Origin of the sequence: Pseudomonas sp. KnCO4 (assembly GCF_045344305.1) — a bacterium.
In the GTDB taxonomy this organism is placed as follows: Bacteria; Pseudomonadota; Gammaproteobacteria; order Pseudomonadales; family Pseudomonadaceae; genus Aquipseudomonas; species Aquipseudomonas anuradhapurensis.
This window is the reverse complement of sequence record NZ_CP174199.1, coordinates 3160052-3217722: the sequence shown is the minus strand read 5'-3', so window position 1 is coordinate 3217722 and position 57671 is coordinate 3160052. Positions and strand designations below refer to the sequence as shown.

Annotated in this window: 45 protein-coding genes (1 of these 45 cut by a window edge); 20 read left to right on the top strand and 25 right to left on the bottom strand. The window is 64.3% G+C overall.

Features of this window, described 5'->3' with window-relative positions; translation table 11 throughout:
* Positions 1 to 88: 88 nt before the first annotated feature.
* From ACJA3S_RS15045 to ACJA3S_RS15015, 7 genes are all read right to left on the bottom strand, one after another.
* The gene (locus ACJA3S_RS15045; RefSeq protein WP_406819100.1) at positions 89 to 757 is read right to left on the bottom strand and encodes a class I SAM-dependent methyltransferase; all 669 of its coding nucleotides are present in this window, start codon (positions 755 to 757) and stop codon (positions 89 to 91) included.
* Between the two features lie 17 nt (positions 758 to 774).
* Positions 775 to 1638, bottom strand: a complete 864-nt coding sequence (locus tag ACJA3S_RS15040) for a diguanylate cyclase domain-containing protein (protein WP_406819099.1) — start codon at positions 1636 to 1638, stop codon at positions 775 to 777.
* Positions 1639 to 1729: 91 nt separating this feature from the next.
* Positions 1730 to 3058: a TolC family outer membrane protein gene (locus ACJA3S_RS15035; protein WP_406819098.1), complete on the bottom strand. Its 1329-nt coding sequence runs from the start codon at positions 3056 to 3058 to the stop codon at positions 1730 to 1732.
* Position 3059: 1 nt separating this feature from the next.
* Positions 3060 to 4400, bottom strand: coding sequence for an HlyD family type I secretion periplasmic adaptor subunit (locus tag ACJA3S_RS15030; protein WP_406819097.1), 1341 nt, complete (start codon positions 4398 to 4400; stop codon positions 3060 to 3062).
* A 6-nt stretch (positions 4401 to 4406) separates the two neighbouring features.
* The gene (locus tag ACJA3S_RS15025) at positions 4407 to 6143 is read right to left on the bottom strand and encodes a type I secretion system permease/ATPase (protein WP_406819096.1); all 1737 of its coding nucleotides are present in this window, start codon (positions 6141 to 6143) and stop codon (positions 4407 to 4409) included.
* A gap of 349 nt (positions 6144 to 6492) precedes the next feature.
* On the bottom strand, positions 6493 to 7200 hold the full coding sequence (locus ACJA3S_RS15020; RefSeq protein ID WP_406819095.1) for an ATP-binding cassette domain-containing protein: 708 nt from the start codon (positions 7198 to 7200) through the stop codon (positions 6493 to 6495).
* Positions 7197 to 7949 carry a hypothetical protein gene (locus ACJA3S_RS15015; protein ID WP_406819094.1) on the bottom strand — a complete coding sequence of 251 codons (753 nt, stop codon included), beginning with the start codon at positions 7947 to 7949 and terminating at the stop codon, positions 7197 to 7199. Before ACJA3S_RS15015 ends, ACJA3S_RS15020 begins: the two co-directional genes overlap by 4 nt.
* Positions 7950 to 8693: 744 nt before the next feature.
* Here ACJA3S_RS15015 and ACJA3S_RS15010 point away from each other — a divergent pair.
* Both ACJA3S_RS15010 and ACJA3S_RS15005 read left to right on the top strand, forming a co-directional pair.
* A complete protein-coding gene (locus ACJA3S_RS15010) occupies positions 8694 to 8870 on the top strand; it encodes a hypothetical protein (protein ID WP_406819093.1) in 177 nt (58 codons plus the stop codon).
* A 157-nt stretch (positions 8871 to 9027) separates the two neighbouring features.
* A complete protein-coding gene (locus ACJA3S_RS15005) occupies positions 9028 to 9513 on the top strand; it encodes an isochorismatase family protein (RefSeq protein ID WP_406819092.1) in 486 nt (161 codons plus the stop codon).
* 106 nt (positions 9514 to 9619) lie between these two features.
* On the opposite strand, the gene ACJA3S_RS15000 is transcribed toward ACJA3S_RS15005, so the two are convergent.
* The gene (locus ACJA3S_RS15000) at positions 9620 to 11473 is read right to left on the bottom strand and encodes an ABC transporter ATP-binding protein (RefSeq protein ID WP_406819091.1); all 1854 of its coding nucleotides are present in this window, start codon (positions 11471 to 11473) and stop codon (positions 9620 to 9622) included.
* A 377-nt stretch (positions 11474 to 11850) separates the two neighbouring features.
* On the opposite strand from ACJA3S_RS15000, the gene katG reads away from it, so the two are divergent.
* The 12 genes from katG (at position 11851) to ACJA3S_RS14940 (ending at position 35923) form a co-directional block, all read left to right on the top strand.
* Entirely contained in the window at positions 11851 to 14109 is a 2259-nt protein-coding gene (gene katG, locus ACJA3S_RS14995) for a catalase/peroxidase HPI (RefSeq protein WP_406819090.1), read from the top strand.
* A 111-nt stretch (positions 14110 to 14220) separates the two neighbouring features.
* Positions 14221 to 15549: a CDP-diacylglycerol--serine O-phosphatidyltransferase gene (pssA, locus tag ACJA3S_RS14990; RefSeq protein ID WP_406819089.1), complete on the top strand. Its 1329-nt coding sequence runs from the start codon at positions 14221 to 14223 to the stop codon at positions 15547 to 15549.
* A gap of 115 nt (positions 15550 to 15664) precedes the next feature.
* Complete coding sequence (locus ACJA3S_RS14985) at positions 15665 to 18214, top strand: EAL domain-containing protein (protein ID WP_406819088.1); 2550 nt, start codon at positions 15665 to 15667, stop codon at positions 18212 to 18214.
* Between the two features lie 111 nt (positions 18215 to 18325).
* The gene (locus ACJA3S_RS14980; protein ID WP_406819087.1) at positions 18326 to 19108 is read left to right on the top strand and encodes an efflux RND transporter periplasmic adaptor subunit; all 783 of its coding nucleotides are present in this window, start codon (positions 18326 to 18328) and stop codon (positions 19106 to 19108) included.
* The gene (locus ACJA3S_RS14975) at positions 19105 to 20424 is read left to right on the top strand and encodes an efflux RND transporter periplasmic adaptor subunit (RefSeq protein WP_406819086.1); all 1320 of its coding nucleotides are present in this window, start codon (positions 19105 to 19107) and stop codon (positions 20422 to 20424) included. Before ACJA3S_RS14980 ends, ACJA3S_RS14975 begins: the two co-directional genes overlap by 4 nt.
* Positions 20421 to 22517: a biotin/lipoyl-binding protein gene (locus ACJA3S_RS14970; protein ID WP_406819085.1), complete on the top strand. Its 2097-nt coding sequence runs from the start codon at positions 20421 to 20423 to the stop codon at positions 22515 to 22517. Before ACJA3S_RS14975 ends, ACJA3S_RS14970 begins: the two co-directional genes overlap by 4 nt.
* Before the next feature lie 24 nt (positions 22518 to 22541).
* Entirely contained in the window at positions 22542 to 23342 is an 801-nt protein-coding gene (locus ACJA3S_RS14965) for an aspartyl/asparaginyl beta-hydroxylase domain-containing protein (RefSeq protein ID WP_406819084.1), read from the top strand.
* A complete protein-coding gene (locus ACJA3S_RS14960; RefSeq protein WP_406819083.1) occupies positions 23330 to 24328 on the top strand; it encodes a sulfotransferase family protein in 999 nt (332 codons plus the stop codon). Before ACJA3S_RS14965 ends, ACJA3S_RS14960 begins: the two co-directional genes overlap by 13 nt.
* Before the next feature lie 155 nt (positions 24329 to 24483).
* Complete coding sequence (locus ACJA3S_RS14955) at positions 24484 to 24987, top strand: N-acetyltransferase family protein (RefSeq protein WP_406819082.1); 504 nt, start codon at positions 24484 to 24486, stop codon at positions 24985 to 24987.
* A 66-nt stretch (positions 24988 to 25053) separates the two neighbouring features.
* Positions 25054 to 25644, top strand: coding sequence for a phage tail protein (locus ACJA3S_RS14950; protein WP_406819081.1), 591 nt, complete (start codon positions 25054 to 25056; stop codon positions 25642 to 25644).
* A gap of 124 nt (positions 25645 to 25768) precedes the next feature.
* Positions 25769 to 34357: an Ig-like domain-containing protein gene (locus ACJA3S_RS14945; protein WP_406819080.1), complete on the top strand. Its 8589-nt coding sequence runs from the start codon at positions 25769 to 25771 to the stop codon at positions 34355 to 34357.
* 69 nt (positions 34358 to 34426) lie between these two features.
* Positions 34427 to 35923, top strand: a complete 1497-nt coding sequence (locus ACJA3S_RS14940) for a TolC family protein (protein WP_406819079.1) — start codon at positions 34427 to 34429, stop codon at positions 35921 to 35923.
* Positions 35924 to 35929: 6 nt separating this feature from the next.
* Here the strand turns inward: ACJA3S_RS14940 and cysC are convergent, their stop codons facing one another.
* From cysC to ACJA3S_RS14925, 3 genes are all read right to left on the bottom strand, one after another.
* The gene (cysC, locus tag ACJA3S_RS14935) at positions 35930 to 36541 is read right to left on the bottom strand and encodes an adenylyl-sulfate kinase (protein ID WP_406819078.1); all 612 of its coding nucleotides are present in this window, start codon (positions 36539 to 36541) and stop codon (positions 35930 to 35932) included.
* 491 nt (positions 36542 to 37032) lie between these two features.
* The gene (gene ppnN, locus ACJA3S_RS14930; RefSeq protein WP_406819077.1) at positions 37033 to 38406 is read right to left on the bottom strand and encodes a nucleotide 5'-monophosphate nucleosidase PpnN; all 1374 of its coding nucleotides are present in this window, start codon (positions 38404 to 38406) and stop codon (positions 37033 to 37035) included.
* A gap of 189 nt (positions 38407 to 38595) precedes the next feature.
* Entirely contained in the window at positions 38596 to 39657 is a 1062-nt protein-coding gene (locus tag ACJA3S_RS14925) for a YeiH family protein (protein ID WP_406819076.1), read from the bottom strand.
* A 111-nt stretch (positions 39658 to 39768) separates the two neighbouring features.
* Here ACJA3S_RS14925 and ACJA3S_RS14920 point away from each other — a divergent pair, with 111 nt between their 5' ends.
* Complete coding sequence (locus ACJA3S_RS14920) at positions 39769 to 40656, top strand: LysR family transcriptional regulator (RefSeq protein WP_406819075.1); 888 nt, start codon at positions 39769 to 39771, stop codon at positions 40654 to 40656.
* A gap of 31 nt (positions 40657 to 40687) precedes the next feature.
* On the opposite strand, the gene pncB is transcribed toward ACJA3S_RS14920, so the two are convergent.
* Complete coding sequence (pncB, locus tag ACJA3S_RS14915) at positions 40688 to 41887, bottom strand: nicotinate phosphoribosyltransferase (RefSeq protein ID WP_406819074.1); 1200 nt, start codon at positions 41885 to 41887, stop codon at positions 40688 to 40690.
* Positions 41884 to 42534, bottom strand: coding sequence for an isochorismatase family protein (locus ACJA3S_RS14910; protein ID WP_406819073.1), 651 nt, complete (start codon positions 42532 to 42534; stop codon positions 41884 to 41886). The genes pncB and ACJA3S_RS14910 overlap by 4 nt, the downstream gene beginning before the upstream one ends.
* 141 nt (positions 42535 to 42675) lie before the next feature.
* On the opposite strand from ACJA3S_RS14910, the gene ACJA3S_RS14905 reads away from it, so the two are divergent.
* Entirely contained in the window at positions 42676 to 43380 is a 705-nt protein-coding gene (locus ACJA3S_RS14905) for an NrtR DNA-binding winged helix domain-containing protein (protein WP_406819072.1), read from the top strand.
* Between the two features lie 46 nt (positions 43381 to 43426).
* On the opposite strand, the gene ACJA3S_RS14900 is transcribed toward ACJA3S_RS14905, so the two are convergent.
* Both ACJA3S_RS14900 and ACJA3S_RS14895 read right to left on the bottom strand, forming a co-directional pair.
* Positions 43427 to 44839, bottom strand: coding sequence for a cytosine permease (locus ACJA3S_RS14900; RefSeq protein ID WP_296231962.1), 1413 nt, complete (start codon positions 44837 to 44839; stop codon positions 43427 to 43429).
* Positions 44840 to 45227: 388 nt separating this feature from the next.
* Positions 45228 to 45680 carry an Lrp/AsnC family transcriptional regulator gene (locus ACJA3S_RS14895; protein WP_170030296.1) on the bottom strand — a complete coding sequence of 151 codons (453 nt, stop codon included), beginning with the start codon at positions 45678 to 45680 and terminating at the stop codon, positions 45228 to 45230.
* Positions 45681 to 45793: 113 nt separating this feature from the next.
* Between ACJA3S_RS14895 and ACJA3S_RS14890 the strand changes: the two genes are divergently transcribed.
* Both ACJA3S_RS14890 and ACJA3S_RS14885 read left to right on the top strand, forming a co-directional pair.
* On the top strand, positions 45794 to 46408 hold the full coding sequence (locus tag ACJA3S_RS14890; RefSeq protein ID WP_406819071.1) for a LysE family translocator: 615 nt from the start codon (positions 45794 to 45796) through the stop codon (positions 46406 to 46408).
* Between the two features lie 70 nt (positions 46409 to 46478).
* Complete coding sequence (locus tag ACJA3S_RS14885; protein WP_170030294.1) at positions 46479 to 47111, top strand: LysE family translocator; 633 nt, start codon at positions 46479 to 46481, stop codon at positions 47109 to 47111.
* Between the two features lie 185 nt (positions 47112 to 47296).
* Here the strand turns inward: ACJA3S_RS14885 and ACJA3S_RS14880 are convergent, their stop codons facing one another.
* The 9 genes from ACJA3S_RS14880 to ACJA3S_RS14840 form a co-directional block, all read right to left on the bottom strand.
* Entirely contained in the window at positions 47297 to 47860 is a 564-nt protein-coding gene (locus ACJA3S_RS14880; RefSeq protein ID WP_170030293.1) for an NUDIX hydrolase, read from the bottom strand.
* 2 nt (positions 47861 to 47862) lie between these two features.
* On the bottom strand, positions 47863 to 48615 hold the full coding sequence (locus ACJA3S_RS14875; protein WP_406819070.1) for a GntR family transcriptional regulator: 753 nt from the start codon (positions 48613 to 48615) through the stop codon (positions 47863 to 47865).
* A gap of 90 nt (positions 48616 to 48705) precedes the next feature.
* Entirely contained in the window at positions 48706 to 49095 is a 390-nt protein-coding gene (locus tag ACJA3S_RS14870; protein WP_170030291.1) for a carboxymuconolactone decarboxylase family protein, read from the bottom strand.
* Positions 49096 to 49235: 140 nt separating this feature from the next.
* Positions 49236 to 49721 carry a flavin reductase family protein gene (locus tag ACJA3S_RS14865; RefSeq protein WP_104881861.1) on the bottom strand — a complete coding sequence of 162 codons (486 nt, stop codon included), beginning with the start codon at positions 49719 to 49721 and terminating at the stop codon, positions 49236 to 49238.
* A gap of 13 nt (positions 49722 to 49734) precedes the next feature.
* The gene (locus ACJA3S_RS14860) at positions 49735 to 51216 is read right to left on the bottom strand and encodes an aldehyde dehydrogenase (protein ID WP_406819069.1); all 1482 of its coding nucleotides are present in this window, start codon (positions 51214 to 51216) and stop codon (positions 49735 to 49737) included.
* A complete protein-coding gene (locus tag ACJA3S_RS14855; protein ID WP_406819068.1) occupies positions 51213 to 52046 on the bottom strand; it encodes an alpha/beta fold hydrolase in 834 nt (277 codons plus the stop codon). Before ACJA3S_RS14855 ends, ACJA3S_RS14860 begins: the two co-directional genes overlap by 4 nt.
* A gap of 63 nt (positions 52047 to 52109) precedes the next feature.
* On the bottom strand, positions 52110 to 52706 hold the full coding sequence (locus ACJA3S_RS14850; protein ID WP_003258678.1) for an amino acid synthesis family protein: 597 nt from the start codon (positions 52704 to 52706) through the stop codon (positions 52110 to 52112).
* A 294-nt stretch (positions 52707 to 53000) separates the two neighbouring features.
* The gene (locus ACJA3S_RS14845; protein ID WP_406819067.1) at positions 53001 to 54041 is read right to left on the bottom strand and encodes an LLM class flavin-dependent oxidoreductase; all 1041 of its coding nucleotides are present in this window, start codon (positions 54039 to 54041) and stop codon (positions 53001 to 53003) included.
* A gap of 84 nt (positions 54042 to 54125) precedes the next feature.
* On the bottom strand, positions 54126 to 54611 hold the full coding sequence (locus ACJA3S_RS14840) for a flavin reductase family protein (protein ID WP_170030287.1): 486 nt from the start codon (positions 54609 to 54611) through the stop codon (positions 54126 to 54128).
* 319 nt (positions 54612 to 54930) lie between these two features.
* On the opposite strand from ACJA3S_RS14840, the gene ACJA3S_RS14835 reads away from it, so the two are divergent.
* On the top strand, positions 54931 to 56337 hold the full coding sequence (locus ACJA3S_RS14835; protein WP_406819066.1) for a purine-cytosine permease family protein: 1407 nt from the start codon (positions 54931 to 54933) through the stop codon (positions 56335 to 56337).
* Between the two features lie 45 nt (positions 56338 to 56382).
* On the opposite strand, the gene ACJA3S_RS14830 is transcribed toward ACJA3S_RS14835, so the two are convergent.
* Positions 56383 to 57294: an AraC family transcriptional regulator gene (locus tag ACJA3S_RS14830; RefSeq protein ID WP_406819065.1), complete on the bottom strand. Its 912-nt coding sequence runs from the start codon at positions 57292 to 57294 to the stop codon at positions 56383 to 56385.
* Positions 57295 to 57396: 102 nt separating this feature from the next.
* On the opposite strand from ACJA3S_RS14830, the gene ACJA3S_RS14825 reads away from it, so the two are divergent.
* Positions 57397 to 57671 carry the 5' end (the start) of a carboxymuconolactone decarboxylase family protein gene (locus ACJA3S_RS14825; protein ID WP_406819064.1) on the top strand. The gene runs 286 nt beyond the window's last position, so the window shows 275 of its 561 coding nt (coding positions 1-275); it begins with the start codon at positions 57397 to 57399; the stop codon falls past the right edge of the window.

Genomic DNA, 57671 nt, shown 5'->3' with positions numbered 1-57671 from the left:
AAAAATTCATGCTGCGTTGCGGAAATCTTGGGGCCGCGTCGCGGCCCATCGCGACGCAAGGCCGCTCCTACAAGGCCCCATGTTTAGCTCAGGGGCGTTCAGCTACCAGCAACAGTGACTGCGGCACCGCGCTCTGCGGGTGCTGCGGCTCCTGCAGGCTGGCCAGCCGCAACCCCGCCAGGTCCAGCGCATTGAGCCAACTGGCGAGGGTGCGGAAGTACCAGGGCATCACCTGCCAATCCCCGTCCAGGCCGGTAAACGATTCCTCCCGCCAGCCGTCCTGGTATTCCCCATTGGCCACACTCCACGGGTGCAGGGTCTGGACCAGCAGCGCACCACCCGGCACCAGCAAGTCGCGCAGGGCCGCCAGCAGTGGAATGATGTCCTGCTGCAACAAGGCGAAGTTGGCGCAGATCAGGTCGTAGTCCTGGCCTACCTGCGCTTGCCCATTGGCCAGCTGTGCAAAACGGGCCAGGTGCACCTGTGCGCTGCCCGCTGCGCGTGCGGCTTGCACCAGTGCCGGGTCACCGTCGACGCCTACCGCCTCGATGCCACGCTCGCCCAACGCCCGCAGCAACCAGCCTTCACCACAGCCGAGGTCCAGCACGCGTTGCGGTTGACGGCCAAGGATGGCCAGCAGGATGGCCTGGTCAGTGACCTGGCGGCGGCTGGCGATAGCGCCGCTGCGCACGGCTGCGATCCACGCCTGGGCATTGTGCTGCCAGCTGGCGAGCAAGGCCTCTTCCGGGTGGTGCATGGGCGGTCTCCTCGCGCTCAACCGGCCGCCGCGCGCTGACGTTTGACCTGGTACATGTGCCCGTCGGCATGGCGCAGGAGGGTGTCGGCGTCGTTGCCGTCCTCCGGGAAGCAGGCCACGCCGATGCTGCAGGTAGGGGTGGTGATACCGGCGAATTCGTCGCCGAGCGGCTCAGCCATGGTCGCCAGAATCTGCGTCACCCGCTCGGCAATGAGTTCTGGCGACGGGCAATCGGGCAGCAGCACGGTGAACTCGTCACCGCCCATCCGCGCTACCGTTTCGCCAGCGCCCACGCAGCTTTCCAGGCGCCGGGCCAGGGCACACAGCAGCCGGTCGCCCATGCTGTGCCCGTGGTTGTCGTTGATCTGCTTGAAATCATTGATATCGAGAAACAGCAGGGCCAGGGGCCGATCCTGGCGGCGGGCTGCGGCAAGGGTGGTGCCCAGCTGTTCATTGAACCGGGTGCGGTTGGCCAGCCGGGTCAGCGGGTCATGGTGGGCCAGAAAGCGCAGTTCCTCTTCGGCCAGATGCAGGGCAGTCACATCCCGCGCCACGCCGATGCGCGCATCCGCCTCGTCGGACCAGCATGCCGCCCACAGGATGTGCACCACGCCGCCATCCTTGCGGATATAGCGGTTACGGAAGTCGTAGTGAGGGTGGCCGCTCATCACCCGCACGATCGAGGCGCGGGTCATCGCCAGGTCGTCAGGGTGCATGTAGTCGGTGATCGGGGTGCCGATCAGTTCGCTGGCCTGGTAGCCCAGCAACGCCTCGCAGGCATCGCTGACGAAGACGATCTGGTTGTCGCGATCGACCACGAATACCGTGTCCAGCATCAGGTGGATCAGCCTGGGGTACAACGTTTGCAGGTCTACGGGCATGGCTCGGGACGTCCGCGGCAGGGTGACCGATCATAGCCTGAATCCGGCAACCTGCGGCAAGCGCGGTTGCCGCGGGCGTAGCGCGCGACACTCAATTGCTGACCACCAGATCTGGCCCGAGGTAGTCGTTGATCTGCTGGATGTCGTCGTCGCCCAGGCTACCGACCGACGAGGCGAGGCGCAGCCGCGACAACAGGTAGTTCAACTTCGCCTCGAACAGGTCGTGGCGGGCGTCATACAGCAGCTCCTCGGCATTGAGCACGTCCGAGTTGGTGCTGGTGCCGCCTTCCTTGAAGCCCTTGCGGGTCGAGAGCAGCGAGCGCTCGTTGGAGGCCACGGCCTTTTCCAGTGCCTGGACCCGCAAGGCGCCACTCTGCACGCCATGAAACTCGCGGGTGGTTTCGGAAATCACCTGCTGGCGGGCGGCGTCCAGCTCATCCAGGGCCTTGGAACTGTTGGCGCCGGCCTGGCGGGTGAGGGCGCTGGTGCCGCCGCCGCTGTACAGCGGAATGTTCAGCTCCAGCCCGACCGAGCTGTAGTGGTTGCGCTGGTTCAGTTCGGAAATCGACTGGCTGCTGCTGGCGGTATAGCCAGCGACGAAGTCCAGGGTCGGCCAATGCCCGACGCGGGCGCGTTTCACTTCTTCTTCGGCCAGCTCATAGTTGTGCCGGCGGGCGTGAATCAGGGGGCTGTCGGCCTGCGCCTTGACCAGCCATTCCTGCAGGTTGTCCGGCAGCAGCGGCGGGGTGCTGAAGCCGGGCTGCAAGGTGGTCAGCGACGCCGGGGTTTCACCGATGAACTCCTCCAGCTTGCGGCGGGCATTGACCAGGTTGTCCTGGGCTTCGATCAGGTCGGCTTCGGCCAGGTCGCGGCGGGCAACCGACTCGTCGATATCGGTGACAGTACCGTCGCCCAGTTCCATGCGCCGCTTGGCCGACGCCAGTTGTTCTTCGAAGGCATTCAGCTTGGCCTTGGCCAGGGTGATGGTTTCGCTGGCCAGCAGCACGTCGAAGTAGGCTTCGGCCAGGCTCACTGCGGCCTCCTGGCTCTTGGCATCGAACACCGCCACGCTGTACTCGGCACGTTGCTGGCCCTGGCGGTACTCGGCCATCTTCTGCTTGTTGAACAATGGCTGGCGCAGACGCACGCTGGCGCCCTTGGAGTCGTAGTCCAGGTCACGGTCCAGGCCATACTGGCTCTGGCTGCCGTTGATCTTGTTGAAATAGCCCACGGCGTTGACCTGCGGCAGCAACCCGGCCTGGCCGATGGCGCGGTTCTCGCTGCCGGCTTGTTTTTCGTGCACGGCGGCCTGGTAGATCGGGCCCTGGTACTGCAACAAGTCCCAGGCTTGCTTGAGGTCCATGGCACTGGCCTGCATGGCCACCCCCAACAGGCACAGCATCAGGCACGGGCGGTTCATGTCATTGCTCCTTGAATGCAGCATCCACGCGTTCGAGCATCGGTTTGAGCAGGTAGCTGAGCAGGTTGCGCTCACCGGTCTTGATAGTGACGGTAGCCGGCATGCCGGGGCGGATGTGGTTGCTGCCGAGCAGGCCCATGCCGGCCTGGGTCACTTCCACCTGGGCCAGGTAGAACGGCTGCTTGCTTTCCTCGTCGATCAGGCGGTCGGCGGAGACCGTCTTGACCCGGCCTGGGATATTCGGCGTGCGTGCATGGTTGAAGGCCGGGAAGGCGATGTCCACGTCCAGGCCAGGGACCATCTTGTCGATGGCCTGCACCGGGATCATCGCGTCGACCTGCAACGGCTGGTCGAGCGGTACCACCTCCATGATCTTCGCCCCAGGCTGGATGATGCCGCCGACCGTGGCGATGCTCAGGGCCTGGACCATGCCGTCGATCGGCGAGCGGATCACCGTGTGGGTCACCTCATAGTCCAACGCGCGCAGGCGGTCGGCCAGGGTAGTGTTCTCCTTGGCGGTGTCGGTCAGTTGCGACTCCACTTCCTTCAGGTAGTCGTGCTGGCGCTGGAGGATACGCAGCTTGATCTCGGTGGCCTGGCTGCGGGCCCGGGCGATGTTGTTGAGGTTCTCGGCCTGGCCGGCGGACAGGTCGGCGTTGTTGCGTTCCAGCTCCAGCAGGCGGTTGCGCGGCACATAACCTTCGGCCGCCAGCACGCGGGTGCCCTGCAGTTCCTGGTTGAGGAAGCCGATCTGCGAGGCGCGGGCGCCGTACACCTGCTGCAGGCCCTTGAGCTGTACCGCCGTGGCGGCGAGGTTTTCCTTGAGGATGCTCAGCTCGCCGGCCAGGCCGGCGCGGCGGGTTTCCAGCAGGCGCTGTTGCAGGTCCATGGCCGCCAGCAGGCGCGGGTCGTTGGCGTAGCGCTTGAGCAGGGCGGGGTCGAAGGTGATGCTGTCACGGCCGTCGCGCTCGGCTTCCAGGCGGTTTTCCACGGTCTTGCCGACGATGTACTGGGCACTGACCGCGCCCTGTTCGGCGACTGCGCGCAACGCGTCCAGGCGTACCACCTCCTGGTCTTTTTTCACCACATCGCCTTCGCGCACCAGGATTGCCTCGACCGTGCCGCCACTCAGGTGCTGCACCGCCTTGCGGTTGCTGGTGACCTTGACCGTGCCGGTGGCGACCACCCCGGCGTCCAGCGGCGCCAGGCCCGACCACAGCAGGAAGCCGCCAAAGCCGGCGATGACCAGCCACAGGCCCCAGCGTGCCGGTCGGCCGGCGTCCAGGTCGATCAGGTGCTGGGTTTCGGCGGGAATCAACTCGGTGTGGTGGGTCATCGGCATGCGCAATCACTCCCGTGCTTTCACCGAAGCCAGCGGCGCCGTGCTCGCCGCCGGGATCACGCTGGCCTTGCGCAGCGCCGTGAACACTTCGTCGCGGCTGCCGAGCATTTGCACCACGCCGTCGCGCAGCATCAGCACCTTGTCGACCGCGCACAGCACGTTGGGCCGGTGGGAAATCAGGATCACGGTTGCCCCGCGCGCCTTGAGTTCGGCCAGCGCATCGACCAGGGCCTTTTCGCCAACGTCGTCGAGGTTGGCGTTGGGCTCGTCAAGCACCACCAGGTTGGGCTCGCCGTAGAGCGCACGGGCCAAGGCAATGCGTTGTTTCTGGCCACCGGACAGCGGCGAGCCATCGGCTGCCAGGCGGGTGTCATAGCCCTGCGGGAAGTGCAGGATCATGTCGTGCACGCCACTGCTGCGGGCCGCACGGATCACTGCTTCGCTGTCCACTTCGGCAAAGCGGGCAATGTTTTCGGCGATGGTGCCCTCGAGCAGCTCGACGTCCTGGGGCAGATAGCCAAGCCAGGGCCCCAGTTCGGCTTTGTTCCAGTTGAAGATGTCCGCGCCGTCCAGGCGCACCTTGCCGACCTGGGCCGGCCATACGCCGACCAGCAGGCGGGCGAGGGTGGACTTGCCCGAAGCCGACGGGCCGATGATCCCCAGGCTTTCGCCGGGAGTCAGGCTGAAGCTCACCCCGCGCACGATGGGCGTGCTGGTGCCGGGCGCGCTGGCGATCACGTTTTCCACGGCCAGCATGCCCAGTGGGCGTTGCAGTGGCATGCCCGCTGGCCGCTGCGGGTAGTCCTGCAGCAGCTCGTTCAACCGGCCCCAGGCCGAACGGCAACCCAGCAACTGCTTCCACGAGGCAATCACCTGTTCTACCGGCGCCAGGGCGCGGCCGGCCAGGATCGAGCAGGCGATCATCATGCCCGGGGTGATCTTGCCTTCGATCGCCAGCAGCGCGCCGGTACCGAGGATGACCGACTGCAAGGTAATGCGCACGAAACGCCCGGTGCTGCTGATCAGCGCCGCGCGGTCGGACGCCAGCGTCTGCATCTGCAGGATACGCAGGTGCCCTTGGTACCAGCGCTTGCCGATCGCCGGCAGCATGCCCATGGCCTCGATCACTTCGGCATTGCGCAGGTTGTTGTTGGCGTAGCTGGCTGACGACAGGGCGGCCTGGTTGGCTTCGGCCAAGGGTTTTTGCGTGGCTTTTTCGGTAAGGTAGGCTAGGGCCACCAGGATCAGCGAGCCGATCAGCGTGACCAGCCCCAGCAGCGGGTGGATCAGGTAGCTGACCAGCAGGTAGATCGGTGTCCAGGGGGCATCGAAGAAGGCGAACAGGCCGCTACCGGTAACGAACTGCCGCACCTGCGCCAGGTCATGCAGGGCCTGGGCCGGGTTGCCGCCGGCACGGCTCAGGTTGCGCTCGAAGGCGGCGCTGAAGATGCGCCGGTTGAGGTCCATGTCCAGGTAATTTCCGACCCGGATCAGCACCCGGGTGCGAATCATCTCCAGTGCCGACATCATCATGTACAAACCGATGACCAGCAAGGTGAGCATGCCCAGGGTGGTGAGGTTGCGGCTGACCAGCGCACGGTCGTACACCTGCAGCATGTAAATGGCTGGCGTCAACATCATGGCGTTGATCACGCCGCTGAAGGCGCCCAGGGCGAAAAAGTTGCGGCGCAGGCTGAACAGCACTTCGGCCAGTTCGGAACGGGTGCGTGGCGGCTTGTGCATCAGTGGCCCCCTTTCTCACACAACGGGGGTTGCCGTTGCGGCGCCCCGTACAGCGGTAGTCGTGGCTGCTGGTCGGCTGGCAGGCGGGGCGCTTGAAGGGCGAATGGGCCAACGCGCCGCGTTGCTTTCATATGTTGGAGCGTAGGTTGCAGCGAAACGACCGATAATATCGATTTGCTCTAGCGGTACTTTGAACCTTTTATAAGTGCCCGGAAAACATCTGCTTGCAACGCATTCTCAGCCGCGTGGAAACGTTTCGGACGAAATATTGACAGCACACAGCGATGGCACCGTTGCGGATCCTTCACGGACACGCCGGTGCCATGCCTCAACACCTGCTGCGCAGACCTCAACCCTGCAACGAGGCATTGATAAAGGCTTCGTCGAGTGTGGCCGCCTGGTGTGCTGCCAGAAATTGTTCGCCGCTTGCGAACGCATCGAGTTGGCCGCGCGCCAGCATGTAGAACCGATCGCAGCAGTCGACGACTTCCTGCGTGTAGTGCGATGAAACCAGCACACTTGCGCCGTCCTTGCAGGCGCTGCTGATGCCAAGCCATATGTAATGCCGGAATTCCGGATCCACGCCGGCAGTAGGTTCATCGAGAATGATCAGGTCGCTGTCCATCAGTAAAAGCGTCAGGGTGAAATAGCTGCGAATCTCGCCATAGCTGCAGGTGGAGGCCCTTTTCCGGGATATCTCGGCATACCGCTGGCCAAGGGCAGGGGACCAGGTGCACAGCCGCGAAAGGATATCCGCATGACTGGGCGCGCAGGCTGCGTTCAGCAGGGTAACCAGGGCGCCGGCGTCTGCCATCCGCAATGCTGGAGGAGGCGTCAGCACCTGGGTCAGATATACCTGGCGGTGCGAGGCATTGACGATGTGCCCGCTGTGAGGCGCTCTCAATGCGCAGATAAGGTCGAACAACGTGGTCTTGCCGGCCCCATTGCAGCCTAGTATTCCGACTGTCTCGCCTTTGGCCAAATGCAGAGATACGCCTTCCAGAAGCGGTTCGGCAGTGTAGGAGAAACCAATACGGTCAAGGGTCAGGATGTTCATGAGTATCGACTCCAGATGGGTTGGATCCGGAAGTACCTGGCCGTCAACAGCAAGCCTGCGGACAACGCGGCCCAGGCGGCGATGAAACTGCCTGACAAGGAGTAAGTGCCGTTGACGATCTGTGTGGTCAGGAATAGCGGATTGACGCTGTTGACCCACGAGTAGGCGAGTGGGTCGTGAGCCGCCGCGGCATAACCGGAAACCAGCATCAGGAAAGAGACCACGGAAAACAAAGTGCCGGCGGTGCTGAACTTCAGCGGCAGTGCGGCGATAGCGAGACCGATGCAGGAAAAGGCCAGGTAGCCCGTGTAGAAACCGGCCAGCAACACAGCAAACTCAGTCAGCGAGTAGTGGCCGTAGAGTGGTTTGGTCACGGCATAGAACAAGCTGCAGTAAAGGATGCTGATTATCGTGTAGCTGGTAGTGTGCGAGGCAAGGAACAGGAGGATGGCCTTTCGTTGGTAGATGAACGAGCGAATGAAGCCACTTTCGCGACGCCCGATCAGGTAGAAACTGAAGCCGAAAAACGCCACGTTTGCGGAAATGTATGCGTAGAACCAGGCGGCATCCGTCTGGTAATCCATGCTGCCTGGCCGGTAGCTGGATGTCACGATCATGAACATCAGGCAAGGGGCGAGGCCTGTCCACAGAAGGGCGGAGGGTTCTCTAAGATGTTCTTTAATTAATATCCGGGATATTTTTAAAATTCCATTGAGTTGTGATGCTAAGGAGAGAGTATGACGATTCATGGGAGTGGCACTATTTTGTTTAATTGTTTCAGAAGGATGCTATTTTCAAACGATTGAGAATATCGATTGCGCAGATTGAAATGTGATGCGTTGTTCATGTGTAGGAATAAATTTGGTGAAACGTATTTGCAGAAATATAGGGTGGAATTATTGAAATTTGATTGCGACTGCCTCCGTTGCACCCTCCGCTACCTCCGCAGCCTCCACTACCATCACAACTTTCTGCGCTACCAGACCCGCCAAAAAACTCTGCCTCTAACTCGCATTATTTAGAAAGCTGCAGACTCATTAAGGCAACTCCAAATTCATCGTTCATTTGATTCTCCTTTTTTCTCCGCGAAACGCGGAGTAGTGGGAGTTCTAGAACGTAAACTGACAGGTGTCAATCGTTTCGCTGGCTGTGCCTTACGGTTTGGAGTTGTGCGCTGTTTATATGTGGGGCTGTTTGTGGGATGTTTCTGGTAAGTTGCTTCGAGCTATATCGAAATAGGGTGGGTGGGTGCGCTAAACGACTGAGTCGAAGGTAGGGAAATTCGGTTTCTTGATTAGGGTGCTTCTTTGATAAATAGCAGATTGGTCGTATTCGATATGTGGGTCTTGAAAATTCGCAGAGTGCGACGTGGGTGTTGTTTAAAAACCAAAAAATTGTAACTTAATACGTCTGTCTCAAAGAATATAACCGGCCTCGGACAATATCACCGCGTTCGGCGTTTGGCCGCAGAACCAAAATTAGGGAGCGAACCGGTGAAGGTGCATGACAGCTTGAGGACCAACCATGACGAGGTCGCCCTGAATGCGCTGGACGGCAACAGGTTTTTTGCGCCGAATGAAACCTTGCGGGTCATCCGCGTAGCGGAGCTGGTTGAAGAGCTGGGCGATTATCAGATACCGCCTGCGGGCATCAATACGGTTTACCCGTAACGCCTGAATCGAGAAGATGTTGTGCTTTGACGAACATTGAGTTCGTTCTGCTGCTTGGGGGCAGCAGAACGACAAGGCCGTTTCAGCAGAGGCTCGGGCGCTATCGGGGGGAAGACACGTTATACTCCGCGCCTTTTGCCAGTGCCGGAAGCCGCCCATGCGCCAGGTTTTGCTTATCGTCGATGTCCAGTCCACCTTCAGTCCCCCCGAGTGGCTGGTCGATGGCCTGCGCCGGTTGTCAGCAAACATTCCCACCATTGCCTCGGTCGAACTGCACGACGAACAGGCCACGCCCTTCGAGCGTCAGCTCGGCTGGCACCCGGCTGCCGAGGACGAAAACCTGGTCGAGGCCGACCAGGTTTTTGTCAAGCATGGCTATGGGCAGAGCGCCGAGGCCATCGCGTACATCCGTGAGCTGGGCGTGGAGCGGGTGCTGGTGTGTGGGCTGCAGACCGAGACCTGTGTACTGGCGGCGGGCTTTGCCCTGTTCGATGCCGGGTTAATGCCCACCCTGGTCACCGACATGACCGTTGGTTCGTCGCTGGACCGGTCGGGCAAGCTGGGCATCGACCTGTGGAAGCATCACTTCCGCCAGGTCACGACCTCCGTCGAGGTGCTTGCCGAACTGGCCGTGCGAGGCTAGTCCAGGGGCCTCGCTGGTGTGGGCGGGGGCAACGCCCGTGCAGAAGCGGATTTACCCGCGAGCACCGGTACAGCCGGTGCCATCCACCGCGCTACCGGCCTTGCGCCTATTCCACCGCCTCGGCCACGCCCTGGTCCTCACCCAGGAACCCGCCGCTCTGGTGCTGCCACAAGCGTGCATAGGTCCCATTCTTTGCCAACAACTGCGCATGGGTACCTTGCTCGATGATGCGCCCTTCATCCATGACGATCAGCCGGTCCATGGCCGCGATCGTAGACAACCGGTGGGCGATGGCGATGACGGTCTTGCCCTGCATCATTTCGTCCAGGCTTTCCTGGATCGCCACTTCCACTTCCGAATCCAGCGCGCTGGTGGCTTCGTCCAGCAACAGGATCGGCGCGTTCTTCAGCATCACCCGGGCGATGGCGATACGCTGGCGTTGCCCGCCGGACAGCTTGATGCCGCGCTCGCCCACCAGCGTGTCGTAACCGCTGTGGCCCTGGCGGTCGCTGAGTTGGCTGATGAACCCATCGGCCTGCGCATTGACCGCAGCAGCGCGGATCTGCGCCTCGCTCGCATCAGGGCGGCCATAGGCGATGTTGTCGCGAATCGAGCGGTGCAGCAGCGAGGTGTCCTGGGTGACCATGCCGATGGCGCTGCGCAGGCTGTCCTGGGTAACCCGGGCGATGTTCTGCCCGTCGATGCGGATTTCGCCACTGTCCACGTCATAGAAGCGCAGCAGCAGGTTGATCAGCGTGGACTTGCCGGCGCCGGAGCGGCCGACCAGCCCGACCTTCTCGCCAGGCTGGATGTGCAGGCTCAGGTCGTTGAGTACCTGGCGCTCGCCGTTGTAGTTGAAGCTGACCTTGTCGAAGGTCACCGCGCCGCCGCGGGTCACCAGTTCGCCGGCATCCGGCGCGTCCTGCACCTTGGGGCCGCGGGTCAGGGTGGCCATGCCGTCCTGCACGGTGCCGATGTTCTCGAACAGCGAGGTCATCTGCCACATGATCCAGTGCGACATGCCGTTGATGCGCAAGGCCATGGCGGTGATGGCCGCCACCGCGCCGGTGCCGACCTGGCCCTGGTGCCATAGCCACAGGGCATAGCCGCCTGCGCCCAGGATCAGCCCCACCACCAGCGCCTGGTTGACGATCTCGAACTGGCTGACCAGGCGCATCTGGCGAAAACCGGTGTGCTTGAAGTCTTCCATGGCTGCGCGTGCAAAATGCGCTTCCCGTTTGGAATGCGAGAACAGCTTCACCGTGGTGATGTTGGTGTAGGCGTCCGACACCCGCCCGGTCATCGACGACCGCGCATGGGCCTGCTCCTGCCCGACCTCGCCCAGGCGCGGCACGAAATACAGCATGGCCAGCCCGAACAGCAGCACCCAGGCAATGAACGGCAGCATCAGCTTCAGCGCAAAGCCACCGGCCAGGGCGATGATCGCGATGAAGTACACGCCGATGCCGGGCAGGATCTCGATGACGGTAAACAGCACTTCACGCACCGCCAGCGCCGTCTGCATCACCTTGGTGGTGACCCGACCGGAAAACTCGTCGGAAAAGAACGACAGGCTCTGGCGCAGCATCAGCCGGTGGAAATCCCAGCGCAGGCGCAACGGCAAATTGATCGCCAGCACCTGGTGCTGGACCATCGTGCGCAGTGCCACCAGCCCGACGCTGGTCACCAGGACGATGCCGATCCCCCACAGTACGTGGCTTTCCTGGGGGCTTGCGGCATCACCGGCCTGCCAGGCCGCAAGCAGGTCGACCACCTGGCCGAGGAAGGCGAACAGCCAGGCTTCGTAGACTGACACCGCGGCGCTGAGCAAGGCCAGGGCCAGAATGTAGCCGCGCGCGCCGCGGGTGCAGGCCCACATGAAGCGCAGCAGGCCCACCGGTGGCGGTGGTACCTCGTCGGGGGGGAAGGGGTCGAGCCATCGTTCAAAAATACGCAGCATGCTTGTCTCCGGAAATCAGCTTTGCCCTGGCCGCTAACCATACAGAACACGCAGCGCTCTGGGGGTTCGAGTTGCCAGAGCGACTCCTTGTGGCGCGCAGCCGGCAACCCTGCAAGCTGACAGAGCCAGCCTATCAGCCCCTAACAGCCCCTCTATTAGATCTCTGCCCAGGCTCGGCTAGTCTTTTCTCTGGCTTCGCCAATTGCGCGAGCGGGCGCTGTGTCAGCACTTGCGTGCAAGACCGCCGGCGCGTGCCGTGGCAGTTTCGCAGGCCCTCGTACAGACCTGAAGAGGGGTAGCACGGGCGCACGCGCCCGGCTGAAAGAACACCTGGCACAGACCGGAAATCTGGATAAACGACCCGAAGGTACACGCAGATGTCGAACGCATCGAAATGCCCGTTCCATCAAACCGCAGGTGGCGGCACCAGCAACCGTGACTGGTGGCCTGACCAGCTCAACCTGAGAATTCTCCACCAGCATTCCTCCAAGTCCGACCCGATGGACCCGGGCTTCGATTACGCCAAGGCGTTCAAGAGCCTCGATTTCCAGGCCCTGAAGCAAGACCTGACCGCCCTGATGACCGATTCCCAGGACTGGTGGCCCGCCGACTTCGGCCATTACGGGCCGCTGTTCATCCGCATGGCCTGGCACAGCGCCGGTACCTACCGCATCGGCGATGGCCGCGGCGGTGCCGGCTCTGGCCAGCAGCGCTTCGCCCCGCTCAACAGCTGGCCGGACAACGTCAGCCTGGACAAGGCCCGGCGCCTGCTGTGGCCGATCAAGCAGAAGTACGGCAACAAGATTTCCTGGGCCGACCTGATCGTGCTCACCGGCAACGTCGCCCTCGAATCCATGGGCTTCAAGACCTTCGGCTTTTCCGGCGGCCGTGCCGATGTGTGGGAGCCGGACGAAGACGTGTACTGGGGTTCGGAAAAGGTCTGGCTGGGCGGCGACCTGCGTTACGGCAAGGAGCAGGTCAAGGCTCAGCCGCCTGGCCAGGGTGACCTGGTCGCCGAGCCAGCGAAGCACCCGGAGGAACAAAGCCGCGCGCTGAGTGGCGAACGCAACCTGGAAAACCCGTTGGCCGCGGTGCAGATGGGCCTGATCTATGTGAACCCGGAAGGTCCGGACGGTAACCCTGACCCGGTCGCCTCGGGCCGCGATATCCGCGAAACCTTCGGCCGCATGGCCATGAACGATGAAGAGACCGTGGCCCTGATCGCCGGCGGGCATGCCTTCGGCAAGACCCATGGCGCCGGCCCTGCCGACAATGTCGGGGCCGAGCCGGAAGCGGCCGGCCTGGAGCTGCAAGGCCTGGGTTGGGCCAACCGCTTCGGTACGGGTAAAGGCGCAGACACCATCACCAGCGGCCTGGAAGTTACCTGGACGTCCACCCCCACCCGCTGGAGCAACGAATACCTCAACAACCTGTTCAACTTCGACTGGGAACTGACCAAGAGCCCGGCAGGGGCGCACCAGTGGCGGCCAAAAGACGGCAAGGGGGCAGGCACCGTGCCAGATGCGCACGACCCGGTCAAGCGCCATGCGCCGTCCATGCTCACCTCGGACCTGGCGCTGCGTTTCGACCCGATCTACGAGCCGATCGCGCGCCGCTTCAAGGATAACCCCGAGCAGTTGGCGGACGCTTTTGCCCGCGCCTGGTACAAGCTGATTCACCGCGACATGGGGCCGCTGGCACGCTACCTGGGCCCGGAAATGCCCAACGAGGAGCTGCTGTGGCAAGACCCACTTCCCAAGGTCGACCACCCGCTGGTGGGCGAGCAGGACATTGCTGCGCTCAAGGCCAAGGTGCTGGCGGCGGGCCTGAGCGTTGGCGAGCTGGTGGCCACCGCGTGGGCGGCGGCGTCGACCTTCCGTGGCTCGGACAAGCGTGGCGGGGCCAACGGTGGTCGCCTGCGCCTGGCACCGCAGAAGGACTGGCCGGCGAACCAGGGCACCGACAAGGTGCTGGCGGCGCTGGAGAAGATCCAGGCCGAGTTCCATGCCGGTGGCAAGAAAATCTCCCTGGCCGACCTGATCGTCCTCGCCGGCGCTGCCGCAGTGGAAAAGGCTGCCAGGGATGCCGGGCACGACGTCAGCGTGGCCTTCCGCCCGGGGCGTAGCGATGCCTCGCAGGCGCAGACCGACGTCGAGTCGTTCGCTGTGCTGGAGCCGCTGGCCGATGGCTTCCGTAACTTCACCAAGGCCCGCTACAGCGTCAAGGCTGAAAAGCTCCTGCTGGACAAGGCCCAGCTGCTGACCCTGACCGCACCGGAGATGACCGTGCTGATCGGCGGCCTGCGTGTGCTTGGCGCCAACCATGGCGGCAACCCGCAGGGTGTGTTCACCGACAAGCTCGGCACCCTGAGCAACGACTTCTTCCGCAACCTGCTGGACATGGGCGTGGAATGGAAGGCGACCTCGGCCGACAACGAGGCGTTCGAAGGCCGTGACCGCAAGACCGGGCAGCTGAAGTGGAGCGCCAGCCGGGTCGACCTGGTGTTTGGCTCGCATGCCCAGTTGCGGGCGCTGAGCGAGGTGTATGGCAGCAGTGACGGCGGCGACAAGTTCGTCCGTGACTTCGTGGCCGCCTGGGAGAAGGTCATGGAGCTGGACCGCTTCGACTTGCAGTAACGGTGTTGCGGCGGGGGGCGCCTGGCGCCCTCTGCCGCGTCGGGGCTGGACCATTGCGATGTTCCTGTGCAAGCTGATGCACGACAGATTGCACAGAGAAGGTGAGCGTCAGTGAACCCCGAAACCCTGCTGGCAGGCTTGCCAGGCTACGCCATCGCGCCCGAGTCGATTCGGGTGCTGCCTGACGCCAAGGCCTACCGCGCCTGCCTGCTCGAGCAGATCCGCAGCGCAAGCCGGCGCATCGTCATCGTCGCGCTGTACCTGCAGCAAGACGAGGCCGGCCAGGAGGTGCTGGATGCGTTGTACCAGGCCAAGGCTGCACGGCCAGGCCTGGAAATCACCATCGTGGTCGACTGGTTCCGCGCCCGGCGCGGCCTGCTGGGGGCCGGCCGCCAGCCGGGTAACGCCGCCTGGTATCAGGCCCAACGCCAGCAGCACGGGCTGGATATCGTGATCCATGGCGTGCCGGTGCAAACCCGCGAGCTGTTCGGGGTGCTGCACCTGAAGGGCAGCATCATCGACGACTGCGTGATCTACACCGGCGCCAGCCTGAACAACGTCTACCTGCACCGCTTCGACCGCTACCGCCTGGACCGTTACCACCTGTTTCACGCGCCAGCGCTGGCCGACGCCATGGTCGACCTGGTCCGGCGCCTGCTGCACCACACCGCCACGCCACGCCTGGACCTGCCGGCACCGCCTGCCACCCGCAGCCTGCGCGGTGATATCCGGCGCTTGCGTGCGCGGCTGCGGCGCATGAAGTACGAGGCGCCGGCCGCCGGGGCGGGGCAAGGCCTGCGGGTCATTCCGCTGCTCGGCGTAGGCCGTGGCAACCCGCTGAACCGGGCGCTGTGCGCCTTGCTGGCGGCGGCGCGTACCCAGGTCATCATCAGCACGCCGTATTTCAACCCGCCACGGCTGTTGATGCGTGAGCTCGATGCTGCGCTGGCGCGGGGCGTGCGGGTGGAGCTGATTGTCGGCGACCGTACGGCCAACGACTTCTATATCGCACCCGGCGAACCGTTCAGTGCCAGCGGTGCCTTGCCGTACCTGTATGAAGACAACCTGCGCACGTTTGCCCGGCGCCGGCAGGCCGCGATTGCCAGTGGCCAGTTGCAGGTGCGGATCTGGAATGACCCCGGGCATACCTTCCATGCCAAGGGGGTGTGGGTCGACCAACGCTATTCGATGCTGACCGGCAACAACCTGAACCCACGCGGTTTCAACCTGGACCTGGAGAACGGCCTGCTGATCGATGACCCGCATGGCCAGTGGCTGGCGCCGCGCGAGGCCGAGTTGAGCGCGCTGCGCCGGCATGCGCCGCAGATCGACCCGGCGCAGGCGCTGGGGGCCAAGGCCGAGCATCCCAAGCAAGTACGCAAGTTGCTGCGCCGGCTACGCTTCAGCCGGTTGGAACCGTTGATCAAACGGGTACTTTGAGGTTTCGTTCGAGTCTGCAGGGCTGCAGAAATTGGTCGCCCGGTCGTCGGCCGGATCGATCGGTGCCAATCGCTGGCAGTCCATTTTCTGGAGTCAGGCAAAAGGCGCCCTCTGAATGGAAGCAACCTTCGGCAGTAATTCGTCGCGCAGTCAGCTGGTTCGCCAGTTGACGCTGGTCTTTTCCAGCCTGCTGTTGCTGATATTGCTACTGGGCCTGGTTTCCTTGTACCGCATCGCCGAGTCCCTTGACGCGCGCGAGCGAACACAGAGCCGTTTTCACGCCGAGTCGGCGCTGGCCCAGTTGCAGAAAAGTGAGCGCAACTACCTGGTTTCATATGCCGTGTGGCAGGCCGCCTACGAGCACCTGGCGGGCCGTGTGGACCGGCACTGGGCCTACGACGAGGATAACCTGGGCGAGACGCTCTACAGCACCGACGGCTATGAGGGCGTGTTCGTCCTGGATGATGACGGCACCCCCTACGCGATGCTCGAAGGGCGCCTCAGCGAACAGGGCTTCGAAGACTTCAGCGGCAGCCGCGCCCAGGTACTGCAACGGGCTCGGCAGGCGATGACGCAGGAGGACCAGGCTGCCTCCGGCTACCTGGTGTTCAACGGCCAACCGGCGCTGTTCACCGCAGCGGTCATTCGCCCGCCGTCGGCGCGGCCCTCCCTGCCGAATGCTGGCGCAGTACTGGTCTTCGTGCGGTTACTCAAGCCGAAGGTGCTCGGGCAACTGGGCCGCTCTGCGGGGCTGTCAGGCTTTGCCGTGGTGGCCGCGCCTCAGCTGCAGGCAGACCAGGGGCGTTTGCCGCTGGAGGACAGCGGCTTCGCGCTGACCTGGCAGATCGAACAGCCCGGGACCGACCTGCTCGAGACGGTATTGTTGCCCCTGGCCCTGGCATTGCTGATCATCGCCCTGGTCATGGCCCTGTGTGCTCGCTACGCCATGCGCGCCAGTGCCAGCATGGACCGCAGCCACCACGCGCTGGCTGCCTCGAAAGCTGCCCTGCAAGCCAGTGAAGCGCGCTTCAAGGCGGTGGCCGAAGCCGCCTCGGACTGGATCTGGGAAACCGATGCACAGCAGCACCTGACCTATCTCTCACCGCGTTTCACCGAACTGACCGGGCATCCCCTGGAGCGCTGGCTGCAACGCCCCATCAGCGATCTGTTCGACTGCGCTACCGGGCAGGTCGAGACCTGGCTGCATGGCCTGGCGGGCAGCGAGTCGACGGGCAGCCTGCGTTGCCAGTACCGCGATCACCACGAGCAACGGCGAGAGTGCCGGGTTGCCGCCAAGGCCATTATCGAACACAAGGTTTGCCAGGGTTTCCGCGGCACCTGCACGGACATCACCGACGAAGTGGCGGCCCATGCGCAGGTCCAGCACCTGTCGTTACACGATGCGCTCACCGGCCTGCCCAATCGCAACAAACTGTTCCGCTTCCTCGAGGATGCCGGGGTAGGGGAGCTGGCCTTGCTGATGCTCGACCTGGACAACTTCAAGCCGATCAATGACAGCCTCGGCCACCCGGCCGGGGACGCCGTGCTGATCGAAGTGGCGCGTCGGCTAGGGCAGGTGACCCGCGACACCGACCTGGTGGCACGCCTGGGCGGTGACGAGTTCGTCATCGTCCTGGCCCGGCCGGGCAAACATGATGACATGGACCGCTTCTGCGCGCGGGTCATCGAAAACCTCAAGCGCCCGATCACCCTCGAACAGCACAAGGTTCAGGTTGGGGTCAGCCTCGGGGTGGTGTTGTCCGCAGAGTATTCCGGTTCGCCCAGCGACCTGATCCGGTATGCCGATGTGGCCTTGTACAGCGCAAAACAGGCCGGCAAGCATACCTGGCGGTACTTCTCGGCACAGTTGAACTCGGCATTGCTGGAAAAGCGCGAGCTGGAGCGTGAACTGCGCGAAGGCATCGCCCGGGGTGAACTGCGCTTGCATTTCCAGCCGCGCTACAAGGTGGACGGGGTGACGGTGGCCTCTGCCGAGGCGCTGGTGCGCTGGCAACACCCGCGGCTCGGCTTGCTGCGGCCTGACCGCTTCATTGCCCTGGCCGAGGAGTCCGACCTGATCGTGCAACTGGGCAACTGGGTGCTCCAGGAGGCTTGCACCCTGGCGCGTGGCTGGCCGCTGGAGATCCTGGTGTCGGTCAACATGTCGCCGGCGCAGTTCAGCCGCAGCGACGTGGTGCGCGACGTGGCTGAAGCACTACGGCACACGGGCCTGCCTGCCCATCGCCTGGAGCTGGAGATTACCGAGAACGTCATGCTCAATGACGTAGAGGGTGCCCTGCAGACCATGAACGCATTGAAGGAGTTGGGGGTGCGCCTGAACATGGACGACTTCGGCACGGGCTATTCTTCCCTGGGCTATCTGCGCACCTACCCCTTCGACAGCATCAAGATCGACAAGCGTTTCGTCCAGTCGCTGGGCACCAGCAGCAGTGATCGCAGCGTGGTGCAGGCGATCATCAACCTGGGCAACGCGATGGGCATGACGGTCACCGCCGAGGGCGTGGAGACCGCAGAACAGCTGGCCTTGCTTTGCGACGACCAGTGCCATGAGGTGCAGGGTTACCTGCTTAGCCGGCCGGTGGAAAACCGGGCGTTGCTGCAACTGATGGGTGCCGACGAAGGTGTAGATCGTGGAGTGTCCTGACGGCCGCGTTCGCATGATTTAGCGTGCAGGCCCGCGTCGGACAGGGTGATATATCCGTGCCATCATCTTTGTCGTACACTCCGGCCACCGAGTTCACAAGGAGTGTGCACCATGCGTCCTGCCATCCGCCTGGCCCTGGTCTTGGCTGTGTTGCAGGTGCCGCTGGCCGTTGCCAGTGACGCACCAGGCGACCCGTTGCTGGACACGCCAACACGCAGCGATGCAGGCAGCGGGCAGAACGCCCGCGGCGTGCTGCGCGCGCGCGATCACGCGGTGCTGGCCAGTGAACTGGCCGGGCGCATCGTCGAGATGCCCTATGCAGAAGGCGAAGACTTCAAGAAGGGCAGCACCCTGGCGCGTTTCGATTGCGCTGCTTACCAGGCCCAGCTCAACGCCGCCCAGGCGGCAGTACGCGCTTCCCGGGAAGAACTCGAGCACAATCGGCAACTGGCCGCCCTCAAGTCGGTCGGCCGCTACGAGGTTTCCCTGGCCGAGGCCAGGCAGGCCCAAGCCCAGGCCGAAGCGCAGGTGTACCAGGTGCAGGTCAGGCGCTGCGTGGTCAATGCACCGTTCGATGGCCGTGTGGTGCAACGCCGTGCCCAGCCACACGAAAGCGTACCCAGCGGGGCGCCGCTGCTGGAAGTGGTGGACAACCGCTCGCTGGAGATCCAGTTGCTGGTGCCATCGAACTGGCTGGCACGTCTCAAGCCTGGCCAACCCTTCCAGTTCACCCCGGATGAAACCGGCCGACCACTGCAGGCGCAGGTCAAGCGCGTGGGCGCGCGGATCGACGAAGGCAGCCAGACCCTGCTGCTGATCGGCGAGCTGCCGCGAGACGCCCAAGGGCTGTTGGCGGGCATGAGCGGTACGGCCATTTTCCCGGCACAACCATGACGGCCGCCGCCAACGGCATGGCTGAGCATGCCTTCGCCCGGTTTCTGGGGCTGGAACGGCAGGCTCGCCAGGCTGCCAGCAGCGAGCAGTTGGCCTATGCCATGGTCAACGATGGCCAGGCGCTGTTCGGCTTTCGCCATGCCGCGCTATTGGTCGAAGGCAAGGTCCGGGCCCTGACCGGTATCAGCGTGGTGGAGAGCAATGCGCCGTTCGTGGCCTTTGTCGAGCGCGCCGCCAGGCAGTTGCAGGCCGCCGGTGCTGCTGATGCCGCCACAGCGGTCGACCCGGCGGTACTTGATGCGCAGGTGCGCGACGACTGGCAGGCTTTGTCTGCTGCGCAGGCCTTCTGGCTGCCATTGCACAACCGTGAAGGGCAAACCTTCGGCGGCCTGTGGCTGGCACGCGATAACCCGTTCAACGCTGCCGAGCAGGCCCTGCTGGTACACCTGGCCGAAACCTATGGCCATGCCTGGCAGGCCTTGCGCCCGGCGCGCCGCTGGCGCCTGCGCTGGCCACGGCGGCGCCTGCTGGCGCTTGTGGCGGTGGCCGTGGTGGTGCTGTGCATACCGGTACGTCAGGCAGTGCTGGCGCCCGCCGAGGTGGTGCCGCGCGGTGGCCAGGTGGTGGCCGCGCCGCTGGACGGGGTGATTGCCGAGTTCCGGGTCAAACCCAACCAGACGGTGACCGCCGGTGAACTGCTGGTGCGTTTCGACGACACCTCGCTCAAGGCGCAGGTGGATGTTGCCGAGCGTACCTTGGGGGTTGCCGAGGCCGAGCTCAAAGCCAGCACTCAGCGCGCCTTCTCCGATGCGGATTCCAGTGCGCGCCTCGACCTGCTCGCTGCGCGGGTGGAGCAGAAGCGCGCCGAGCTCGACTACGCTCGCCAGTTGCTGGCGCGCAGCGAAGTGCGCGCCGAGCGGGGTGGCATTGCCGTGTTCGCCGATGCCCAGCGCTGGACCGGCAAACCGGTGCAGACCGGCGAACGCTTGCTGCAACTGGCCGATCCCGCCAAGGCCGAGCTGCGCATGGAGTTGCCGGTGGGCGACGCCATCGCCTTGCAACCAGGGGCCGAGGTGGCGCTGTTCCTGGACAGCGATCCGTTGCACCGGCACCCCGCGCAGCTCGAGCGTGCCGCCTATGAAGCCCAGGCTACGGCTGCCGGGCAGTTGGCCTATCGGCTGGATGCGGCGTTCGTCGAGGCGCCGCCACGCATTGGCCTGCGTGGCACCGCCAAGCTGTATGGCGAGCGTGCGCCACTGGCCTATTACCTGCTGCGCCGCCCGCTGGCGGCCGCGCGCCAAGGGCTGGGCTGGTGATGCTGCCGGCCCTGCGAGCCGACCTGCAACTGTCGCCAGCGGCCCCGGCGCTGGACGGTTCAGCGCAATGGACCCTGGCCGACCCGCTGCGCGGTCGTTACTTCAAGCTCGGCGCAGCCGCGGTGCGCTTGTTGCACCACTGGGGCCTGGGCGATCCGCAGCAGGTACTGGCGGCAGCCAATGCCGAACCAGGCGCGCGACTGCAAGCCGACGAACTGGACACACTGCGAGGGTTCCTGGCTCAACATGACCTGCTGAGCGCGCAGGATGCCGACCAGCGTCAAAGCTACGCCAGCAAAGCCGCGGCCACCCGGCAGAGCGTCTGGAAGAAGGCGCTGCACCAGTACTTGTTCTTCCGTATCCCGTTGTGGCGTCCGGACGCTTTCCTCAATCGCACTTGGCCGCTGCTCGAACGCCATGCCGGCTGGCTGTTGCGCTTCGGTCTGCCCGCGTTGCTGGTACTCGGGCTATTCCTGATGGCCCGCGACTGGTCGCGGTTCATCGCTACCTTCCCGCACCTGTTCAGCCTGGGCGGCATGCTGGTCTTCGGCCTGGCCCTGGCCGTTGCCAAGCTTTGCCACGAGTTCGGCCATGCCTATATGGCCAAGCGGGCCGGCTGCCGGGTGCAGAGCATGGGGTTGGCCTTCATGGTGATGCTGCCGATGTTCTATACCGACGTCAGTGATGCCTGGCGGGTCAGTGATCGGCGCTCGCGGCTGCTGATCGATGCCGGGGGCATCTTCGCCGAACTGGTCCTGGCGGTGCTGGCCCTGCTGGCCTGGTCGCTGCTGCCCGATGGGCCGCTGCGCACGGCAGCGTTCATGCTCGCCAGCGCCACCTGGATCACTACCTTGCTGGTCAACCTCAACCCGTTCATGCGGTTCGACGGTTATTTCCTGGTCAGTGACCTGTGGGGCGTCGAGAACCTGCAGCAACGCGCCTTCGCCCTGTGCCGCTGGCGCCTGCGCGAGGCGCTGTTCGGCTACGGCGACGCAAAACCCGAGCCTTGGCCCGAAGGCATGCACAAGCGCCTGCTGGTGTGGGGTTATGGTGCCTGGTTGTGGCGTGCAGTGCTGTTCTTCGGTATCGCCCTGGCGGTGTACCACCTGTTTTTCAAGCTGCTGGGCATTTTCCTGATGCTGGTCGAACTGGCGTGGTTCATCGGCCTGCCAGTGTGCAAGGAGCTGCAGCAGTGGTGGCAGCGGCGCGGCCAGGCCCAGCCGCACAAGGCCTTGCGCAGTGGCCTTGGGTTGGTGCTGTTGCTGGCGCTGCTGGTCGTGCCGTGGCGCGGTGCGGTGGAAGTGCCGGCAATGCTCGAAGCGTCCCGCGTGAGTGCCTTGCACGCCCCATTGGCGGCGCGCTTGAAGCGTTTGCTGGTGGAGGATGGCCAGCAGGTCAGCCAGGGCCAATTGCTGCTGGAGCTGGAGTCGCCCGACCTGGATTCGCGCCAGGCGATCGTTCGCCGTGAAATTCAGATTCTCCAGTTGCTGCTGCGCCGGCAGTCCGGGCGCAGTGCCACCGCCGGCGACGCTGGCGTGCTCGAACAACAACTGGCCGAGGCGGTGGCGGAGTTCCGCGGCCTGGCCGCGCAGCGCCAACGGCTATTGTTGCGCGCCCCGTACGACGGGGTGGTGCGCGACCTGCCGGCCGGGCTGGCGGCCGGGCAATGGCTGAATACCGCCCAACCCTTGGGGCGTATCGTCGAGCCTGGGGTGCGCTTGCGCGGTTACCTGGCCGAGGCTGAATTGTGGCGAGTGGCGGCGGGCATCGAGGGCCGTTTCATTGCCGATGACCCATTGCGTGCGGCAGTGCCAGTGCGCCTGGAACAGGTCGATGCCACCGGGGCCACTTACCTGGAACTGGAAGCCTTGGCCTCTGATCGTCACGGCCCGATTGCCGTGCGCCGCGACAGCCAGCAGCGTGCGGAACCGCTGCACGCGCAGTACGGCGTATGGCTGAGCCCTGTGACAGCAACCGCCGAGGTTGCTCAGCCGCTACGCGGCGTGGTGGTGCTCGACGGTGCCCGCGAGTCGTTGCTGGAAGCAGCCTGGCGTCGGTTGGCCGCGCTGGGCGTGCGTGAGAGTGGTTTCTAGGACTGTTCAGCTGAAGGAGTGCCCATGCCCGAACTGCTTTTGCCACGCTGCGCTCGCCTCGACCTGGCCATCGACCTGCCGGCAGTGCTGACGGCATTGCAACGGGTAGCCAGCGATGCCTGGCAGCCTCACTTCAACAGCGGCTACCACCAGGGCGACTGGAGCGGCGTGGCCCTGGTGGCCGCCGAAGATGCCGTTGTGCCGCTTGCGCCCGGCCAGGGCGCTGCGCTGCGGTTGGCCTGGTGGCAGGAAGAAGCGGCCTGGCAGGCCCTGCTCGCGCCGTTTGCCAGCTCGCTGCGCGCTGCCCGTCTGCTGCGCCTGGGGGCGGGCGCGCGCATCCATGAGCACCGTGACCCGGACCTGGGCCGGCCTGGCGGCTGCCTGCGCTTGCATGTGCCGTTGCTCAGCCCGGCTGGCGTGGAATTTCTGGTCGATGACCTGCAAGTCCCCATGCGTCCAGGCGAGTGCTGGTTCATCGACCTGTCACGACCCCACCGGGTCGACAACCCAGGGCCAGGTGAGCGCATTCACCTGGTGCTCGATTGCCTGCCTGACCCGTGGCTGTTGAGCCTGATCGAAACTGGCCGTGCACAGACCCCAGGCTTGTGCCTGGGCCGGGCGGGGCAGGCGTTCGAAGCTTTTCGCCAGCAGGTGGCGCAGGACCCGGCCCTGGCCGCTCGCCTGCAGGCCCATCAGCAAGCCCAGGCCTTCGTGGCCGAGGCCATCAGCCTGGGCGCAAGCCTGGGGCTGGCATTTTCCGAGGCCGAAGTGCTCAGCGCCATGCGCCGGGGCCGGCAAGCATGGAGCGAGCAATGGCGAGCCTGATCAACACGGCTGATTTCCACGGTTGGCTGCCCATCCGCCTGTGGCGCAGAGACGGCGACTGGCGGGTGGACTGGTGCTGGTTCGCAGAGCGTCACCTGAGCAAGCCGTTTTTCCGTGACGAGGTCGAGCTGGCCCTGCGCCTGCCGTTCAACCAGGCGCTGCGCCGTGACAGTGATATCCAGGCGCTGCTTGACTGGCACGCACGCAGCCCGGGCCTGGCACCATCGGCGTTGCTGTTCCATGCCTCGCGTTGTGGCTCGACCCTGGTCGCGCAGTTGTTGGCCAGCCAGGCGCACAACATCGTGCTGTCCGAGCCACCCCCACTGGACAGCCTGTTACGCGCGCCGCTGCAGGATGCCACCGCCGCAGCTTGGCAGGGCGCGGCGCTGCAGGCGTTATTGTCCGCCTACGGCCAGCGCCGCCGGGGCGATGAGCGCCAGTTGCTGGTCAAGCTCGATGCCTGGAACGTGTTCGAGGCGCCCGTGCTGGCGGCGTTGTACCCCCAGGTGCCACGGCTGTTCCTGTACCGCGACCCGCTGGAGATTGTCGCCTCGCAGTTGCGTCAGGCGGGCATGCAACGGGTCCCGGGCCTGCTCGGGCCGTCGGCTTTCGATGTGCTGTTGCCGCAGGCCGGGGCCATGGGCGTGGTGGAATACACCTGCAGGATGGTCGGCGAAATCCTCAACGCAGGGCTGGCGTTGTGCCGGCAGCATGGCGGTATTGCGGTCAACTACAACGAATTGCCCGATGCGACCTGGGACCGGCTTGGCCCGCTGCTAGGGCTGGCACCCGGCGTTGAGCAAACCCTGCGCGAGGTGGCAGCCTTCGATGCCAAGCAACCGGCGATGACCTTCAGCGCCGACAGCCAGCGCAAACGCCAGGAAGCCAGCGAAGCGGTGCGCGAGGGTGTGCGCCGATGGGCCATGGAACCGTACAACGCCCTGGAAGCCCTGCGCTTGAGCCAGGCGCAGGCGCTGGCGGGGTGAGCCCTCGAACAACTGTTTGATAAAAGTGCATGGCGAGCCTGAAGGAGTGGTGGCGATTTGCCGTGGTGTTCGGCTACGCTGTTCCCGATATGCAGGGCAATCCACAGGATGTGCGCCCCTCACCAAGGGGCTGACTATTGCAAGGACGCGACACCATGGCCAGCTCCGAAGTGCACCTGCGCCCCATCACCGACGCCGACCAGGCGTTCTTGCGTACCCTCTACGGCACCACCCGGGCTGACGAAGTGGCCATGCTGCCGTGGGACCAGCCTGCCATCGAGGCGTTTCTCGACCAGCAGTTCCAGGCCCAGCACGCCCATTATCAGATGCACTTTGCCGACGCTGATTTCTCCATCATCGAAATCGCCGGTGAAGCGATCGGCCGCGCCTACCTGCTGTGGGCCGACAGCCATCTGCAAATCATCGATACAGCCTTGATGCCCGCCTGGCGAGGCCGGGGCATCGGCAGTGGGCTGATCCGGCAGTGGTTGGCCCGGGCCGATCGACAAGGCCTTGGCACCGGCCTGCACGTGACCTTGCACAATCCGGCGCTGCGCCTGTACCAGCGCCACGGTTTCGAAGTGGTTGGCGACAACGGCCTGTACCTGCAGATGCGCCGGCCGGCGCGCGCAGTTTTTCACGTCGACAGGCCTGCCTGACGATGCGCGTCATATTCCGCGGGGCTGTGTGGCCCGCTCTATAGCGTAGTGATAGGAGATCGGAAAATGAGTGAGCCATTCCTCGGTGAGATCAGGATGTTCGCGGGCAACTTCGCGCCGCGTGGCTGGGCGCAGTGCCAAGGGCAGCTGTTGAGCATCTCGCAGAACAGCGCACTGTTCGCCATCCTCGGCACCACCTACGGCGGCAATGGCCAGACCACGTTCGGCCTGCCAGACCTGCGCGGTCGCATGCCCGTAGGCGTGGGTACCGGGCCGGGGTTGCCGACCGTGGACCAGGGCGAAATGGCCGGGGTCAACCAGGTCAGCCTGCTGCCGCAGAACCTGCCGCCCATCACCGTGGCGATCCCCGCCAGCAAAGCCAATGTCGCCATTCCGGCGGTGGTCACCAATGCCAACCTCGCTGAGCCCACCACCGCCAGCGTGCTGGCCACACCTTACGACACTACCGGTTCGGGCGCGGCAGCGAGCATCTACTCCGATGCTGCCGCAAGCACCACCCTGAAGCCGTTCGATGCCAACATTCCGGCAGTGAACGTGATGGCCGGCGGCAGCTCGATACCTGTTCCGGTACAGGCGCCTTACCTGGGCATGAACTTCATCATTGCCCTGGAAGGCATCTTCCCGACCCGCAACTGATCCAGGGCGGGGCGGCATCGCGGGGCTGTTTGCGGCCCTGCGATGCCTGGGGGGCGATTACACGCACGCCGCTGCACGGGCACAACGACAGGAACAACCAGCTGCAAGGCTGAATGAGGTCGACATGGCATTCTGGAAACGCAACCGTTCGCACGCACAACCCACCGTTTCCGTGAACCGTCCGAGCCTTATCCAGGCGCTGGAACCGCGCATGATGTTTGACGCCTCGGTAGCCGTGGTCGCCGACCAAGGCGCCCAGGCCGTGGCAGCCGCAACGGCCAAGGCCCCCAGCGTGGCCAGCGATGCCAACAGCACGCAGGACACTGCAGCTGCTCACGACGCCGCCCCCGCCACGGCGCCGGCCACCACGGCTGCGGGCAGCCACGAAGTGGTGTTCGTCGACTCTGCCGTCAGTGACTACCAGAAGCTGATTGCCGGCCTTCCCGCAGGGGTCGAGGTGGTAGTGCTGGAAAACGGCAAGGATGGTTTCAAGCAGATTGCCGATTACCTCGATGGCCGTAGCGACGTGACCAGCATCGATATCATCAGCCACGGTGACAGTGGCTACGTCTACCTGGCCGGCAATGCCGTGTGGACCAACCAGCTGGCCAGCCATGCCAGCGACCTGGCGCGCATCGGCGCCAGCCTGGCAGACGGTGGTGATATTCGTTTCTTCGCCTGTAACACCGGCGCGGGCAGCGATGGCCAGCTATTCGTTGACCAGGTGGCGCAGCTCACCGGCGCCGATGTCGGCGCTTCGGCGAATGCCACCGGCAATCGCGCCGGCGAGGACTGGCAGCTGGAAACCGTCTCCGGGATGCTGGCGACAGATACCGGCGTGCAGCGCGGGGACCTGTCGGCGTTCACCACTTCGCTAGCGACCATTACCGTTACCGACACCGATGCATCCTCCACGGCGCTCAACGGCAAGGTGTCGCTGGCCGAGGCCATCCAGGCCGCCAACACGGATGCTGCGGTGGATGGCTCCAGCGCCGGCAGCGGCAGCGATATCATTGTCTTCCACCAATCGCTGAAGGGGCAGACCATCCGCTGGTCCACGGCTTCAGCGCTGCTGGTCACCAGCAACATCACCATCAACGGCGACGTCGACGGTGACGGCCAGGGCGATATCATCCTCAGCGGCGACGTCAACAACAACGGCTTGCGCGACTCAGTGGAATCGTCGGGCCTGCAGAGCAACACCAACGGTGCACTGACCGTGCGCAACCTGGATTTCCGCTATTTCTCCGGTAACCTGGCCGGCGGTGTGATCCGGGCCAGCTCGGGCTCGATCACCGTCGAAGACTCGAATTTCCAGGACAACGCCGGTGCCGTGATCAACTCGGCGACCACGCTGGGCTCCACGGTGATCGTGCGCAACACGACCATTCACGACAACGATGGCAGTATCGCCAACGCTACGGCCATGTCGTCGCTGGTGCGTCTGGGCGGGGCCAACAACCACGTGCTGGAAAACGTGGCGATCTACGACAACATCGGCGAATACGGTGCCACTGGCGTCGTCGCCGCTGGTGCGGTGATCGTGCTGAACAATACCGGCGGTTCGGTGAGCATCGTCAACAGCACCATCGTCAACAACAGCTTCAGCACCAGTACCGGCACGATCAGCTCGGCCGGCCTTGGCTGGTCGCCGGGCAGTGCTGGCACGGTGACGGTGCAGAACAGCATCCTTACCGGCAACACGGTCAATGGTGTCGCGCTGGATGCCGCCACCAACAACGGCGCCGGTGGCGGCTATACCAGCACCACCAACCTGATCGGCGTTTCGGTCGACTTCGTCAATGCTGCCGGCGGCGACTATCGCCTGGCCTCGACCGCCAGCAATGCCATCGACCAGGGCACTGCTGCCGGTGCCACGCTCACCGACCTGCGCGGCTTCGTCCGGCCGCGTGGCGCCGGGGTGGACATCGGTGCCTACGAGGTGCTGTATGCCGCGCCGCCCGTGGTCGACCTGGACACCACTAGCGGCGGTAACGACAGTACGGTGAACTTCACCGGCACACCGGTGGCGATCGTACCCAACCTCAGCCTCACCCAGACCGACGGCGACACCCAGGTCAGCGGCGCTACCCTGACCCTGAGCGGTGTGGTGGATGTCGGCAACGAAACCCTGTCGCTAAGTGCCGGGCAGATCGCCAGCGCCGCCAGCTTCGGCATCACGGTCAGCGGGTCGGGCAGCACGGTGTTGACGCTGAGCGGTGTCGCCACCCTGGCGCAATACCGCGCGGTGCTCGCTGCAGTGGCCTACGGCAACGCGGCCGTGGCCTACACCAGCGGTACCCGTAGCGTGGCGGTCAGCGTCAACGATGACATGGGCAGTACCAGCCGCACGGCCTCGGTGGTGGTGCAGCCACTCAACAGCGTGCCGGTGATCGGCAACCTCAATGGTGACGGTGTCACCTTCACCCAGGGCAGCGGCGCGGTGCTGATCGACAGCGGTGGCAATGCCACCGTCAGCGACAGCGATTCCGCCGACTTCGCCGGTGGCAACCTGACCGTGGCGATCAGCGCCAATGGCGTGGCCAGCGAGGATCTGCTGGGGCTGCGCAACCAGGGCACTGGCGCCGGGCAGATCGGTGTCAGTGGCAGCACGGTGAGCTATGGCGGGGTCACCATCGGCAGCTTGTCTGGCGGCACTGGCGGGGCCAACCTGGTGGTTACGTTCAACGCCAATGCCAATGCGGCGGCGGTGCAGGCGCTGGTGCGCAACCTCACCTACGAAAACAGCAATGCCGGCAACGCCATCGGCCAGGCCAGCCGCACCCTGAGCATCACCCTCAATGACGGTGACGGTGGCACATCCGCTGCAGCGGCGGTGCAAGTGGCGATCCAGGAAACCATTGCCCCGACCGCCACGATCAGCATCAGCGACACGGCCTTGAAAATCGGCGACACGGCCACCGTGACCATTACCTTCAGCGAGGCGGTGAGCGGCCTGACCCTCGCCGACCTGAGCGTGGCCAACGGCAGCCTGAGCGGTCTCGCCAGCGCTGACGGCGGTATCACCTGGACCGCGATCCTGACGCCGAGCAGCAATGTCAGTGATGCCAGCAACCTCATCACCCTGGACAACAGCGGGGTCAGCGACCTCGCCGGCAATGCCGGCAGCGGCACCACCGATTCGAACAACTATGCCATCGATACCCTGCGCCCGACCGCCACCATCGTGGTAGCCGACAGCGCCTTGCGGGCCGGCGAGACGTCGCTGGTCACCATCACCTTCAGCGAGGCGGTAAGCGGTTTCACCGTTGCCGACCTGAGCGTGGCCAACGGTAGCCTGAGCGGCCTCGCCAGCGCCGATGGTGGTATCACCTGGACCGCTACCCTGACCCCGGGCAGCAATGTCAGCGATACCAGCAACCTGATTACCCTGGATAACACCGGGGTGACCGACATGGCTGGCAATAGTGGCAGCGGCACCACCAGCTCCAACAACTACGCCATCGACACCCAGCGCCCGACCGCGACCATCGTGGTGGCTGACAGCGCCCTGCGCATCGGCGAGACCACCACCGTGACCATCACTTTCAGCGAGGCGGTAAGCGGTTTTACCCTTGCCGACCTCAGCGTGGCCAACGGCGCGTTGAGCGGGCTCGCCAGCGCGGACGGCGGCGTCACCTGGACCGCCACCCTGACGCCGGACAGCAGCGTCAGCGATACCAGCAACCTGATCACCCTGGATAACACCGGGGTGACCGATGCGGCTGGCAACAGCGGCAGCGGCACCACCAGCTCCAACAACTACGCCATCGACACCCAGCGCCCGACCGCGACCATCGTGGTGGCTGACAGTGCCCTGCGCATCGGCGAGACCACCACGGTGACCATCACCTTCAGCGAGGCGGTAAGCGCGTTTACCCTTGCCGACCTGAGCGTGGCCAACGGAACGTTGAGCGGGCTGGCCAGCGCCGACGGTGGTATCACCTGGACCGCGACCCTGACCCCGAGCAGCAATGTCAGTGATGCCAGCAACCTCGTCACGCTCGACAATACCGGGGTAATCGACGTGGCGGGCAATGTCGGCAGCGGCACGACAGACTCGAACAACTACGCCATCGACACCCAGCGCCCGACTGCTGTGATTACGGTCGCCGACACCACCCTCACGGTCGGCGAGACCACCACGGTCACCATCACCTTCAATGAAGCAGTGACCGGCTTGAGCACCGCCGACCTGACCGTGGCCAATGGCTCCCTCGGCGGGCTCAGCAGCACCGATGGCGGCGTCACCTGGACCGCCACCCTGACGCCTGCCAGCGGTATCAGCGACACCAGCAACCTCATCACCCTGGACAATACCGGTGTCGCCGACCTGGCCGGCAACGCGGGGGTGGGCAGCACTCAGTCAGCCAACTACATCGTCAACACCGTGGCCCCGACCGCCACTGTCGTGGTAGCCGACAACGCGCTGCGCGTGGGCGAGACCACGGTGGTCACCATCACCTTCAGCGAGGCAGTGAGTGGTTTCGACAACAGCGACCTGAGCGTGAGCAACGGCAGTTTGAGTGCCGTGAGCAGCAGCGATGGCGGCGTGACCTGGACGGCGACCTTTACCCCGGCGGCCAACGTCGAGGACGCCAGCAACCTCATCACCCTGGACAACAGCGGTGTGGTTGGTGCTGTCTCCGGCAACGCTGGGGTCGGCACCAGCGACTCCAACAACTACGCTATCGACACCCAGCGCCCGACGGCCAGCATCGTGGTTGCCGATAGCCAGCTGGGCATCGGCCAGACCAGCCTGGTGACCATCACCTTCAGCGAAGCGGTGAGCGGCTTCACGCTGGCCGATCTGACGGTGGCCAACGGCACCCTCGGCGGGCTGAGCAGCGTCGATGGCGGCATTACCTGGACCGCGACCCTGACGCCGACCAGCGGGATCACCGACACCAGCAACCTGATCAGCCTGGACAACAGCGGCGTGTCCGACGCGGCAGGCAACGCTGGCAGCGGCAGTACCGCTTCGAACAACTACAGCATCGATAGCCAGCGCCCGACTGCGACCATCGTGCTGGCCGACAGCGCGCTGCGTGCTGGCGAGACGACCCAGGTCACCATCACCTTCAGTGAAGCGGTGAACGGCCTCGACCTGGCCGACCTCACCGCGCAGAACGGCACCCTGGCCAACCTGGCCAGCAGCGACGGTGGCATCACCTGGACCGCAACCTTTACCCCTGCACTGGCGGTGCAGGATGCCAGCAACGTCATCAGCCTGAACAACAGCGGCATCGCCGACCTGGCCGGCAACGTCGGCACCGGCACCACTCAGTCGGCCAACTACACGGTCAACACCGTGCTGCCCAGCGCCACCATCGTGGTCGCCGACAGCGCCCTGCGTGCCGGCGAGACGAGCCTGGTGACCATCACCTTCAGCGAGGCAGTGAGCGGCTTCGACAACAGCGACCTGAGCGTGAGCAACGGCAGCTTGAGTGCCGTGAGCAGCAGCGATGGCGGCGTGACCTGGACGGCGACCTTCACCCCGGCGGCCAACGTCGAGGACGCCAGCAACCTGATCACCCTGAATAACAGCGGAGTGGTCGGCGCCTCTGGCAACGCCGGGGCCGGCACCACCGACTCCAACAACTATGCCATCGACACCCAGCGTCCGACGGCCAGCATCGTGGTTGCCGATAGTCAGCTGGGCATCGGCCAGACCAGCCTGGTGACCATCACCTTCAGCGAAGCGGTGAGCGGCTTCACGCTGGCCGATCTGACGGTGGCCAACGGCACACTCGGCGGGCTGAGCAGCGCCGATGGCGGCGTTACCTGGACCGCGACCCTGACGCCGACCAGCGGGATCACCGACACCAGCAACCTGATCAGCCTGGACAACAGCGGCGTGTCCGACGCGGCAGGCAACGCTGGCAGCGGCAGTACCGCTTCGAACAACTACAGCATCGATAGCCAGCGCCCGACTGCGACCATCGTGCTGGCCGACAGCGCGCTGCGTGCTGGCGAGACGACCCAGGTCACCATCACCTTCAGTGAAGCGGTGAACGGCCTAGACCTGGCCGACCTCACCGCGCAGAACGGCACCCTGGGCAACCTGGCCAGCAGCGACGGTGGCATCACCTGGACCGCAACCTTTACCCCGGCACTGGCGGTGCAGGATGCCAGCAACGTCATCAGCCTGAACAACAGCGGCATCGCCGACCTGGCCGGCAACGTCGGCACCGGCACCACCCAGTCGGCCAACTACACGGTCAACACCGTGCTGCCCAGCGCCACCATCGTGGTCGCCGACAGCGCCCTGCGTGCCGGCGAGACGAGCCTGGTGACCATCACCTTCAGCGAGGCGGTGAGCGGCTTCGACAACAGCGACCTGAGCGTGAGCAACGGCAGCTTGAGTGCCGTGAGCAGCAGCGATGGCGGCGTGACCTGGACGGCGACCTTCACCCCGGCGGCCAACGTCGAGGACGTCAGCAACCTGATCACCCTGAATAACAGCGGTGTGGTCGGCGCCTCTGGCAACGCCGGGGTCGGCACCACCGACTCCAACAACTATGCCATCGACACCCAGCGCCCGACGGCCAGCATCGTGGTTGCCGATAGCCAGCTGGGCGCCGGCCAGACCAGCCTGGTGACCATCACTTTCAACGAGGCGGTAAGCGGCCTGTCCCTGGCCCAGCTCCAGGCCGATAACGGCGTGCTGAGCGGCCTGGCCAGCAGCGATGGCGGTATCACCTGGACGGCCACCTTGACGCCGACCAGCGGCAGCCAGAGCAACGGCAACCGGGTGTACCTGGACTCCGGCCTGGTCACCGACGCCCAAGGCAACCACGGCGACGGCACGGCGCAGTCCAACGCCTATCTCGTCGATACCCGGGCGCCGAGCGTGACCAGCGTTGGCGGGCCGGTTGCCGGCGTGACCTACAATGCCGGCGATGCGTTGGTGTTCGTGGTCAATGCCAGTGAGGCGGTCGAGGTCAATGGCTCTCCACGGCTGCTGCTGGAGGTGGGCGGGCGCACGGTCTACGCCGAGCTGGTGGCCGGTGCGGGCACGGCGACACTGGTGTTCCAGTACATCGTCCAGGCCGGCGACAACGACAGCGATGGCATCAGCGTGACGGGCCTGGCGGCCAACGGTGCGAGCTTGACCGATGCACTGGGCAATGCCATGAACCTGACCTTGAACAACATTGCCGATATGCGCCAGGTGCTGGTCGACACCCAGGCACCGGCCGCGCTTGCCATCGTCACCCTCGACCCATCGCCAAGCAATGCACAGAGCGTGCGCTTTACCGTGACCTTCAGCGAACGCGTCAATGGCGTGGACCTGAGCGACTTCAGCCTGGCCAGCAGCGGTACCGCCAGCGGTACATTGAGCGGCCTGCGCCAGCTCGGCGAAGGTGTCTACGAAATCACCGTCAGTGGCGTGAGCGGCACCGGCACCTTGGGCCTGAACCTTGAGGCCAGCGGTACCGGCATCAGCGACGTCGCCGGCAACCTGCTCAGTGGCGGCCTGGTGGGCGCGGCCTACAGCATCGATCGCGACGCGCCCACTGTAAGCAGTGTCGGCGTGCCGGCTGGGGTCGCCTACAATGCCGGTGATGTGCTGACCTTCGTGGTCAATACCAGCGAAGCGGTCATCGTCGATGGCGTTCCACAGCTGGCCCTGGATATCGGCGGGCGTACGGTGTTTGCCGACTTCGTCGCCGGATCGGCGACCACCACGCTGGTGTTCCAGTACCGTATCCAGGCCGGCGACAACGATGCCGATGGCGTGCAGGTACTGGGCCTTTCGGCCAATGGTGCGAGCCTGCATGATGCGCTCGGCAATGCGCTGAATCCGGGGCTCAATGCCGTGGGGAACAGCGCCGGGGTGACGGTCGACACACGTCTGCCAAGCGTCGAGTCGATCGTTCCGGTGCCGCTTTCCACGCCTGGCAGCCAAGCGTTCACAGTGACCTTCAGCGAGGAGGTCAGGGGTGTCGACCTGGCTGATTTCCAGCTGCTCGCGACCGGCAGTGCCACCGGCACCTTGCAATCGCTGGTGCGTATCGACGGCCACACCTGGCAAGTCAATGTCGCTGCAGTGGCGGGTAGTGGCACGCTGGCACTGGCACTGAAAGCCGATGGCACCGGCATCAGCGACATTGCCGGGAATGCCTTGGTGGGCGGTTTCAGCGGCCAGGGCCAGCCATTGCCGTCCAGCGATGGCGACCCGGAGTACCGTGCCTATCCGCCTGCAAAACCGGGCCTTCCCGGCTCGACTGCAGCGGTGCACGCGCCGCTTGCAGTGCCGCTGCCGCCGTTCCAGTCGCCGCTGGTGCCGCAGCCATTGTTCGAGGTGCCGAGCCCGGGCGGTGGCTTGCCGACCGTTGGCGATATCTTCATTCGCAACGGTGCCTTGGCGCCGAGCTACCTGGCCCAGGTTTTCGTGGGGCAGCAGCATGCCCTTGGCGATGGTTCCGGCGCGGGCTTCCTCGGCTTCGGCGGCGGCGATGCCAATGTCTTCGGCGCCAGCAGCCTGGCCAATATCTTTGACAAGACGCTGCCGGATGATGGCGGCCAGTACGAGCTGAACGGGGGTAAACCGTGGCGCCAGGGCGCCGAGGCCGGGGCAGGCAAGGGCTTGTCCGGGGCACCGACCCTCAGCCAGCAATTGCAGGCATACAAGGACGCTGAGCAGCGCCAGGTCAGCCAGCTGGCCCAGGCGCTGGGACAGATCGAGGCAGCTACCCCTCAGGCGTGAACGTCGGCCATGAGGGGGCGACAAGACCAGAAAATCAAGCAATTTGCCGTGCCAAAGGGGGCGGAAGGGATGAGTAGAGCGTCAAGGATATTTGCGGTGAGCCTGTTGGCATTGGCGGTGACCGGCTGTGCCGTCAAGACCCAGCCGATCGAGCGCAGCGTCAGCGAGCAGCGGGCACGGCAGGATCTGGCCAGCATGTTCAAGGGCCAGGAGGCGCTGCAAGGCCCGCTGACACTGCACCAGGCGATGGCGCGGGCAGTCAAGTACAACCTGGAGGCTCGCCTGAAGGTCATGGAAGAAGCCCTGGCCCAGCGTCAGGTGGACCTGGCCACGTTCGACATGCTGCCCCGTATGGCGGCCTCCGCGGGCTATGCCGGGCGTAGCAACGTCAGCGCCTCCAGCAGCCGCAGCGTGCTGACCAATACCCAATCCCTGGAACCGTCGACTTCCCAGGACCGCGACCGGGACGTGGCCGACCTGACCATGGTCTGGAACGTGCTGGATTTCGGCGTCAGCTATGTCAGTGCCAAGCAGCAGGGCGACCAGCGCCTGATCGTGCAGGAGCGCCGTCGCAAGGTGGTACAGACCATCATCCAGGACGTGCGTTCGGCATACTGGCGGGCGGTGGCCGCCGAGCGCCTGCTCAAGCAGATCGACACCTTGATGGCGCGGGTCGAGCAGGCTCGCGACAACAGCCAGCGCATGGGCGACCAGCGTATCGGTGACCCGATCCAGGCGTTGACCTACCAGCGTTCGCTGATCGAGGCGACTCGCCAGCTGGAAGAGCAGCGCCGGGCCTTGTCGCTGGCCAAGACCGAACTGGGCGCGTTGATCAACCTGCCGCCGGGCAGTGAGCTGACCCTGGCGGAGAACACCGATTATGCCGTGCCCGAACTGAAGGTGGGCCTGGACAGCCTGGAACAGCAGGCCTTGGCATCGCGCCCGGAACTGCGCGAGCAGGACTACCAGGCGCGCATCAGCGCCGCCGAGGTGCGCAAATCGATGTTGCGCATGTTACCGGGCCTGGAGTTTTCCGCAGGTGGCCATTACGACAGCAACAGCTTCCTGACCAACCAGCACTGGGCCGACTATGGTGTGAAAATCACCTGGAACCTGTTCAATGTGCTGTCTGGCCCTGCCTCGATCGATATGGCCAAGGCCGGCGAGCAGGTGGTCGAGGCGCGCCGCCAGGCGATGTCGATGGCTATCCTGGCTCAGCTGTACGTGGCCAATGCCAACTTCAGCGAGGCCCGCCGGCAATTCGCCACAAGCCAGCAACTGGTCGCTCTCGACCAGCAGATCGTCGAGCAACTGCGCAACCGCCATCAGGCCGAAGGCATTGGCGAGCTGGAGCTGATCCAGGGCGAGCTGAACGCCTTGCAGGCAGATCTGCGCCGCGACCTGGCCTATGCCGAGCTGCGTAACAGCTATGGCCAACTGTTCGCCAGTGCCGGCCTTGATCCGCTACCGGCGACCTTGCCGTCCGGCGAGCTTGCCGACATCGCCCAGGCCCTGAGCAGCAGCGAAGCGCGCTGGCAGCAAGGGGACATCACGCCGGGGTCCTGAGCCTGGTCATCGAGCGGGCTGGGGTGACTGCTGCTCCAGCACCTGCTCGAGTGCCTGATGCAGTACATGATCCTGCACATAGCGCAGCAACTGCTGCTGCGATACCGCTGCTGCGACACCGGCAGTGTCTATTACCAACTCGGCGTGCAGCGGCGTCTCGTAAGGTGCATCGATGCCGGTGAACCCCCGCAGTTCGCCGGCCCGTGCCCGTCGATACAGCCCCTTGGGGTCACGTGCCTCGCAGGTTGCCAGGTCGGCGCTGACATGCACCTCATGGAACTCCGTTTTGCAGGCCTTGCGCGCGGCGGCACGATCGGCGCGATAGGGTGAAATGAGCGCGGCGATGCAGATCAGGCCGGCATCGGCGAACAACGCGGCCACCTCGCCGGCACGGCGGATGTTTTCATGCCGGTCGGCGGGGGAGAAGCCAAGATCGGCGTTCAGGCCGGTGCGCAGGGCATCGCCATCGAGGACATAACTGGCGTGTCCCTGGGCGTTCAGGCATTGGGCCAGGGCGACGGCCAGGGTCGACTTGCCGGCACCGGATAGCCCGGTCAACCAGATGACTGCACCACGTCGGCTTGGCTGTGGATGTTGCTCGCTTCCTGCGCTGTGCACGTCGAACCCTCCGGGTAGAAAGGCCGAGTGTACTGCGCTGTAGCGGGTGGTGTCAGTCTATGCTTGAGGGGTAGGGTGGTAGCGGGGCGCTGATCGGGCAGGGAAGTGGCATTGTCCGGTCCAAGCGCGGTGGCGTGTCAGCGTGTGGGTTGTTGGAAGGCCCGATGGCCGACCTCACCTAGTACAGATGCTGATGCTGATGCTGGATGCCTCTGATGCCTCTGCTTTTGATCTGGCTTCTAAGCGCGCGATAGTTCAGGCGCCGCCGAATGCGACTTCAGGAGGCCGAGCGAAGGCCTTGCTCCCGGGAGGACGCGCTGCAGGCCCCATCCATGGGGCCTCAGCGCTTGACGGGCATCCATGCCCGTCACCTCCCTCCGCAAGGCCTGCGTTCGGCCTCCTGAAGTCGCGAAGATCAAGATCAAGATCAAGATCAAGATCAAGAGCTTCTGCCGGCGATGGTCGGTGGTTCTGCTATCCCTTTGCCAGGATCAGGTCACCACCTGATAGCACGGTACATACGCGGCGCCGCCAGGCAGCTTCATCCGATGCTGGTCGACGAAGGCCTGCAACAGCCGGCCCAGAGGATCCAGCACGGCCTGGTCGCCACGGATCTGATACGGCCCGTGCTCCTCGATCAGGCGAATTCCCTTGTCCTTCACGTTGCCCGCAACAATGCCCGAGAAAGCCCGGCGCAGGTTGGCGGCCAGTTCATGCGCAGGCAGATCGCGCCGCAGGTCCAGGTCCGCCATGGCCTGGTGGGTCGGGTCGAACGGGCGCTGGAAGCTTTCCTCGATCTTCAGGAGCCAGTTGAAATGGAAGGCATCGTTGCGCTCACGGCGGAACTGCTTGACCTCCTTGAGCCCTTCGACCATGTGCCGGGCAACTTCCGCCGGATCGTCGATGATGATCTGGTACAGGCGATGCGCCGCTTCACCGAGGGTAGCGCCGACGAACGCGTGCAATTGCTGCAGGTACGGCTCGGCGCTGCGCGGGCCGGTGAGTACCACCGGGAACGGCAGGTCCTGGTTGTCCGGATGCATCAGGATGCCCAGCAGGTAGAGGAATTCCTCGGCCGTACCAGCACCGCCCGGGAAGATGATGATGCCGTGGCCGACACGGACGAAGGCTTCCAGACGCTTCTCGATATCCGGCAGGATCACCAGTTCGTTGACGATCGGATTGGGCGCCTCGGCGGCGATGATGCCAGGCTCGGTAAGGCCCAGGTAGCGGCTGCCATGCATGCGCTGCTTGGCGTGGGCAATGGTTGCCCCCTTCATCGGGCCCTTCATCACGCCCGGGCCGCAGCCGGTGCACACGTCCAGTTTGCGCAGGCCCAGTTCGTGGCCGACCTTCTTGGTGTACTGGTATTCCTCGCTGCTGATCGAATGGCCGCCCCAGCACACCACCATCTTCGGTTCCACGCCCGGACGCAGGGTGCGGGCATTGCGCAGCAGGTGGAATACGTAGTCGGTGATGCCCTGGGAGCTTTCCAGGTCGATGCGCTGGCTGGCCAGCTCGCTTTCGGTGTAGACGATGTCGCGCAGGGCGCTGAACAGCATTTCACGGGTACTGGCGATCATTTCGCCATCGACGAAGGCGTCGGCTGGGGCGTTCAGCAACTCCAGGCGCACGCCACGGTCCTGCTGGTGGATACGTACCTCGAAGTCCTGGTAGGCCTCGAGGATGGTCTTGGCATTGTCGACATGGGCGCCGGTGTTGAGAATGGCCAGGGCGCACTGGCGGAACAAGGTGTAAAGGCTACCGGTACCGACTTCACTCAGCTGCTGCACTTCACGTTGTGACAGCGTCTCCAGGCTGCCTTTGGGGCTGACGGATGCATTGATGACATGGCGTTGAGGCATCTAAGTCTTTCCTGTGCGGGTAAAACATCCTTCTTTGACAACACCATACCGAGAAATGTGGGCGGCAACGAGGGGGAGGCTAAAAAAGCTTGAGACCCGTTGGCCTTTCGCGGGTAAACCCGCTTCCAAAAGGATTGCGCTGAACCTGAGGGCGCGGGTTACCCGCGAACAAGCCAACCAGGTTTCACCTCATCCCAGCAGCCTCTGTACGCCGAGGGTTATCGCCAGCCCGCCGCCGATCAGCCACAGGTTCAGGAGCGCCCCGGTGGCCAGCGCTCGCGGCCCGGCCTGGCGAATCTGGCTGAAGCGCGTTTCCATCCCCAACGCAGTCATGGCCATGGTCAGGGCGAAGGTATCCAGGCTGTTGAGCGCCTGCGTCACGCTGCCCGGCAGCACCTGCAGCGAATTCACCAGCACCAGCGCCAGGAAGCCGAGGGCGAACCAGGGCATGGCGATGCGCCCGTTGCCTTGTGCCTGGCCTGGCTGGCGTGCACGGCTGATCCACCACCCGGCCAGCAACAGCACGGGCACCAGCAGCATGACCCGGGTCATCTTGACGATCGTGGCGATATGCGTGGTATCGGCGCTGATGTTGCTGGCTGCGCCAACCACTTGCGCCACTTCGTGCAGGGTGCCGCCGAGAAACAGGCCAGCGCCCAGGGTGTCCAGGTGCAGCCAACCGGCGTTGATCGCCAACGGGTAGAGGAACATCGACAGGGTGCCGAACAGCACGACACTTCCGACCGCCATGGCGCTCTTGTGCGGGGCGCTGCGCAGGGCCGACTCGAATGCCAGTACCGCAGCGGCGCCGCAGATCGCGCTGCCGGCAGCGGTCAGCAAGGCCGTATCGCGGTCCAGCTTGAATACCTTCATGCCGCACCACAAGCCGAGCAGCAGGGTACTGCCTACCACCAGCACGGATACGATGAGCCCCGACCAGCCGACTTCGGCTATTTCCTGCAGGCTGATGCGCAGGCCGAAGAAGGCAACGGCAATGCGCAGCAGGCTGCGAGCGGAAAAGTTGATGCCTGCCGCCCAGCTCGCGGGTACTCCGTCACGCAGCGCGTTGGCATACAGCGCCCCGGCGACGATACCGACGATCAGCGGGCTGATACCCAGGTTGGCGATGGCCGGCAAGGCGGCCAACTGGGTGACTGCCAGCGCGAACAGCGCGACGAACAGGATGCCATTGAGCCGCCCACGGGTGGAGAGGGTGGGTGCAACAGCAGGGTTGGACGGAACCGTGGCCATGTGAGTCCTCCGCAAAGGTGTTTCGACAGGGCCTACGTTAATCTGGTTATAAGCTTATAAAAAATCGTAATTGGGGATGGCAAATATCCGTATAGCTGATATTTTCTGTTCATGACCCCGGAACAACTGATAACGTTCGCTACCGTCGCCGAGCATGGCAACATCAGCCATGCGGCTCAGGCGCTGCACCTCTCGCAACCGGCAGTGTCAGGCCAGCTGAAACTGCTCCAGGAGACCTTTGGCGAGCCCCTCTACCAACGCGCCGGCCGCGGCGTGCGGCTGACTGCGGCCGGTGAACAGTTGCTGGCCTATGCCGAGCGCCTGCGCGAAACCTTCCGCCAGGCCCAGACGCTGCGCGAGGCCATGCGCGGGCTGGAACGTGGGACCCTGCGCATCGGCGCGAGTACCACACCGGCCAGCTACCTGCTGCCGTATCTGATTGCCGATTTCCATGCCCGCTATCCGCAGGTGCAGGTAAGCACCTCTCATGGCAATACGGCGGAAATCGTCGCTGCGCTGGACAGCATGGATATCGCCCTGATCGAAGGGCCCCCGGGGCAGGAGCTGCCATTGGGCACGGCAGTGACGGCGTGGCGCCAAGACGAGATCGTTGCCATCGTGCCGCGCGGGCATCCGCTGGCTGGCAGCCACCAGCAGACGCTGGCCGCGTTGGGGGCTTACCCGCTGGTGTTGCGCGAAAGCGGCTCGGGCGTGCGGCAGATCGTCGAGCGGGCCTTTGCCCGCAGTGGCGTGGCCATGCGCGTGGCGCTGGAGATTGCCGGGGTGGAAGGGGTGAAAGAGGCGGTGCGGGCCGGGATGGGCATCGGTTTCGTGTCGGCGATGTCGATCCGCCACGAAGACGGTGCGCTACGCCGGTTGCAGGTTGCGCCGCAGGCGCTGGTGCGGCGGTTTTCCATCCTGCTGCCACATGCCGCGACGCCGTCGCGGGCGGCGGCGCGGTTTCTGGAATTGTGTGTCGGCCTGCAGGAGGTCGATTGACAGTACTGGCCTGTTCGCGGTGCAGGTGCCCTCAGTTCACCTGAAAGACATGTTTCAGATAAGCCACGAAGTTTTCATCCCGGCACTGGGTCTTGCCCGGGCTGTCGGAGATCTTCGCTACCGGCGCGCCGTTGCACGCGGTCATCTTGATCACGATATTCATCGGTTCCACACCTGGAATATCGCAGGTCAGCCGCGTACCAATGCCAAAGCTCACATTGATCCGCTCATGCAGCGCCCGGTACAGCCCCAGTGCCTTGGCGAAATCCAGGCCATCGGAAAAGATCAGCGTCTTGCTCTTCGGGTCGATGCCCAGCCGCTCATAGTGGGCAATGGCTTTTTCCGCCCAGGCCAGCGGGTCGCCCGAGTCATGCCGCAGGCCATCGAACAGCTTGGCAAAGTACAGGTCGAAATCGCCGAGGAACGCGTCCATGGTGATGCAATCGGTCAGGGCGATGCCGAGTAACCCGCGGTATTCCCGCACCCAGCATTCCAGCGCGGCAGCCTGGCTGTCGACCAGCCGTGGGCCGAGCTGCTGGTGGGACATGAACCATTCGTGGGCCATGGTGCCGATCGGCTTGAGCTGGAACTCCCGGGCCAGGTGTACGTTGCTGGTACCGACAAAGCGGCCTGGGAAGTCACGCTTGAGAATGTGCACCACCTCTTCCTGCACCCGATAGGAAAAGCGCCGCCGGGTACCGAAATCGGCCAGTTGGAAGCCGGCCAGTTCTTCGTTGCTGGCCTCGGCCTTGAGCCAGTCGAGTTTCTGGTACAAGCGCTCGCGAACCTGCTCGATCACCACCTCGCGATAGCGGTAGCGGTTGCGCACCTCGCTGATGATCGCCAGCAGCGGGATCTCGTAGAGAATCACGTGCAGCCATGGCCCACGCACGCGGATCGCCAGTTGCCCGGCATCATCCAGGTACACCTGCACATAGCGCAGGTTGAAGCGGAACAGGCTGAGAAAGCGGATGAAATCCGCCTTGATGAAGGGGATTTTCTCCAGGTAGGCGAGTTGGTCGTGGGTGACGCTGACCTCGGCCAGTTGTTCCACCTGGTAGCGGATTTCTGCCAGGTAGGGGGCGAGGTTCTCGTTATTGCGGCAGCGGAACTCCCACTCCACCTCGGCGTTGGGGTAGTTGTGCAGCACTGCCTGCATCATGGTGATCTTGTAGAAGTCGGTATCCAGCAGGTTCTGGATGATACGCGGACCGAAAACGCTATCGCTCATGGGCGGTCTTCCTTGATTCGGGCAAGCTGGTGGTCGAGTGCCGCTGCGTCCCCACAGAGGATCACGCCCTCGGCGGCCAGCGCACCACACGCCTCGATCGCCCCCGCCTGGGTGAGCGCGCGGCAGGCGGGCAGGTACAGCAGTACCTGGAAGCCGGCCTGGCGCAGTTGCCGGGCGGTGGTCCTGACGCAGTAGTCCAGGGCCAGGCCGCCGACGATCACCGCACCCACCTGGTTTACCTTGAGGTACTCGATCACCCCGGTGGAACGGCGCTCGGCCAGGTCGTGGTAACAGGCACCGTAGGGGTGCAGGTCGGGCTCGACGCCTTTCCAGACGAAGTAATCATAATCGATGGGGGCGGGCAGGCCGGGCAGCAGTTCGAAACCCGGAGTGCCGGGTACGCAGTGGCTGACCCAGGTCAGGTCGGCATCGGCCAGTGGCAGCGGCTGCAACATGTCGGCGTGGTCGGCGACCACCCAGGCGGCGTTGGCCGGGTGGGCGTCCTTGCTGCCCAGGCGCAGGTCGGCGCGCTGCGCCATGGCATTGAGATCCGCCACGATTTCGTCACCTTCGGGCACGGGTAGCTCTTGCGGGGCGTTGGCGGTGAAGCCATTTTGCGCGTCGACATCGAAGCTGGCGATCTTCATGACGGTACTCCTTGTTGAGGGGTGGCTATATAATTCACCTGGTGTAATAAGTGTGTCAAGCGCTATTTGCTTTAAGGCTAACGCTTGTATTACTTAACGTCTCTGGTGGAATATGGGCGTATTCCCGAGCGGAGCCATCCCGTGAGTAGCACCGAAGTCCTGGCCAGCGTCGATATCATCGCCCTGCGCATGGCCCCTGAAGCGCAGCATCTGCAAGTGTTGTTGCACCGTCGTGAGCGAGAACCGCATGCCGGCCAATGGGCCTTGCCCGGGGTCATCGTCAATGGCCGAACCCCTGATACCAGCCTGGAAGGCGCTGCCGACCGGGCCCTGCGCGAAAAGGCCAAGGTATTGCCGCGTTACCTGGAACAGGTGGGTACCGAAGGCAATGCCTTTCGTGACCCCAGGGGCTGGTCGCTGAGCACTTTCTACCTGGCGCTGCTCGACCCGCAACAGCAGGTCGAGGGCGAGCAGCTGGCGTTCTTCGATCTGGACAGCGTGCTGGAGCGCAAGGTGCTGCTGCCGTTCGACCATAACCTGCTGGTCGGCCGCGCCCGCGAGCGCCTTGCCGCGAAGACGGTGTACAGCAGCTTGCCGCTTTACCTGCTGGCAGAGAAATTCACCGTGCTGGATGCGCTGGGGGCCGTGCAGGCCTGCCTGGGGCAGGCGGTGAACAACACCTCGCTGCGCAAGCGGCTGGAGCGCTTGCGCGAGCTGGGGTGGGTGAGGGATACCGGGGAGAAGAACCAGCCGCGGCTGGGGCGGCCGCAGCAGTTGTATGCCTATACGCCGCAGGGTGAGCGGGCGTTCATGTTCGACCGTAGCCTGTTGCCCGAGGGCGCCTGACTGGCTTGCCGCTCACCCCTTGATGCCTGATCGAGCGCAGCAGAGGTCAATGGCCCATGGCTACCTTGGCGCCGGCCTGGCGACGACGGTAGGCGCTGTCGCGGCTGGCCAGCCACCAGTAAAGCGGCGAAGTGATCGCCAGGCCCACCAGCCACGACAAGTCTGCGCCGTTGATGTGCTCGGCAATCGGCCCGACATACAGCGGCGTGTTCATGAACGGGATCTGCACCACGATGCCCACCGCATAGGCAACCAGCGCCTGCGGGTTGTAACGCCCGTAGATACCACCATCGACCTGGAAGATCGACTGGATGTCGTAGTCACCCTTGTGAATGGCGTAGAAGTCGATCAGGTTGATCGCGGTCCACGGTACCAGTACCACCAGCAGCACCAGCACCATGTCGACGAAATGGCCGATGAAGTCTGCCGAGGCGAACACCGCCACCACGCAGCAGGCGCTCAGCACCACCAGCGACAGCACCGCGCGGCTGTTGGCGGTGGGGATCCAGCGGTAGGCAAAGGTTTGCACCAGGGTGATGATCGACAGCACCGCACCATACAGGTTGAGGGCGTTGTGGCTGATCACGCTGAGCAGGAACAGCACCAGCATGATCGGCCCCAGGGTACCGGTGGCCAGCTTGACGGCGTCCATGGTGTCCATGCCGGCCGGGAGCGCCAGCACCGCCACCGCGCCGAAGATGAACGACAGGCTCGAACCCAACGCGGAACCCAGGTAGGTGGTCCAGAACGTGGCGCTGACCTTGACGTCGGCCGGCAGGTAACGTGAATAGTCCGACACGTATGGGGCGAAGGCGATCTGCCACAACGCTGCCAGCGACACGGTGGCCAGCCAGCCGGCCAGGTTGAAGCCGCCGCGGGTAAGGAAGTCGTCGCTTTGCACATGGCTGAAGATGTAGCCGAAGCCGACCACGATACCGATCCCCAGTACCCAGGTACCGATACGGTTGAGCACGTGGATGAAGCGGTAGCCGATGATGCCGATGATGCCCGAGCCCAGTGCACCGATGACGATGCCCACCGGCACGGGCACGGCATCGACCACACCGTGCAGCGACTTGCCGGCAAGGACGATATTGGAGGCGAAGAAGCCGATGTACATGACCCCGGCGATCACCACGACCAGCAGTGCGCCCAGCGAGCCGAACTGGGCGCGGCTCTGGATCATCTGCGGGATGCCCATCTGCGGGCCCTGGGCCGAGTGCAGCGCCATCAGCACACCGCCAAGCAGATGGCCGACCAGGATGGCGACCACGCCCCACAGCAGGTTCAGGTGGAACAGCTGCACGCCCAATGCCCCGGTAACGATGGGCAGCGGCGCGATGTTGCCGCCGAACCACAGGGTGAACAGATCCCTTACCTTTCCATGGCGGTCTTGCGGGGGCACGTAGCCGATCGTGTGTTTTTCTATCAGGGGTGCCGAATTGGCTGCACTGGTCATGACTGACTCCAAGGCAAGGTGGGGCATTGGGAACTGCCCGGGGGCGTGCCGGCGAAGGGCGACGCGTTCTTGTTGGAGCGATGATGCGGGGCGCGGGGATAACGAGAAATTAGTAAATATGTGCCCATAAACCTTAAAAAACCTAAGGCTGACAAAAGCTTAAGCGGGGGACGGCAGCAAGAAGGATGCCAGTGGGCGGGAGGGCCTGGAGTAGACGGGGCGGGCTGCTGGCGGGCGGTTTGCGCTGGGCTGTGGTGGTGCGCTGTGCACCTTGGCGGGGCAGCTGGAACGGTCGCCTGAACTGGCCATTTTGCCGGTGGACCTGCTCTCACAGGTGCTGCGCAGCGTCATGGGCTGGTGAAGGGACGCCGGCAGTCGAAGCAAACCGCTACATCGGCAACAAGCGATCCTGAATCACCTCTTTCATCACCAGGGTCGAACTCAACCGCTTCACATTGGGAATGCTGGTCAGCTGCTCGTCGTACAGCTTCTGGAATGCCGGCAAGTCCCTGGCCACCACATGTAGCAGGTAATCCGGGTCGCCGAACAGCCGCTGTGCTTCGACGATCTGCGGGATCTCGGCCAAGGCGGCTTCAAAGTCCGCCACCGGCTGGCGGGTGACTTCGCGCAGGGTCACGAATACCAGGGCGGCAAAATTCAGGCCCAGCGCACTGGGCGCCAACCGGGCGTGATAGCCAAGAATGGCGCCGTTTTCCTCCAGTGCCTTCAAACGCCGATGGCAAGGCGACAGGCTGAGGCCGACGCGGTCGGCCAGCTCAGTCACCGACAACCGACCGTCTTTTTGCAGCTCGGCAAGGATTTTTCGATCGATCCTGTCCATTGAGAAGAATCTTCCAGTAACTGAAGGCAGGGAGGGAATATACGAAAGAAAATGCCGCAACGGAATACGTAATCTTTTGCTCATCCCAAAGCAGTGGAAGAAGGAAGATTCAAGTGGCTCTCAGTGTTCTGGCGGCGTTCTGGGCCGTGTCGATGCTGTTTGTGATAACCCCTGGCGCGGACTGGGCCTATGCCATTTCGGCGGGCATGCGCGGGCGCTGGGTGATGCCTGCGGTAGCGGGGATGCTGTCGGGGCATTGCCTGGCGACCCTGGTAGTGGCAGCCGGCGTAGGCAGCCTGCTGGCGGGCCACCCGCTGGCGCTGACCTTGCTGACCCTGGCAGGGTGCAGCTACCTGCTGTGGCTGGGTGGCAACCTGCTGCTGAGCCCGGCATTGCCGGCGGCCGGGCAGGGCGGCGCGGGGGATTCGGGGTCGCGCTGGGCGTTCAAGGGGTTTTGTGTCAGTGGCCTGAACCCGAAAGTGTTCCTGCTGTTCCTGGCCCTGCTGCCGCAATTCACCGACCCGCAGTCGAGTTGGCCGGTGCCGGTGCAGATACTGCTGCTGGGGCTGGTGCACCTGTGCAGTTCGCTGGTGATCTATTCGCTGGTCGGCTATGGCGCCAAGGCCGTGCTCAGCACCCGACCGCAGGCGGCGAAGCTGGTCGGGCGGGTTTCCGGCGTGGCGATGATCACGGTGGCCGTGGGCTTGATTGCCGCGCAACTGGGGTGAGGCTGGAGCAGACGACAGGCGTGGCCTCGGATAAACTCGCAGCACATCAACGCACAACCAGGACGTGCCCATGCCCGACACCGCGCAACTGCTCACCTTCGCTCTGATCTGCCTGGGCATGGTCCTGACCCCGGGGCCGAACATGATCTACCTGATCTCCCGCTCGATCTGCCAGGGCCGCAAGGCCGGGTTGATCTCGCTGGGCGGTGTGGCCCTGGGCTTCGTCATCTACATGGTCTGCGCCGCCCTGGGGATCACTGCCCTGGTGATGGCGGTGCCCTTGGCCTACGATGCGCTGCGCATCGGCGGCGCGCTGTACCTGTTGTACCTGGCCTGGCAGGCGCTGCGCCCTGGCGGCCGTTCACCCTTCCAGGTTCGCGACCTGCCTGCCGACAGCCCGCGGCGGCTGTTCACCATGGGCTTTGCCACCAGCCTGCTCAACCCCAAGATCGCCGTGATGTACCTGTCGCTGATGCCGCAGTTCATCGAGCCGGGCCATGGCAGCGTGCTGTTGCAGTCGCTGGTGCTGGGTTCCACGCAGATCACCATCAGCGTCACGGTGAATGCCCTGATCGCGATCATGGCCGGGTCGATCGCGGTGTTCCTGGCCGGGCGCCCATCGTGGCAGCAGCTACAACGCTGGCTGATGGGCACGGTGCTGGCGGGCCTGGCCGTGCGCATGCTGGCTGAGGGGCGGCGCTGAGCGTGAGCCTGCGGATGGCTGGGGATGAGAGGGCGGCACAGGCTAGGGTCTGTGTGAAAAGTCTTGAGACGAAGGTCAGGCAAGGCGAAAACAGCCGAGGAAGCGGAGTTTACGGGTTGTAAATGAGCATTCCGAGGCTGTTTTCAACGCAGCATCACCGAGTATCAAGGCTTTTCACACAGAGCCTAGCGAATGAAATGCACCTTGCCGGTGTCGTCATTGCCCATGTAGATGCCGTACACCCCAGCTTGCCGCTCGAGAATGTAGCGCTCCAGAATCTGCCGGATCGCCGGGTAGTAGATGTCGTCCCAGGGGATATCGTCGGGCTCGAAGAACTTGCAGGCCAGTGTTTCCGCCCCGTATTGCCCGGTTTCCTCGGTGGCGATGGCGCGGAAGATGATGTACACCTCGCTGATCTTCGGCACGCTGAAGATCGAGTACGGCGAGACGATCTCGGCGCGTACGCCGGTTTCTTCCCAGACTTCGCGCAAGGCTGCCTGTTCGGTAGTCTCGCCGGCCTCCATGAAGCCGGCGGGCAAGGTCCAGGTGCCCGGGCGCGGCGGGATGGCGCGCTGGCATAGCAGGTATTTGCCATCGCGCTCGATGATGCAGCCGGCGATGATCTTCGGGTTGATGTAGTGGATGTAGCCGCAGCCGGTGCAGTGCAGGCGTTCGTGGGTGTCGCCTGTGGGAACGCCCCGGGCCAGTTCCGTGGTGCAGTGTGGGCAGTAGCGCGGGGCGTTGGGCATGGTCAGCGGCCTATGCGGGGTTCCTTGAGGGGCAGGGGCTCGACGATATCGCGCACCTTGGTATTGTCATCCTGCTTCTGGCGCAGGTAGTCCAGGGCGACCTTGGCCGCGGCGCGGACGTGATCGACCGAGGCCTGGTGGGCTGCCAGCGGGTCGCCGCTCTTGATCGCCTCGACGATCTTTTCCATTTCCCGGTTGCTGGCGCCGCGGCGGTTTTCCTGCGATACCGAGGTGGCGCGCAGGTAGCTGATGCGCGCCTGCAGCTGGCGCAACTGCTGGGCTGCCACCTGGTTGCCGGAGCCCTCCAGCAGTACATCGTAGAAGCCTTGTACCGAATCCAGCACCTGTTGCAGCTCGCCTTCTTCGAGGGCCTCGCGGTTGACTTCCAGTGCGCGCTCCAGGGCGCGGATGTCCTTGGCCTTGGCATTGAGGGTGAACAGTTGCACGATCAGGCCTTCGAGCACGCAGCGCAGTTCATAGATGTCGCGGGCGTCTTCGAGGGTGATGATGGCCACGCGCGGGCCCTTGGCGTCGGCGAACTCCACCAGGCCTTCCGACTCCAGGTGGCGCAGGGCTTCACGCACCGAGGTGCGGCTGACGCCGAGGCGGTCGCAGAGGTCGCGTTCGACCAGGCGGTCGCCTGGCAGCAGGTGGAAGTTCATGATCGCGCCGCGCAGCTTGTCGAGCACGATTTCGCGCAGGGTAACGGGGTTGCGGTTGACCTTGAAACTGTCGTCGAGTGGCTGGCGTTTCATCGAGTGCGCTCTGAAAGAGGCTGCCCGACCGCAACTGCAACAGCACCACGAACCTCGGGTGCTCCTTGCAAGGGTTCGAACAGCCCGGTGTTAACGGGTTGACTCCGCATCGGCTTCAGCGAACGCTTCGCGGGCCAGGCGGAAGCTGTCCACCGCCGCGGGCACGCCGCAATAAATGCCGACCTGGAGCAGGATCTCGCGAATCTGCTCACGGCTCAGGCCATTACGCAAGGCGCCGCGAATGTGCAGCTTGAGCTCGTGGGGCCGGTTGAGCGCGGAAATCATGGCCAAGTTTATCATGCTGCGCTCTTTCAGCGAGAGGCCTTCACGGCCCCAGACGTGGCCCCAGCAGTACTCGGTGACCAGCTCCTGCAGTGGCTGGGTGAACGCGTCGGCGTTCTGGATTGAGCGATTGACGTATTCCTCGCCCAGCACCTGGGTGCGGATCTGCAGGCCTTTCTCGTACTTTTCAGTGCTCATGGGCAGTGCTCCGGAAAAATAGGGTCATCGGTGTGGGCTTCTTCGCGGGCTTGCCCGCTGCCACAGGGATCGCATAGATATTGAAACCTGTGCAGGACCTGTGGGAGCGGGCGAGCCCGCGAAGAAGCCAATGAGGTCTCTCAGCCCAATGGCGGCAGGGCGCCCAGCTTGCCCTTGTGGTAGACCATCGGCGTCACCGGCTCGGCCGGCAGCACCAGGTTCTTCACCGCACCAACGATGATCGCGTGGTCGCCGCCATCGTATTCGCGCCACAGTTCGCATTCGATGATCGCCGTGGCCTTGCTCAGCAGCGGGTTGCCCAGCTCGCTCAGGTGCCACTCGATGCCCTTGGCCTTGTCCTTGCCCTTGCCGGCGAACGCGTAGGCCTCGGCGGTCTGGTCGGCAGACAGCAGGTGGATGGCGAACTGCTTGCTGTCACGCAGGATCGGGTAGGTGTCGGAGGCGTAGTTGGGGCAGAACAGCACCAGTGCCGGGTCGATCGACAACGCGCTGAACGCACTGGCGGTGATGCCGACGATGGCGCCGTCGGCGTCCAGGGTGGTGACCACCGTGACGCCGGACGGGAAGGAGCCCATCACGTCTTTGTAGATGCCGGGTTCGATCATGGGCGCAGTTCTCCTAGCGCATGACAAAGGGATCGGGCATGGGCGCGGTGGACAGGTTGATCCACACCGTCTTCAGCTCGGTATAGGCCAGCACCGAATCGATGCCGCTCTCACGGCCGTAGCCGCTGTTCTTGAAGCCGCCGATCGGCGCCATGGCCGAGACGGCGCGGTAGGTGTTGACCCAGATGATCCCCGAGCGCACGTCGCGGGCCAGGCGGTGGGCACGACCCAGATCGCGGGTCCAGATACCGGCGGCCAGGCCGAACTGCGAGTCGTTGGCGATGGCCAGGGCTTGTTCTTCGGTCTTGAAGCGGATCACCGCGGCAACCGGGCCGAACACTTCTTCCTGCATGATGGTCATCGAGTTGCTGTCGCACTCGAACAGGGTCGGCTCGTAGAACCAGCCGTCGCCCTCGACCTCGGCGCGCTTGCCGCCCATGTGCAGCTTGGCGCCTTCGGCCTTGGCCGCCGCTACCAGGCCTTCGACCACGGCCAACTGTTGCGCGGTGGCCATCGGGCCCATTTCGCTGGCGTCGTCCTGCGGGTTGCCGATACGGATGCGCTTGGCGCGGGCGATCAGGCGCGCGACGAACTCGTCGAAGATCTCGTCCTGCACCAGCAGGCGCGAGCCGGCCACGCAGCTTTGCCCGGAGGCGGCATAGATGCCGGCCACGGCGCCGTTGATGGCGCTGTCCAGGTCGGCGTCGGCGAAGATGATGTTTGGCGACTTGCCGCCCAGCTCCAGCGACAGCTTGGCGAAGTTCTCGGCACTGCTGCGCACCACGTGGCGAGCGGTGGCGGCACCGCCGGTGAAGGCGATCTTGCGCACCAGCGGGTGGCGGGTCAGCGCCGCGCCGGTGCTTGGGCCGTAGCCGGTGACCACGTTGACCACGCCGGGCGGGAAGCCGGCTTCCAGGGCCAGGCGGGCCAGCTCGAGGATGGTCGCCGAGGCGTGCTCGGACGGTTTGAGCACGATGGTGTTGCCGGCGGCCAGGGCTGGCGCCAGCTTGATCGCGGTGAGGTACAGCGGGCTGTTCCACGGGATGATCCCGGCCACCACGCCGATCGGCTCGTGCACGGTGTAGGCGAACAGGTCGGGCTTGTCCAGCGGCAGGGTGCCGCCTTCGAGCTTGTCGGCCAGGCCTGCGGTGTAGTGGAAAAACTCCGGCAGGTAGCCGACCTGGCCGCGGGTTTCGCGGATCAGCTTGCCGTTGTCACGGCTTTCCAGCTGCGCCAGGTGTTCCTTGTTCTCGGCAATCAGGTCGCCCAGGCGGCGCAGCAGCTTGCCACGCGCGGTGGCGCTGAGGCTGCGCCATTGCGGGCTGTCGAAGGCCCGCTGGGCGGCCTGCACGGCCAGCTCCACATCGGCTTCGTCGGCATCGGGCAACTGCGCCCAGGCCTGGGCAGTGGCCGGGTTGAGGCTGTCGAAGGTCTTGCCGCTCTGGGCATCGCGCCATTGGCCGTCGATGCACATCTGGAAACGAACGAGGGTCATGCAACAATCCCCTTGGCGGATTCGGTGAGGGTGCGGGCTTGCGCGAGGAAGTCCAGCAGCATCTTGTTGACTTCGCGCGGTGCTTCCACCGGCATCATATGCCGTTGCTCGGCAAGGACCACACAGTGCGCCCCCGGAATGCTGGCGGCGAGCTGGCGGGCCATGGCCGGGGTGGAGCCCGAGTCGAGCTCGCCGGTGGCGATCAGCGTCGGCACCTGGATGCTGCCCAGGTCGCCAGCGCGGTACATGTCCTGGGTGGCGAACAGCGAATACGTGGTGTGGTAGCCCTGCGGGTCGTTGCTGGCCAGGACCTGGCGAATGGCAGCGACCTGCGCCGGGTTGGCGGCCTTGTATTCACGGCTGAACCAGCGCTCGAGCGCGGCGTCGACATTGGCGTCGGGGCCTTGCTCGGCCGCCTGGGCGGCGCGGGCGATAACCCCGGCACTCTGTTCAGGGGTGCGGTTGAACACACTGTTGAGTATCACCAGTGCCGCCAGGCGCTGCGGGTAATGCAGGGCGAACGCGCGGGCGACCAGGCCACCCATGGAGAAGCCGATCACGGTGGCCTGTGCGATCTGCAGGTGGTCGAGCAGTTCGGCAAGCTGGGCGGCATAGCCTTCCAGGCCGATGTCGGCGGCTGGCAGGGCGCTGTGGCCGTGGCCGAGCATGTCGTAGGCGATGACGCGGTAGTCGTTGGCCAGGCCAACGAACTGACCGCCCCACATTTCCTTGTTCAGGCCCACGCCATGGATCAGTACCACGGGTTGGCCCTGGCCAACGGACAGGTAGCTGGTGCCGGCGGGGGTGCGTTCAGCAACAGGCTGAATCATGGAGGGCGCTCCTTCAGGGGCGGGCGCGGCGGGCAGGTACGTCACGCCCCGTCCTGGTTGTTGTTATTGAGCGTTGGCTTTTTCGGCAGCCAGTTCTTCCAGGTCGATGTAGCGGTTGCCGATGCGTGGGTGCAGGCGGCCACCGTCGGAAGCGCCCAGGACCACGACGATTTCATCGGCGCGCGGGGCGTCTTCGATCTGCATTTCCAGGGTGATGTAGTGCGAACGCAGGCCCTCGTCGTCCTTCTGCATCATCGGGATCTGGATCGACGTGCCCGGGCCGCCGCGCTTGTTGGTGAAGCTCAGGTAGCTCTTGGCCTGCACCGCTTCGCGGTAGTGGTTGCCGAAGCGCAGGGTGTGGATCACCGCCGAGGCGTGTTCGATTTCACCATCGGCACCGACCACGGCTGCCTTGCCATAGGCTTCGATCTTGTCGGCACCGCCGATGGCGGCGGTCAGGCGCTCGACCATCAGGGCCCCCAGGTCCGAGCAGTTGGCGCGGATTTCCGGCTTCAGATCTTCAACGAAACCGCGACCGGCCCATGGGTTCTTGATCACCACGGCCAGGCCGACCATGGTCACCGGCTTGTCGGTGGCCTTGCCGCCTTCGATGCGGGTCTCTTCGGAGTAGGTGACGATCTTGCGGATTTCGAAACTCATGGATGGCTCCTGGTGAGGGTTATCAGCTCTTGTTGTCTGATGGTATACCATAATATTTGTTGTGCAAGAGGGGGCGCGAAATTTCTCTTGCAAGGGGATGAAAGGCGAGGGCATGAGCGGCGAGGGGATGCCTTGGGTTTTGTGGTGTCGTCGAGATCGAGCGCCGCGCGGGCGGCGCTCGATCTCAACCTCCCCACAAAACCCAGGCCCTACACACCAAAAAAAACCCGCTCCCGCAGGCCGCGATGACCCACGCAAGCGGGCGCATCCCGCAATAATTCAGGCAAAGGGAATTCAGGCGAACGCCGGCACCACTTCCTTGATGAACAGCTCGAGCGACTTCTTCTTCTCGGCATGCGGCAGGCTGTTGTCGCACCAGAAACTGAACTCGTCGACGCCCAGCGCCTGGTAGTACTTGATGCGGGCGATGATCTCTTGCGGGGTGCCGATCATGGTGTTCTTGCGGATGTTCTCCAGCTCGAACGCCGGCACTTCGGCAAACTTCGACTCCGGGCTTGGCTCAAGGAACCCGTTGACCGGGGTGGTCTTGTTGCCGAACCAGGCATCGAAGGTGCGATAGAAGCGCGAGATGGCCTGGGCGCCGACCTTCCAGCCGTCCGGCTCGGCCGGGCTGTGCACATGGGTGTGGCGCAGCACCATCAGTTGCGGGCGCGGCACGCCGGGATTGTTGTCGAGGGCCGCCTGGAACTTGTTCTTCAGGTCCAGCACTTCCTCGTCGCCCTTCATCAACGGCGTCACCATCACGTTGCAGCCGTTGGCCACGGCAAAGTTGTGCGAGTCCGGGTCGCGGGCGGCGATCCACATCGGCGGGACGGCGTTGTAGGGCTTCGGCACGCTGGTGGAGGTGGGGAACTTGTACACCTCGCCGTCATGGGCGTAGTCGCCTTCCCACAACTTGCGCACCACCGGCACCATTTCCCGCAGGGCCTTGCCGCCGTCGGTGGCCGGCATGCCACCGGCCATGCGGTCGAACTCGAACTGGTAGGCGCCTCGGGCCAGGCCCACTTCCATGCGGCCCTTGCTGATCACGTCGAGTAGGGCGCACTCGCCGGCGACCCGGATCGGGTTCCAGAACGGCGCGATGATGGTGCCGGCGCCCAGGCGGATCTTTTCGGTGCGTGCGGCCAGGTAGGCCAGCAATGGCATCGGGCTTGGCGAAATGGTGTATTCCATGGCGTGGTGTTCGCCGATCCACACGGTGCTGAAACCGCCGTCTTCGGCCATCAGGGTCAGTTCGGTGAGGTCTTCGAACAACTGGCGGTGGCTGACCTGTTCATCCCAACGTTCCATGTGCACGAACAACGAAAATTTCATGGGGCTTTCCTCAACGCTTGTTGTTTTCGCCCGCCAATGCAGCGGGCTTCAGTGTGGGAGCGGGCCTGCGCCTGGCTGCCAGGCTCAGGCAAAGGCGGGCAGGCTGGCCATCTTGCCGCGGCAGTACACCATTGGCCGTGGCGCCTCTGCCGGGACGATCAGGTTGTGCACCTTGCCGACCATGATGGCGTGGTCGCCACCTTCATATTCACGCCACAGTTCGCACTCGATGACCGCGGTGGCGCCGGCCAGGATCGGGTTGCCCAGTTCACTCAGGGTCCATTCGATGCCGCTGGCCTTGTCCTTGCCTTTCTTGGCAAACGCATAGGCTTCGGCTTGCTGTTCACCGGAGAGCAGGTGGATGGCGAAGCGCTTCTGCCGGATCAGTACAGGGTAGGAGTCGGAGCTGTAGTTGGGGCAGAACAGCACCAGCGGTGGGTCCATCGACAGCGAGGAGAAGGCGCTGGCGGTCAGGCCGACGACCGCGCCGTCGTCGTCCAGGGTGGTGATGACGGTAACGCCGGACGGGAAGGAGCCCAGGACGTGCTTGTAGACGGTTGCGTCGATCATGGGGGTGTACCTCTGAAGGGCTGCGGTGGTCCGCGGTTTTTATCGTTGATGTGTCTGATGGTATACCGTAATACCTATTTTGCAAGGGGAATTTTCACGCTTGCGCTTATCGCGATGAGCGGCGCTAGGCCACGAATGCTGCGGGTTTGGCTGCCAAGCAGGTTCGCCGCCACGGCTTTGCAAACAGATCAGTGGGCAGTTTTTCCTGCGGATCAGTGTTGTCAAAAGTTTGGAATACCATAATATGGTCCGCAGCTGAGAGGCCGCCTTGATGCGGTTTCCTTACAAAGATAAAAACGACCTTTCGAGCTGAAATCCTATGTCCCAACCGTCGTCGCAACACCCGTTTGTCGAGAACCACACGGTCGATTACGTTCCACCTGCCGAGCGCCACGGGAAGGCGCGCGACCTGTTCACACTCTGGTTCAGTACCAACATCGCGCCACTGCCCATCGTCACTGGCGCCATGGTGGTCCAGGTGTTCCACCTGAACCTGCTGTGGGGGCTGGTCGCCATCGTGCTGGGCCATCTTGCCGGTGGCGTGGTGATCGCCCTGGCCTCTGCGCAGGGACCGCAGCTGGGCATTCCGCAGATGGTGCAGAGTCGTGGCCAGTTCGGCCGCTACGGCGCACTGCTGATCGTGTTCTTCACGGCGCTGATCTACGTCGGCTTCTTCATCTCCAACATCGTGCTGGCGGGCAAGACCATCCATGGCATCGCCCCGAGCGTGCCAATGCCGGGCGCGATCGGGATCGGCGCCCTGAGCGCTACCGCCATCGGCGTGATCGGCTATCGCTTCATCCATGTGCTCAACCGCATCGGTACCTGGGTAATGGGCTCGGCGCTACTGGCCGGCTTCATCATGATGTTCGCCCAGGCGCTGCCGGCCGATTTCTTCAGCCGTGGCGCATTCAACCTGTCGGGCTTCATTGCCACGGTGTCGCTGGGCACCATCTGGCAGATCAGCTTCTCGCCATACACTTCCGACTATTCGCGCTACCTGCCGCGTGAAGTGGGCATCGCCAAGCCGTTCTGGGCGACCTACTTCGGTGCCACCCTGGGCACCATCCTGTGCTTCAGCTTTGGTGCAGTGGCGGTGCTGTGCGTGCCCGAAGGCACCGACGCGATGGATGCGGTCAAGCAGGCCACCGGCTGGCTGGGGCCGATCCTGATGGTGCTGTTCCTGCTCAACATCATCAGCCACAACGCCCTCAACCTGTATGGCGCGGTGCTGTCGATCGTCACCGCGATCCAGACCTTCGTCGCCGCGTGGACGCCGAGCATCAAGGTGCGGGTAATGCTGGCTGCGGTGATTCTGCTGGGTTGTGGCCTGGTGGCGCTGAATGCTTCGGCAGACTTCATCGGCCAGTTCATCGGCCTGATCCTGGCCTTGTTGCTGGTGCTGGTGCCGTGGGCGTCGATCAACCTGATCGACTTCTACCTGATCAAGAAAGGCCAGTACGACATCGCCTCGATCTTCCGTGCCGACGGCGGCATCTATGGCCGCTTCAACCACCACGCGATCATTGCCTACGCCTGCGGCATCCTGGTGCAGCTGCCGTTTGCCAATACCTCGCTGTATGTGGGGCCCTATTCGAACATCGTCGAAGGGGCCGACCTGTCATGGCTGTTCGGCTTGCTGGTGACGGTGCCGCTGTATTACTGCCTGGCCACGCGTGGCAACGCTGGCGAGAAGGCGGGGCGGGTGGTGAGTGTCAATGACTGATAGACAGGTGTAGCTGCAACAGGGGCAGTACCGGCGCAACAAGGCTCAGCGCCCTTCATGCTGGCGCCGATACGCCCCCGGCTGCATACCCACCGCCTTGGCGAACGCCCGGGTAAACGCCGCAACCGATTGATACCCCACCTGTGCGCCGACCTGCTCGACGGTGTGTCCCGCCTGCAGCAACTGGCTGGCATGGCGCATGCGCAACGCCAGCAGTACCTGCCCTGGGGACTGCCCGGACAGTTCATTGAAACGCTTGAAAAAAGCCGAGCGTGACAACCCGGTGCAGGCCGCCATGCTGGCCAGCGTCCAGGCTTGCCCCGGTTGCTCTATCAATTGCGCCAGCAGCCCGGCAAAGGCCGGCTGGCGGGCAAGCGCGACCAACCCGCCCAATGGCTGCCCGGTATGTACCTGTTGGCGCAGCACATAAAGGAACAGCAGGTGGGTCAACCGCTCCAGCAAGGTTTGCGACGGGCCGGCGGGACGCCGGCATTCCTCCAAAATCAACTCGAACAACGCCCGCGCCGCATGGCCAGCCGGTTCGTCGGCGCGCAGCAGTATCCAGTCGGCCAGGCCTTCGACGATCAGCGACGACAAACCCGGCTTGAAGTGAAAGAAGCCGCACACCAGCCCCACGCCATCGACCGCTTCGGTGTCCAGTGGCTGCATGGGCTGGCGTGGCTGGGCACAGGCAGCGGCCAGGTCCGGTTCACTGGCCAGGCGATAGCCAAGGTCGCGCAGCAGGAACACCGCATCGCCGGCTGCCAGGCGTATGGCAGCGGGTTGGCCGTCGATGTGCAGCCAGCAATGCCCCTGCACCACCAGGTGGAAGCTGGCGCGGCCCATGCCCTGGGTGCTGGCGTGCCAGCCACCACAATAGCGGCCGACATGAAACAGGCTGGCATCGAGTTCCAGGCCCTCTAATAACCCATCGACAAGGTGGCTGGACGAAATCATCTAAGGCAAAGACTCAAGAGCAAGGAAAGGCGACTGATGAATATGGAGGGTAATGCTTATAACCAACAGACTGTAGTGACACCCATCACAGGAGACCACCGCATGTCGTCGCGCATTACTTTACACACCCTGCACAGCGCCCCGGAAGCGGCCCGCCCGTTCCTCGAGAATGCCCAGCAGAATTCCGGCTTCATCCCCAACCTGCTGGGGGTGCTGGCCAACGCCCCGGCGGCACTGGAAACCTACGTGACCGTTTCGGCCCTCAACGGCAAGGCCGAGCTGAGCCTGGCCGAGCGCGAAGTGGTGCAACTGATTGCCGCCACCCAGCATGGCTGCGACTTCTGCGTGGCCGGCCATACCGCGGTGGCGCTGAACAA

Excerpts from the sequence above, each read along its gene's own strand:
- ACJA3S_RS15045 (WP_406819100.1), bottom strand. The coding sequence starts at position 757 with ATGCACCACCCGGAAGAGGCCTTGCTCGCCAGCTGGCAGCACAATGCC.
- ACJA3S_RS15040 (WP_406819099.1), bottom strand. The coding sequence starts at position 1,638 with ATGCCCGTAGACCTGCAAACGTTGTACCCCAGGCTGATCCACCTGATG.
- ACJA3S_RS15035 (WP_406819098.1), bottom strand. The coding sequence starts at position 3,058 with ATGAACCGCCCGTGCCTGATGCTGTGCCTGTTGGGGGTGGCCATGCAG.
- ACJA3S_RS15030 (WP_406819097.1), bottom strand. The coding sequence starts at position 4,400 with ATGCCGATGACCCACCACACCGAGTTGATTCCCGCCGAAACCCAGCAC.
- ACJA3S_RS15025 (WP_406819096.1), bottom strand. The coding sequence starts at position 6,143 with ATGCACAAGCCGCCACGCACCCGTTCCGAACTGGCCGAAGTGCTGTTC.
- ACJA3S_RS15020 (WP_406819095.1), bottom strand. The coding sequence starts at position 7,200 with ATGAACATCCTGACCCTTGACCGTATTGGTTTCTCCTACACTGCCGAA.
- ACJA3S_RS15015 (WP_406819094.1), bottom strand. The coding sequence starts at position 7,949 with ATGAATCGTCATACTCTCTCCTTAGCATCACAACTCAATGGAATTTTA.
- ACJA3S_RS15005 (WP_406819092.1), top strand. The coding sequence starts at position 9,028 with ATGCGCCAGGTTTTGCTTATCGTCGATGTCCAGTCCACCTTCAGTCCC.
- ACJA3S_RS15000 (WP_406819091.1), bottom strand. The coding sequence starts at position 11,473 with ATGCTGCGTATTTTTGAACGATGGCTCGACCCCTTCCCCCCCGACGAG.
- katG (WP_406819090.1), top strand. The coding sequence starts at position 11,851 with ATGTCGAACGCATCGAAATGCCCGTTCCATCAAACCGCAGGTGGCGGC.
- ACJA3S_RS14985 (WP_406819088.1), top strand. The coding sequence starts at position 15,665 with ATGGAAGCAACCTTCGGCAGTAATTCGTCGCGCAGTCAGCTGGTTCGC.
- ACJA3S_RS14980 (WP_406819087.1), top strand. The coding sequence starts at position 18,326 with ATGCGTCCTGCCATCCGCCTGGCCCTGGTCTTGGCTGTGTTGCAGGTG.
- ACJA3S_RS14975 (WP_406819086.1), top strand. The coding sequence starts at position 19,105 with ATGACGGCCGCCGCCAACGGCATGGCTGAGCATGCCTTCGCCCGGTTT.
- ACJA3S_RS14965 (WP_406819084.1), top strand. The coding sequence starts at position 22,542 with ATGCCCGAACTGCTTTTGCCACGCTGCGCTCGCCTCGACCTGGCCATC.
- ACJA3S_RS14960 (WP_406819083.1), top strand. The coding sequence starts at position 23,330 with ATGGCGAGCCTGATCAACACGGCTGATTTCCACGGTTGGCTGCCCATC.
- ACJA3S_RS14955 (WP_406819082.1), top strand. The coding sequence starts at position 24,484 with ATGGCCAGCTCCGAAGTGCACCTGCGCCCCATCACCGACGCCGACCAG.
- ACJA3S_RS14950 (WP_406819081.1), top strand. The coding sequence starts at position 25,054 with ATGAGTGAGCCATTCCTCGGTGAGATCAGGATGTTCGCGGGCAACTTC.
- ACJA3S_RS14945 (WP_406819080.1), top strand. The coding sequence starts at position 25,769 with ATGGCATTCTGGAAACGCAACCGTTCGCACGCACAACCCACCGTTTCC.
- ACJA3S_RS14940 (WP_406819079.1), top strand. The coding sequence starts at position 34,427 with ATGAGTAGAGCGTCAAGGATATTTGCGGTGAGCCTGTTGGCATTGGCG.
- ppnN (WP_406819077.1), bottom strand. The coding sequence starts at position 38,406 with ATGCCTCAACGCCATGTCATCAATGCATCCGTCAGCCCCAAAGGCAGC.
- ACJA3S_RS14925 (WP_406819076.1), bottom strand. The coding sequence starts at position 39,657 with ATGGCCACGGTTCCGTCCAACCCTGCTGTTGCACCCACCCTCTCCACC.
- ACJA3S_RS14920 (WP_406819075.1), top strand. The coding sequence starts at position 39,769 with ATGACCCCGGAACAACTGATAACGTTCGCTACCGTCGCCGAGCATGGC.
- pncB (WP_406819074.1), bottom strand. The coding sequence starts at position 41,887 with ATGAGCGATAGCGTTTTCGGTCCGCGTATCATCCAGAACCTGCTGGAT.
- ACJA3S_RS14910 (WP_406819073.1), bottom strand. The coding sequence starts at position 42,534 with ATGAAGATCGCCAGCTTCGATGTCGACGCGCAAAATGGCTTCACCGCC.
- ACJA3S_RS14900 (WP_296231962.1), bottom strand. The coding sequence starts at position 44,839 with ATGACCAGTGCAGCCAATTCGGCACCCCTGATAGAAAAACACACGATC.
- ACJA3S_RS14895 (WP_170030296.1), bottom strand. The coding sequence starts at position 45,680 with ATGGACAGGATCGATCGAAAAATCCTTGCCGAGCTGCAAAAAGACGGT.
- ACJA3S_RS14885 (WP_170030294.1), top strand. The coding sequence starts at position 46,479 with ATGCCCGACACCGCGCAACTGCTCACCTTCGCTCTGATCTGCCTGGGC.
- ACJA3S_RS14880 (WP_170030293.1), bottom strand. The coding sequence starts at position 47,860 with ATGCCCAACGCCCCGCGCTACTGCCCACACTGCACCACGGAACTGGCC.
- ACJA3S_RS14875 (WP_406819070.1), bottom strand. The coding sequence starts at position 48,615 with ATGAAACGCCAGCCACTCGACGACAGTTTCAAGGTCAACCGCAACCCC.
- ACJA3S_RS14870 (WP_170030291.1), bottom strand. The coding sequence starts at position 49,095 with ATGAGCACTGAAAAGTACGAGAAAGGCCTGCAGATCCGCACCCAGGTG.
- ACJA3S_RS14865 (WP_104881861.1), bottom strand. The coding sequence starts at position 49,721 with ATGATCGAACCCGGCATCTACAAAGACGTGATGGGCTCCTTCCCGTCC.
- ACJA3S_RS14860 (WP_406819069.1), bottom strand. The coding sequence starts at position 51,216 with ATGACCCTCGTTCGTTTCCAGATGTGCATCGACGGCCAATGGCGCGAT.
- ACJA3S_RS14855 (WP_406819068.1), bottom strand. The coding sequence starts at position 52,046 with ATGATTCAGCCTGTTGCTGAACGCACCCCCGCCGGCACCAGCTACCTG.
- ACJA3S_RS14850 (WP_003258678.1), bottom strand. The coding sequence starts at position 52,706 with ATGAGTTTCGAAATCCGCAAGATCGTCACCTACTCCGAAGAGACCCGC.
- ACJA3S_RS14845 (WP_406819067.1), bottom strand. The coding sequence starts at position 54,041 with ATGAAATTTTCGTTGTTCGTGCACATGGAACGTTGGGATGAACAGGTC.
- ACJA3S_RS14840 (WP_170030287.1), bottom strand. The coding sequence starts at position 54,611 with ATGATCGACGCAACCGTCTACAAGCACGTCCTGGGCTCCTTCCCGTCC.
- ACJA3S_RS14835 (WP_406819066.1), top strand. The coding sequence starts at position 54,931 with ATGTCCCAACCGTCGTCGCAACACCCGTTTGTCGAGAACCACACGGTC.
- ACJA3S_RS14830 (WP_406819065.1), bottom strand. The coding sequence starts at position 57,294 with ATGATTTCGTCCAGCCACCTTGTCGATGGGTTATTAGAGGGCCTGGAA.